At 70.1% G+C, this 41,604-nt stretch carries 35 protein-coding genes and 2 pseudogenes (1 of these 37 only partly in view); 15 read left to right on the plus strand and 22 right to left on the minus strand.

Translation table 11 applies throughout. The features are described 5' to 3' along the window. Both ACI3KX_RS06950 and ribD read right to left on the minus strand, forming a co-directional pair. Nucleotides 1-240 (minus strand): annotated as a pseudogene (locus ACI3KX_RS06950) (riboflavin synthase) (its annotated part extends 375 nt beyond the left edge of the window); the annotation flags it as partial. Continuing rightward, complete coding sequence (gene ribD / locus ACI3KX_RS06955) at nucleotides 240-1,328, minus strand: bifunctional diaminohydroxyphosphoribosylaminopyrimidine deaminase/5-amino-6-(5-phosphoribosylamino)uracil reductase RibD (protein ID WP_404909020.1); 1,089 nt, start codon at nucleotides 1,326-1,328, stop codon at nucleotides 240-242. The gene ribD and the pseudogene ACI3KX_RS06950, both read right to left, overlap by 1 nt. Nucleotides 1,329-1,709: 381 nt before the next feature. Here ribD and ACI3KX_RS06960 point away from each other — a divergent pair, with 381 nt between their 5' ends. After that, a complete protein-coding gene (locus ACI3KX_RS06960) occupies nucleotides 1,710-3,437 on the plus strand; it encodes a glycerol-3-phosphate dehydrogenase/oxidase (RefSeq protein ID WP_404909023.1) in 1,728 nt (575 codons plus the stop codon). Between the two features lie 67 nt (nucleotides 3,438-3,504). After that, on the plus strand, nucleotides 3,505-5,043 hold the full coding sequence (glpK, locus tag ACI3KX_RS06965; protein ID WP_404909026.1) for a glycerol kinase GlpK: 1,539 nt from the start codon (nucleotides 3,505-3,507) through the stop codon (nucleotides 5,041-5,043). Nucleotides 5,044-5,168: 125 nt separating this feature from the next. On the opposite strand, the gene ACI3KX_RS06970 is transcribed toward glpK, so the two are convergent. Further along, nucleotides 5,169-6,029: a DNA-formamidopyrimidine glycosylase family protein gene (locus tag ACI3KX_RS06970; RefSeq protein WP_363357932.1), complete on the minus strand. Its 861-nt coding sequence runs from the start codon at nucleotides 6,027-6,029 to the stop codon at nucleotides 5,169-5,171. Between the two features lie 322 nt (nucleotides 6,030-6,351). On the opposite strand from ACI3KX_RS06970, the gene ACI3KX_RS06975 reads away from it, so the two are divergent. Beyond that, entirely contained in the window at nucleotides 6,352-7,197 is an 846-nt protein-coding gene (locus tag ACI3KX_RS06975; RefSeq protein ID WP_363357931.1) for a DUF559 domain-containing protein, read from the plus strand. Between the two features lie 396 nt (nucleotides 7,198-7,593). Here the strand turns inward: ACI3KX_RS06975 and trpS are convergent, their stop codons facing one another. After that, on the minus strand, nucleotides 7,594-8,601 hold the full coding sequence (trpS, locus tag ACI3KX_RS06980; RefSeq protein WP_349426719.1) for a tryptophan--tRNA ligase: 1,008 nt from the start codon (nucleotides 8,599-8,601) through the stop codon (nucleotides 7,594-7,596). A gap of 135 nt (nucleotides 8,602-8,736) precedes the next feature. Continuing rightward, nucleotides 8,737-9,426 (minus strand): TetR/AcrR family transcriptional regulator, encoded by a 690-nt coding sequence (locus ACI3KX_RS06985; RefSeq protein WP_404909031.1) that lies wholly within the window; start codon nucleotides 9,424-9,426, stop codon nucleotides 8,737-8,739. A 148-nt stretch (nucleotides 9,427-9,574) separates the two neighbouring features. Here ACI3KX_RS06985 and ACI3KX_RS06990 point away from each other — a divergent pair, with 148 nt between their 5' ends. Beyond that, nucleotides 9,575-10,627: an NAD(P)-dependent alcohol dehydrogenase gene (locus ACI3KX_RS06990; RefSeq protein WP_404909034.1), complete on the plus strand. Its 1,053-nt coding sequence runs from the start codon at nucleotides 9,575-9,577 to the stop codon at nucleotides 10,625-10,627. Nucleotides 10,628-10,679: 52 nt separating this feature from the next. On the opposite strand, the gene ACI3KX_RS06995 is transcribed toward ACI3KX_RS06990, so the two are convergent. The 6 genes from ACI3KX_RS06995 to sdhC form a co-directional block, all read right to left on the minus strand. Then, entirely contained in the window at nucleotides 10,680-11,546 is an 867-nt protein-coding gene (locus tag ACI3KX_RS06995; RefSeq protein ID WP_404909037.1) for an exodeoxyribonuclease III, read from the minus strand. 30 nt (nucleotides 11,547-11,576) lie between these two features. Next, complete coding sequence (locus ACI3KX_RS07000) at nucleotides 11,577-12,845, minus strand: YihY/virulence factor BrkB family protein (protein WP_363357927.1); 1,269 nt, start codon at nucleotides 12,843-12,845, stop codon at nucleotides 11,577-11,579. Between the two features lie 76 nt (nucleotides 12,846-12,921). Then, nucleotides 12,922-13,722: a succinate dehydrogenase iron-sulfur subunit gene (locus tag ACI3KX_RS07005; protein WP_404909041.1), complete on the minus strand. Its 801-nt coding sequence runs from the start codon at nucleotides 13,720-13,722 to the stop codon at nucleotides 12,922-12,924. Further along, on the minus strand, nucleotides 13,722-15,563 hold the full coding sequence (gene sdhA / locus ACI3KX_RS07010) for a succinate dehydrogenase flavoprotein subunit (protein ID WP_404909044.1): 1,842 nt from the start codon (nucleotides 15,561-15,563) through the stop codon (nucleotides 13,722-13,724). The genes ACI3KX_RS07005 and sdhA overlap by 1 nt, the downstream gene beginning before the upstream one ends. Before the next feature lie 43 nt (nucleotides 15,564-15,606). Beyond that, on the minus strand, nucleotides 15,607-16,056 hold the full coding sequence (locus ACI3KX_RS07015) for a succinate dehydrogenase hydrophobic membrane anchor subunit (protein WP_349426726.1): 450 nt from the start codon (nucleotides 16,054-16,056) through the stop codon (nucleotides 15,607-15,609). Continuing rightward, nucleotides 16,056-16,487: a succinate dehydrogenase, cytochrome b556 subunit gene (sdhC, locus tag ACI3KX_RS07020; RefSeq protein WP_349426727.1), complete on the minus strand. Its 432-nt coding sequence runs from the start codon at nucleotides 16,485-16,487 to the stop codon at nucleotides 16,056-16,058. The genes ACI3KX_RS07015 and sdhC overlap by 1 nt, the downstream gene beginning before the upstream one ends. Nucleotides 16,488-16,812: 325 nt before the next feature. Here sdhC and ACI3KX_RS07025 point away from each other — a divergent pair, with 325 nt between their 5' ends. The 10 genes from ACI3KX_RS07025 (at nucleotide 16,813) to ACI3KX_RS07070 (ending at nucleotide 29,237) form a co-directional block, all read left to right on the plus strand. Then, nucleotides 16,813-17,976 (plus strand): endo-1,4-beta-xylanase, encoded by a 1,164-nt coding sequence (locus ACI3KX_RS07025; RefSeq protein WP_363357924.1) that lies wholly within the window; start codon nucleotides 16,813-16,815, stop codon nucleotides 17,974-17,976. Between the two features lie 73 nt (nucleotides 17,977-18,049). Further along, nucleotides 18,050-19,165, plus strand: coding sequence for a mannose-1-phosphate guanylyltransferase (locus ACI3KX_RS07030; protein WP_363357923.1), 1,116 nt, complete (start codon nucleotides 18,050-18,052; stop codon nucleotides 19,163-19,165). A 219-nt stretch (nucleotides 19,166-19,384) separates the two neighbouring features. Further along, the gene (locus ACI3KX_RS07035; RefSeq protein ID WP_349426730.1) at nucleotides 19,385-20,530 is read left to right on the plus strand and encodes a BMP family ABC transporter substrate-binding protein; all 1,146 of its coding nucleotides are present in this window, start codon (nucleotides 19,385-19,387) and stop codon (nucleotides 20,528-20,530) included. A gap of 120 nt (nucleotides 20,531-20,650) precedes the next feature. Continuing rightward, nucleotides 20,651-22,168: an ABC transporter ATP-binding protein gene (locus ACI3KX_RS07040; protein ID WP_363357922.1), complete on the plus strand. Its 1,518-nt coding sequence runs from the start codon at nucleotides 20,651-20,653 to the stop codon at nucleotides 22,166-22,168. Further along, the gene (locus tag ACI3KX_RS07045; protein WP_404909050.1) at nucleotides 22,165-23,532 is read left to right on the plus strand and encodes an ABC transporter permease; all 1,368 of its coding nucleotides are present in this window, start codon (nucleotides 22,165-22,167) and stop codon (nucleotides 23,530-23,532) included. The genes ACI3KX_RS07040 and ACI3KX_RS07045 overlap by 4 nt, the downstream gene beginning before the upstream one ends. After that, complete coding sequence (locus ACI3KX_RS07050; protein WP_363357920.1) at nucleotides 23,529-24,815, plus strand: ABC transporter permease; 1,287 nt, start codon at nucleotides 23,529-23,531, stop codon at nucleotides 24,813-24,815. The genes ACI3KX_RS07045 and ACI3KX_RS07050 overlap by 4 nt, the downstream gene beginning before the upstream one ends. 168 nt (nucleotides 24,816-24,983) lie before the next feature. Continuing rightward, nucleotides 24,984-25,385, plus strand: coding sequence for a cytidine deaminase (locus ACI3KX_RS07055; RefSeq protein WP_163620590.1), 402 nt, complete (start codon nucleotides 24,984-24,986; stop codon nucleotides 25,383-25,385). Continuing rightward, complete coding sequence (locus tag ACI3KX_RS07060) at nucleotides 25,382-26,680, plus strand: thymidine phosphorylase (RefSeq protein WP_404909053.1); 1,299 nt, start codon at nucleotides 25,382-25,384, stop codon at nucleotides 26,678-26,680. The genes ACI3KX_RS07055 and ACI3KX_RS07060 overlap by 4 nt, the downstream gene beginning before the upstream one ends. Nucleotides 26,681-26,773: 93 nt before the next feature. After that, the gene (locus ACI3KX_RS07065) at nucleotides 26,774-27,889 is read left to right on the plus strand and encodes an adenosine deaminase (protein ID WP_363357918.1); all 1,116 of its coding nucleotides are present in this window, start codon (nucleotides 26,774-26,776) and stop codon (nucleotides 27,887-27,889) included. Between the two features lie 640 nt (nucleotides 27,890-28,529). After that, entirely contained in the window at nucleotides 28,530-29,237 is a 708-nt protein-coding gene (locus ACI3KX_RS07070) for a hypothetical protein (RefSeq protein WP_404909055.1), read from the plus strand. 124 nt (nucleotides 29,238-29,361) lie between these two features. Here the strand turns inward: ACI3KX_RS07070 and ACI3KX_RS07075 are convergent, their stop codons facing one another. From ACI3KX_RS07075 to ACI3KX_RS07125, 11 genes are all read right to left on the minus strand, one after another. After that, nucleotides 29,362-30,426, minus strand: a complete 1,065-nt coding sequence (locus ACI3KX_RS07075) for an SDR family oxidoreductase (protein ID WP_404909057.1) — start codon at nucleotides 30,424-30,426, stop codon at nucleotides 29,362-29,364. Beyond that, a complete protein-coding gene (locus ACI3KX_RS07080; protein WP_404909059.1) occupies nucleotides 30,423-31,421 on the minus strand; it encodes a bile acid:sodium symporter family protein in 999 nt (332 codons plus the stop codon). The genes ACI3KX_RS07075 and ACI3KX_RS07080 overlap by 4 nt, the downstream gene beginning before the upstream one ends. Further along, entirely contained in the window at nucleotides 31,418-32,848 is a 1,431-nt protein-coding gene (locus ACI3KX_RS07085) for a flavin-containing monooxygenase (RefSeq protein ID WP_404909061.1), read from the minus strand. Before ACI3KX_RS07085 ends, ACI3KX_RS07080 begins: the two co-directional genes overlap by 4 nt. Nucleotides 32,849-32,996: 148 nt before the next feature. Then, nucleotides 32,997-33,719, minus strand: coding sequence for a TSUP family transporter (locus ACI3KX_RS07090; protein ID WP_363357911.1), 723 nt, complete (start codon nucleotides 33,717-33,719; stop codon nucleotides 32,997-32,999). Nucleotides 33,720-34,214: 495 nt separating this feature from the next. After that, entirely contained in the window at nucleotides 34,215-35,045 is an 831-nt protein-coding gene (locus ACI3KX_RS07095) for an alpha/beta hydrolase (protein ID WP_404909063.1), read from the minus strand. Nucleotides 35,046-35,089: 44 nt separating this feature from the next. Beyond that, nucleotides 35,090-36,244 (minus strand): mannitol-1-phosphate 5-dehydrogenase, encoded by a 1,155-nt coding sequence (locus tag ACI3KX_RS07100; RefSeq protein ID WP_363357908.1) that lies wholly within the window; start codon nucleotides 36,242-36,244, stop codon nucleotides 35,090-35,092. Further along, nucleotides 36,244-36,681 (minus strand): PTS sugar transporter subunit IIA, encoded by a 438-nt coding sequence (locus tag ACI3KX_RS07105; RefSeq protein ID WP_404909066.1) that lies wholly within the window; start codon nucleotides 36,679-36,681, stop codon nucleotides 36,244-36,246. The genes ACI3KX_RS07100 and ACI3KX_RS07105 overlap by 1 nt, the downstream gene beginning before the upstream one ends. A gap of 164 nt (nucleotides 36,682-36,845) precedes the next feature. Beyond that, complete coding sequence (locus tag ACI3KX_RS07110; RefSeq protein WP_363357906.1) at nucleotides 36,846-38,402, minus strand: PTS mannitol transporter subunit IICB; 1,557 nt, start codon at nucleotides 38,400-38,402, stop codon at nucleotides 36,846-36,848. Between the two features lie 43 nt (nucleotides 38,403-38,445). Continuing rightward, nucleotides 38,446-40,137, minus strand: a complete 1,692-nt coding sequence (gene ptsP / locus ACI3KX_RS07115) for a phosphoenolpyruvate--protein phosphotransferase (protein WP_404909068.1) — start codon at nucleotides 40,135-40,137, stop codon at nucleotides 38,446-38,448. A 1-nt stretch (nucleotide 40,138) separates the two neighbouring features. Continuing rightward, on the minus strand, nucleotides 40,139-40,417 hold the full coding sequence (locus ACI3KX_RS07120; protein WP_308868269.1) for an HPr family phosphocarrier protein: 279 nt from the start codon (nucleotides 40,415-40,417) through the stop codon (nucleotides 40,139-40,141). An 89-nt stretch (nucleotides 40,418-40,506) separates the two neighbouring features. Next, complete coding sequence (locus tag ACI3KX_RS07125; RefSeq protein ID WP_363357904.1) at nucleotides 40,507-40,863, minus strand: PTS sugar transporter; 357 nt, start codon at nucleotides 40,861-40,863, stop codon at nucleotides 40,507-40,509. Between the two features lie 350 nt (nucleotides 40,864-41,213). On the opposite strand from ACI3KX_RS07125, the pseudogene ACI3KX_RS07130 reads away from it, so the two are divergent. Further along, a pseudogene (locus ACI3KX_RS07130) lies at nucleotides 41,214-41,604 on the plus strand (transcriptional antiterminator); the annotation flags it as partial.

Below are 41,604 nucleotides of genomic sequence, written 5' to 3' on the forward strand. Positions count from 1 at the left end.
GGCTCGGCCGGCGGCGACGCCGTCGAGCGTCGACATGTCGAGCGTCTGCTTCATGACGTCGGCAGTGAACCAGCCATCGCCCTGGCCGACGACGGTGAGGCAGACCCCGCTGACCGAGATCGAGTCGCCGTGTCCGGCATCCGACACGGCCTTCGGCCCACGCACGGTCAGGCGCACGCCGTCGCCCGAGGGTTCCACGGCGGTGACCTCGCCGATCTCCTCCACGATTCCGGTGAACATCACTCGTCTCCTTCCGACGACGGTTGATCCACGCGCGCGGGTGCTCGCAGCGCGTCGGCGGCGGGCGGCGTGGGGTGGGCGACGTACAGCAGGTCGTCGCCGAGTGGGGTGACGGATGCCACGACCAGGCGCTTCGCCTCGCCGATGGTCGTGACGCCGATGTCATGCAGCGCCAGGCGGTCGCCGCCCAGGAGCACCGGTGCAACGTACACGAGCAGCTCGTCGGCGAGCCGCTCGCGCAGGAACGAGGCGGCGACGGCGGGACCGCCCTCGACGAAGACGCGCTGGACACCGCGCGTGCGCAGGTCCTCGAGCGCTGCGGCGAGGCCCCCCGACGCTGGATCGCCCGGGTACTGCAGGAACGGGTGGGGATGCCGGCGCAGGGTGGCATCCTCGGGCACCGGTCGCGCGCCGACGACGACGGGAACCGGCTGGTGGGACAGGAGCGTCCCGTCCTCGGCTCGCGCGGTGAGCGCCGGGTCGTCGGCCAGCACGGTGCCCGTGCCGGCGACGATCGCGTCGGCCTCCGCGCGCCGGCGGTGGACGTCGGCGCGCGCCGCCGGTCCGGTGATCCACTGGCTGGTGCCGTCGGGTGCCGCCGCGCGGCCGTCGAGGCTCTGCGCCCACTTGACGGTGACGTGCGGACGGCCGAGGCGCTGGACCGTGAGCCACGACTCGAGGAGCGTCGTCGCCTCATCGGCGAGAAGGCCCGCCTCGACGTCGACCCCGGCGGCGCGCAGCCGCGTGCCGCCACCGGAGGAGTGGTCGCCCGGATCCGCGATGGCGTACACGACACGCGTCACGCCCGCGGCGATGAGGGCCTCGGAGCAGGGGCCGGTGCGGCCGGTGTGGTTGCAGGGCTCGAGCGTGACGATCGCCGTCGCTCCACGCGCCTCACCCGGCGCGAGCTTCGAGAGGGCGTCGACCTCGGCGTGCGGCGTGCCCGCGCCACGGTGCCAGCCTTCGGCGATGATCGAGCCGTCGCGGCCGAGCAGCACAGCGCCCACCTGCGGGTTCACACCGCGCGGACCGCGCTGTGCGATCGCCAGTGCCCGACGCATCGCGTCGTGTTCCGCCGTGCTCGCCATCCCGCCCCTCGTCTCGTCGTTCTCGACGCTCCGGGGCAAGGGGAAGCGGCGACGCCTGTGGCGTCGCTGGTGTGCTGCCTCCCATCCGGACTAGCGACCGCGCTCCCGAAGGAACCCTGTCGCATCACCGTCGGTTCCGGAATTCCACCGGATCGGCCGCGGCGTCATCCGTCACGGATGCTGAAGCCTTGGCTCGCGGACTGTCACCGCCGGTTCGGATTCTCACCGACCCCGGAGCACGTTGATGCTCTCGAGTGTAGTCAACGCGGCATCCGGCCATTCATTCCATGTCTTCGCATGAACCCGCGCCCCGTGCGCACCGGGCGTCGCTCGGCCCGATGTCGTGGCACCGACGTAGCCTGGGAAGGGGATGGTGAGGCGATGAACACGGCGGGATCGATGCGGGCATTCGAGGAACTGGCGGCGCGGCCTTATGCGGACGTGCTGATCATCGGCGGCGGGATCAACGGGCTCGCGACGTTCCGTGACCTCGCCATGCAGGGCGTCGACGTCGCGCTCGTGGAGCGAGACGATTTCGTCAGCGGCGCGTCGGCGGCGTCGTCGCACATGATCCACGGCGGCATCCGCTACCTCGAGAACGGCGAATTCCGGCTCGTTCACGAGGCGGTGACCGAGCGCAACGCGCTGATGCGCATCGCCCCGCACTACGTACGGCCGCTGCAGACGACGATCCCGATCTTCTCCACCTTCTCGGGCGTGCTGTCGGCGCCGCTGCGCTTCCTGCGGCACGGCGGGGGCAAGCCGCGCGAGCGCGGCGCGGCGCTCATCAAGATCGGGCTCGTGATCTACGACTCGTTCTCGCGAGGCGGGGGAGTGTTCGGCGGCGGGACCGTGCCGCGTCACACCTTCCACGGACGCAAACGGTCGCTCGCCCAGCTGCCGCTGCTCAACCCCGCCGTCCGATACACGGCGACCTATTGGGACGCGTCGCTGCACGACCCCGAGCGGCTCGCCCTCGACGTGCTGCGCGACGGCCGGACGGCGGGCCGCGACCGGGCGCGCGCCGCGAACTACACCGCGGCGGTGGGCATCGACGCGGGCCGGGTGGTGCTGCGCGACGCGGCCACCGGCGCAGAGACGCCGTTCGCGGCATCCGTCGTCGTGAACGCGAGCGGTCCCTGGACCGATGAGACCAACCTCGCGCTGGGGGATCCGACACGCTACATGGGCGGCACGAAGGGATCGCACATCGTGCTCGACCACCCGCAGCTGCTCGGGGCGACGGGCGGCAGGGAGCTGTTCTTCGAGAACGAGGACGGCCGGATCGTACTCATCTATCCGCTCAAGGGCCGGGTTCTCGTGGGCACCACCGACCTCGAACACGACCTGGGCGAGCCGATCGTGTGCACCGAGGCCGAGGTCGACTACTTCGTCGAGCTGATCGGCCAGGTCCTGCCCTCGATCCCGGTGGAGCGCTCGCAGATCGTCTACCGGTTCGCGGGCGTGCGTCCGCTGCCCGGCCATGGCGAAGTCTCGCCGGGGTTCGTCTCGCGCGACTACCGCGTCGAATCGGCGCCGCTGGTCGGCGGTGACACCACGGTGCTCAGCCTCGTCGGCGGCAAATGGACGACCTTCCGCGCGTCGGCCGAGCACCTCGCCGACCTCGTCCTGGAGGCGCTCGCCCTGCCACGCCGTCGGTCGACGCGAGGTGTGCCGATCGGCGGCGGCCGGGGCTTCCCGACGACCGAGCGCGCGCGTCAGCAGTGGATCACCGCGCACGCCGTCGATGTGCCGTCCGCGCGCGTCGCGACGCTGCTCGACCGCTACGGCACGGTTGCCGAGGCCGTGGTCGACGCGATCGCCGCCGATCCCGAGGACGCCCCACTGGAGCACCTGCCCGGCTACAGCTCGGGGGAGCTGCGTCACCTCGCCGCGACAGAGGATGTGGAGCACCTGGACGACGTGCTGCTGCGGCGCACCAGCATCGCCTTCATCGGCGCCGCGACAGACGAGGCGGTGGCGGAGGTCGCCGCGGCGATCGCCCCCGTGCTCGACTGGGATGCCGCACGCTCGGCCGTGGAGGTCGCACGCGCGCTCGAGCGCGTCCACGCCGCCGATCCGACGTGGGCGCCGGCGTCGGCGCGATAGCCTGACCGCACCCGGGCGCAGCCCGCGGCACCGAGGGCGATGCCGCCCACCGACGAAGGAGACGACGTTGCCCGACCACGTGCTGTCCATCGATCAGGGCACGACTTCGACGCGTGCGATCGTGTTCGACGCCGAGGGCGCGGTCGTTGCCGTGTCGCAGCGCGAGCACGAGCAGATCTTCCCCCGCGCGGGATGGGTCGAGCACGACCCGGTGGAGATCTGGACCAGCGCCGAATGGGTGATCGCGTCGTGCCTGACGCGCGCCAGGATCAGCGCCGAAGAGGTGGCCGCCATCGGCGTGACGAACCAGCGCGAGACGGCCATCGTGTGGGAGAAGCGCACCGGCCGACCTGTCCACAACGCGCTCGTCTGGCAGGACACACGCACCCAGCCGCGCATCGACGAGATGACCAGCGACGGCGGCGCCGACCGGTTCGCCGACACCACCGGCCTGCCGCTGGCCACGTACTTCTCGGCGTCGAAGGTCGAATGGATCCTCGATCACGTCCCCGGCGCCCGCGCCGCGGCCGAGGCGGGGGAGCTGCTGTTCGGCACTCCCGACACCTGGGTGGTGTGGAACCTCACCGGCGGCGCGCGGGGCGGCATCCACGTGACCGATGTGACCAACGCGTCGCGGACGCTCCTGATGGACCTGCGCACTCTCGACTGGTCCGACGACCTCCTGGCCGCCTGGCGCATCCCGCGGGCCATGATGCCCGCCATCCGCTCGTCGTCCGAGGTCGTCGGGCACTCGCAGCTGCCGTCCGTCCTCGACGGCGTCCCGATCGCCGGCATCCTCGGCGACCAGCAGGCGGCGACGTTCGGGCAGGCAGCCTTCGACGCGGGCGAGTCGAAGAACACGTACGGCACCGGCAACTTCCTCCTCGTGAACACCGGCACCGAGATCGTGCGCTCGGGCAGCGGCCTCATCACGACGGTCGGCTACCGCATCGGCGACGAGCCGGCACGGTACGCGCTCGAGGGGTCGATCGCGGTGACCGGCTCGCTCGTGCAATGGCTGCGCGACAATCTCGGCATCATCCACCGCTCGGAGGACGTCGAGACGCTGGCCGCCAGCGTCGACGACAACGGCGGCGCCTACTTCGTGCCCGCTTTCTCCGGGCTGTTCGCTCCCTACTGGCGGCCGGATGCGCGGGGTGCGCTCGTCGGACTCACCCGCTACGTGAACAAGGCGCACATCGCCCGCGCCGCGCTCGAGTCGACCGCCTTCCAGACCCGCGACGTCATCGAGGCCGTGGTCGAGGACACCGGACGCACGCTCGACGAGCTGCGCGTGGACGGCGGCATGACGCGCGACGACCTGCTCATGCAGTTCCAGGCCGACATCCTCGGCATCCCGGTCGTGCGTCCGAAGGTCGTCGAGACGACGGCACTCGGCGCCGCCTACGCGGCCGGGCTCGCGACCGGTGTCTGGGGCGGGCTGGACGAACTGCGCACGCACTGGCGCGAAGACGTCCGCTTCGAGCCGCGGATGCCGGAGGACGAGCGCGAGCGGCGCTACCGCCAGTGGCGCAAGGCCGTGTCGAAGTCGCTCGACTGGGTCGACGACGACGCCCGCCTGCTCATGGGCACGACGAGCGACTGACGCGTTTCGGGCGTGAGCCAACGTCCCGCCGGTGCGGACACCGGTCGTCGAGCGAGCGAGGAACGCGGTCGCTGAGCGAGCTTGCGAGTCGAAACGCAGAGACGAGACGCCCCGAGCGCTCCGATCTACTTCAGCAGCCGCGACAGGCGCCGGTCGGCGAGGATCTTGCCGCCGGTCTGACAGGTCGGGCAGTACTCGAGGGAGTTGTCGGCGAAGAAGACGCTGCGCACCTCGTCGCCGCACACCGGGCACGTCTCACCGCGGCGTCCGTGCACCTGCATGCCCCGTCGTTTGGCGTCCTTCAGTTCGGCCGGCGGCTTGCCGGATGCCTCGGCGACGGCATCCGTCAGCGTCTCGGTCATCGCGTCGAAGAGCCGGGTGACCTCGTCGTCGGTCAGCGAGGTCGCGAGGGCGTAGGGTGACATCTTCGCCGCGTGCAGGATCTCGTCGGAGTAGGCGTTGCCCACCCCCGCGATCGTCGCCTGGTCGCGCAGCACGCCCTTGATCTGGGTGCGACGGCCCGCCAGCAGCCCCGCCAGCGTGTCGCGTGTGAAAGCCGGGTCGAGCGGGTCGGGCCCGAGTCGTGCGATGCCGGGCACGTCGGCGGGGTCGCGCACGACGTACACGGCGAGCGACTTCTTGGTGCCCGCCTCGGTGAGGTCGAACCCGGCGCCGTCCGACAGCGCGACGCGCAGCGCGATCGGCGTCTTGCCCGGCCGGATGACCGTCTTGGGCAGCTCGTCGTACCAGCGCAGCCATCCCGCCTTGGCGAGATGGAACACGAGGTGAGGGCCGGTCGTCGACAGGTCGACGAACTTGCCGTGGCGCGAGGCGCCGGTGATCTCCGCATCCGCCAGCGCCTCGATCGGCGGGTCGTACGTCTTCAGCGCCGCGATGTTGGCGATGGTCGCGCGCGCGATGCGCACGCCGGTGAGCCGCTCGCGAAGGAAGTCGACGAGTCCCTGCACCTCGGGCATCTCGGGCATGCGCTCATCCTGCCACGCAGCGGCGACACGAGGGCCGGGCTGACACCCACCGGTCCAGTCGTCTGCGGTGGGGTCGGTGAGCGAGAACCCTCCCCGCCGAACCTGCCGGCAACGCGTTCCGTACTCAGGAACGAACCAGGCGCCGGGCGCCGGCGCCCGCGGATCTCCGCGATCAGTCTGCGGCCGCAGCATCCGTGATCCTGAGTACGGAACGGACTGCTTCCTCCCCAGGCAGGGCCCCGGCGCAGAGGGGGAGGAGTTGTGCACGGATCCGGAGCCGACGGCTGAGAAGCCGTGCGCGAACGCAGCAGTGTGACTGGTCATGTGGGAGATGCACCGGACGCGTGCGGACCTGTTCGCCGACGGAATGACTCGCCGCGGGATCACCGCTGCGGTGAGAGCGGGAGACCTCATCCGCGCCCGACGTGACCGTTACCTGGCGCCCGATGCGCCGGATGCCGTTGTCCGCGCGGTGCGAGTGGGCGGGCGGCTCACCTGCGTGTCGCTTCTGCAGCTGCTCGGAGTCTTCGTGTTGGCGAACTCGAGCCTGCACGTACACCTCACCGCGCAGTCGAGCCGCCTGCGGTCGCCACATGATCGAAGGAAGCTACTGAGCCGCCGGCGCAGGCATGGCACATGTCTGCACTGGACAAGCCTGCCGGAGCAGCCTGGGGCGGCGACGTGCGTCGGCATCGTCGCCGCCCTCGCGCATGCCGTGCGATGCCAGGCGCCTGGTGCGGCGGTGGCATCCATCGACAGCGCGCTGAACAAGGGATTGATGGCCGTAGACCAGGTCAGCGACATCTTCGACCTGCTTCCGTCGAGGTACGGCGTGCTGCGCGGATTGATCGATGGCCGTGCGCAGTCCGGCCCGGAGACGCTCGTGCGCCTGATGGTTCGCAAGCTCGGAAGCACGGCAGAACCGCAGGTCGAGTTCGACGGTGTGGGCTTCGTCGACATGGTGGTCGACGGATGGCTGGTCATCGAATGCGACAGCAAGGCTCATCACAGCGATTGGGAGCAGCAGCTTACGGACTACCGTCGCGACCTGAAGCTTGCGCAGCGCGGCCTTGTCGTGCTCCGGCTGGCCGCAGAGGACATCATGTACGACCCGGATTCGGTGTTCCTCGCCGTACGCGGAGTCCTTGCCGCACGTTCCCGCCGCTGAAGGCGGTCGACCCGTCGGGCCCGCCGCTCGTTCCGAACTCAGGATCGCTTGATGTGCCGCCCGGGACCGCAGCGTAGTTCCGCGGATTCTCCGCCCACGTGCTCCGCGGTTCCTGAGTTCGGAACCAAGCCGAGCGTTGCTGTCCGGCAACATCGGTTCCGTACTCAGGAACGGCTCGGCGGCTGCACGAGCGCTACCGCAGAAATCCGCCTCACCGTGCGCCCGGGTGGGTTGGTGTTCCTGAGTTCGGAACGGGCGACGAGGAGCAGCAACAGCCGCGACACAAGAGGGAGCCACGACCCGCAGGACAGGTGACGCAGTGCGCCGGATGGATGCCGCGGCAGCGGCGGCGGGTTCCGTCCGACGAATCAGCGGCGGCGGGATCCGTCCGCCGACTCAGCGGGTGCGGCGGAGGAGGCCGACCTTGTCGTACACGTCGGCGAGCGTGCGGTTCGCGACGGACTCGGCCTTCGCGGCGTTCGCGGCGAGCACGCGGTCGAGCTCGGCGGGATCGTCGAGCAGCTCCAGGGCGCGCTGGCGCACCGGCCCGAACTCGTTCACCACGACCTCGGCCAGGCCCTTCTTGAAGTCGCCGTAGCCGCGGCCGGCGTACTCGTCCTCGATCGCCGGGATCTGTCGGCCCGTCAGGGCGGCGTAGATGACCAGCAGGTTCGAGACGCCGGGCTTGGCCTCGCGGTCGTAGCGCACCGACCCCTCGGAGTCGGTGACGGCGCGCATGATCTTCTTCGCCGACACGGCCGGGTCGTCGAGCATCCACAGGACGCCGGCATCCGACTCCGCCGACTTCGACATCTTCGCCGTCGGATTCTGCAGGTCGTAGATGCGGGCGGTCTCCTGCTGGATGACCGGCATCGGCACCGTGAACGTCTCGCCGAAGCGGCTGTTGAAGCGTTCGGCCAGGTCACGGGTGAGCTCGACGTGCTGCTTCTGGTCGTCGCCGACCGGCACGATGTCGGTCTGGTACAGCAGGATGTCGGCCGCCATCAGCACCGGGTACGTGAAGAGCCCGACCGAGGCGACTTCCGCGCCGTAGCGCTGCGACTTGTCCTTGAACTGCGTCATGCGCCCGGCCTCGCCGAAGCCGGTGACCGTCGACAGGATCCACGCCAACTCGGTGTGCGCCGGCACGTGCGACTGCACATACAGCGCCGACTTCGACGGCTCGATCCCGGCGGCGATGTACTGCGCGGCGGTGCGGCGGGTCTTCTCGCGGAGGTGCTCCGGGTCCTGCGCGACAGTGATGGCGTGGAGGTCGACCACCGAGAAGAACGCGTCGTACGACTCCTGCAGATCGCGCCACTGCATGAGGGCCCCGATGTAGTTGCCGATCTGGAGCGAGTCGGCGGAGGGCTGCATGCCGGAGTACAGGCGCGGTTTGCTCATCCGGCAAGTCTATAAAGCGGATGCCGCGGCGCGCGCCGCGCGGGAGCGACCGCCGCGCGGGAGCGACCGCCGCGAGAGCCTCGCACGGAAGCCCCGGGCGGGCGGGGCTTCCGTGCGCCATGCCTCGCGCCCGGTTCAGCCGGCGCGCCGTTCGAGCCCTTCGAGGAGGATGTCGAGGGCGAACTCGAACTCGGTGCGGTCGTCGCACCAGCCGAGCGTTCCGGCCTCGTCGTCGTGGACGACGTCCTGCAGCATCGCCTGCACGTTCGGCATGAGCCTGCCGAGCTCGGCAGCGGCGGTGGGGTCGGGCACGCCGTCCGCACCCTGCGGATCGTCGAGGATGAGCTCCTGTGAGAAGCCGAACTGGCGGCTGCCGAGCGTGTGCATCGCGTGGTGGATCAGATCCCACGACAGCCCGCCCGACCTCATGACGGCGACATTCGTGTCGACCCAGCCGGCGAACGCCGGCGTCATCGTGCCGCGGGACTCCAGGGCGCGCGGCGCCCACGGATGATCCAGGAGCACCTCGCGGGCAGCGAGGATGCGCGCACGCAGGTGCTCGCGCCACGACGACGGAGCTGGAGTCGTCGCCGCTGCGGCACGGCGCGCGACGTCTTCGAAGACGAGGTCGAGGGCACCGGTGACCACGGCGTCCTTGCCGCGCACGTGGTAGTAGATCGACATCGGCTCGACGCCGAGCTGCTGCGCGAGCCGGCGCATCGTCAGCGCGTCGATGCCGCCATCGTCGGCGAGGCGGATGGCCTCGCGGAGCACCCGTTCGCGTGACAGGGGCTCCCGGCGGGACGCCGTCGCGACCGTCGTCATGTGCCACCTCCTCGGTCCACGGTACCGCCCGTCACCGCGCGGCGGCCGGAGCGGTCGAGTTCGCGGCGGGTCTGGACAGCACGCGCGAATCGGGATACCTTACGTCGTAAGTCATACAGTGTAAGGCTATGCCGATGGAGGACGACACATGAGCACGACCGAGAAGAGGGCGCTCCGTTCCGAGGGGACAGCCGGGGGAGTCGTCGGCGACGCCACGACCATGCGTGCTGCCGTGTACGACCGCTTCGGCGGACCCGACGTGGTGTCGGTCGAACGGATGCCGCGCCCGACGCCCGCCGAGGATCAGCTGCTGGTGCGCCTGCACGCCGCCAGCGTGAGCGTCGCCGATCACCGGGTGCGTGCGCGCGACGTGCCCCGGGGGCTTCGACTGCCCACGATGTTCGCGCTCGGCTGGCGGCGGCCCAAGCACCGCGTGCTCGGAATGGACGGTGCCGGCGTGGTCGAGGCGGTGGGTGCCGGCGTCGCCGACTTCGGCGTCGGCGATCGCGTCGTCCTTCTCCGGGGTGCCGCGTTCGGCTGCCACGCCGAGTACGTCGCGGTCCGTGCCGCCGGCGCGGTCGCGCGGATCCCCGATGAACTCGCGTTCGTCGATGCTGCGGCTCTGCCGTTCGGCTTCGGCACCGCGCAGGTGTTCCTGGAAGCGGGAGGCGTCGGGCAGGGCGACGACGTGCTCGTGAACGGCGCGTCGGGCGCGGTGGGGTCGGCCGCCGTCCAGCTCGCGAAGCGGCTCGGGGCGCGCGTGACCGGCGTGTGCAGCGCGGGCAACGCCGAGCTGGTGCGCTCGCTCGGCGCGGACCGCGTCGTCGACTACGCCCGCGAGGACTTCACGTCATCGGGCGCACGGTACGACGCTGTCGTGGAGTGCGTCGGCAATGCGCCGTACCGCCGGGCGCGTCGCGTGATCCGTCACGGGGGAGTGCTCATGCTCGTCATCGCCGACCTCGCCGGGATGATCGGATCGAAGCTGCGACCTGTCCGCCACGGCATCCGTCGCGTGCAGGACACCGGCGCCGTGACCGGCGCCCACCTTGCGGAGTTCGCCCGGCTCGCCGCGGCGGGCGACGTGCGCCCGGTGATCGACCGCGTGTACCCGCTCGATCGGATCCGCGAGGCGCATGCCTACGTCGACAGCGGGCGCAAGCGGGGGAATGTCATCGTCACTCTGGCGGATCCCTCCTGAGGCCCCGCGGCCGGCGCGTCGCCCTGCGTGCTGCTCGCAGGCCCCTCAGCGCTCAGCGTCCGAGCGTGTAGTCGGCGACGACGGGGGAGTGGTCGCTCCAGCGGGTGTCCCACGACGGCGCCCGTACGACGCGGTAGTCGACCACCCGGTCGCCGAGCTCGGGCGTCGCGAGATGGTAGTCGATCCGCCAGCCGGCGTCGTTGTCGAACGCACGCCCGCGCATCGACCACCAGGTGTACGGGCCGTCGACGTCGCCGTGGAAGCGGCGACCGATGTCGACCCAGCCCAGTCCCGGGCCCCGAGATCCGTCGGCACCGGTCACCTCGGTGCCCTCCTCGCCGAAGAAGCGGTCGAAGTACGCACGCTCGCGGGGGAGGAAGCCGGCCTTCTTGACGTTGCCCTTCCAGTTGCGGATGTCGAGCTCGCGGTGGCCGACGTTGAGGTCGCCCATCACGAGCGCCAGCGGCGACGCGGCCTTCAGCTGCGGCATCCGCCTCTCCATCGCGTCGAGGAAGGCCCACTTCGCATCCTGCTTCGGGGTCTCGGCCTCGCCGGTGTGCACGTAGGCGCTGACCACGATGAGCCGCTCGCCGTCGATGTCGAAGTCGGCCTCGATCCAGCGGCCCGCGCTGTCGAGCACCTCGGCGGCGTCGTCGGCGGCCGCGCCGAGGACCCGTCGCACCTCGGTCGAGGGGACGCGGCTGGCCACCGCCACGCCGGCACGACCCTTGGACAGCGCCTCGTCGTTGACGATCTCCCATCCCGGGAGGGCCGCACGCAGTTCCTCTTCGGTGGCCCGCACCTCTTGCAGTGCCATCACGTCGATGTCGGCGGCATCGAGCCAGTCGATCATGCCCTTGCGTGTGGCGGCGCGGATTCCATTGACGTTGACAGAGGCGATGCGAACACGGCGAGACACGACGGCAAGACTATCCGGCACCGCCGACACTCACTCGAACAGGCTGCCGGCCTTCTTCTTCGGAGCGGGCGGGGCGGCCGCCTCGACCTGGGACAGCTCCTGCTCCGCGTCCTTCAGTGCGCGGTCGGCCGCCCATCGCCGATACCAGGGGGCCGTGTCGCGCGACTCCTGCGCGGTGCGCAGCCGCACCCGCGCCGCCACCAGCAGCGCCGCGTGTTCGGCGGCGAGGCGCTCAGCCTCGGTCTGGGGAAGCAGCGGGATCTCCTCGTCCTCCGCCGCGACGGCGATCCACGCCGCGGCGACCAGCATGATGATGCCGATGATGCGGAACCAGAGGAGGAGGCCGACGAAGATCGCGAAGGTCGCCAGCAGGGCGTTCGTGGGCGTGTAGATGAACAGCCAGCCCGTGAAGAGCTGCAGCACGGTGATCGCGCCGCCGCCGAGGAGCGCCCCCGGCCAGATCCGGCGCCACGGCAGCTTCGTGCCGGTGAGGAAGCGGATGAGCCCTCCGAGAGCCGCGCTGTAGATCACGAAGGAGATGATGATCGTGCCGATGCTCGCGGTCGCGCCGATCCAGCTGGACGCGTTGCTCCAGCCGAAGAACGCGAACGCCCAGTTGAGCGCCCAGGTGCCGATCGACGTGGCGGCGAAGCCGACGACCAGGGCGAGTGCGAACATGCCGGCGCCCACCAGATCGCGCGCCTTGAGATAGATGTAGCTGCGGAGGTCGGGCGGCAGCCCGAAGATGTCGCGCACGGCGCGACGGGCGAAGGTCACGAACCCGATGGCGGTCCAGATGAGGGTGCCGAGGGCGATGATGCCCGTGATGCCGAGGACACCGGCGCTGCTCGTGGCGATGTCGGTCACCTGATCGGGGGTGAAGAGCCCGCCTTCGTCGGCGATGAGACCAGGGATGTAGAGGTTGATCAGGTTGATCAGCCCGTCAACGGCCTCCGCGCTGCCGCCGAGCCAGAGCCCGGTGATCGCGAATGCGACGTAGATGGCGGCGAAGGTCGCGAACAGCGCCTGGTAGCTGACGCCCGCCGCGAGCAGGAATCCGTTGTGCTGGAGGAAGTGGCGCCACACGCGCACCGGGAACCACGCCATCGTGCGCTGCGTGAGCGCGGTCGCCCTGCTGAGGGGCTGGTCGAACCGCTCGCGCAAGTTCTCCTGCGTCGCTTCCCAGCGAGCCCTGAGCGACTCCTCTTCGCGTTGCGCGGCATCTGCCTGATCGCGCGCCTCGTCGTGCTCCTGCGCACGCGCGCGGTCCTGTCTGCGCGCGTCGTCCCGTTGGCTCACGGAAGCCAGAGTATCGACTGCCGGATGCCGCACCCCGCTGCGCCGCGGCATCCGCGAGGCGAATCGGGCAGAGCGTCTACGCGCGTCCGCGCAGGACGGCCTGCTTGACCTCGGCGATCGCCTTCGTCACCTCGATGCCGCGGGGGCACGCCTCGGTGCAGTTGAAGGTGGTGCGGCAGCGCCACACGCCTTCCTTATCGTTGAGGATGTCGAGGCGGACGTCGCCGGCGTCGTCGCGCGAGTCGAAGATGAAGCGGTGCGCGTTGACGATCGCGGCGGGGCCGAAGTACTGCCCATCGGTCCAGAACACCGGGCACGACGAGGTGCACGCCGCGCACAGGATGCACTTCGTGGTGTCGTCGAAGACCTCGCGGTCGACGATCGACTGGATGCGCTCCTTGCCGGGCTCGGGCTTCGAGTTCGCGATGAGGAACGGCTGCACTTCGCGGTACGACGCGAAGAACGGCTCCATGTCGACGACGAGGTCCTTCTCGAGAGGCAGGCCCTTGATCGCCTCGACGTAGATCGGCTGCGAGATGTCGAGATCCTTGATGAGGGTCTTGCACGCGAGCCGGTTGCGGCCGTTGATGCGCATCGCGTCCGAGCCGCAGATGCCGTGGGCGCACGAGCGACGGAACGTCAGCGACCCGTCGACCTCCCACTTGATCTTGTGCAGGGCGTCCAGCACGCGGTCGGTCGAGTACAGCTCGACGTCGTAGTCGACCCAGCGCGGCTCTTCGTCGACCTCCGGGTTGAACCGGCGGATGATGAACGTCACCAGGAACGACTGGATGCCGGTGTCGTTCGTGGTCTCCTCCGCGCGGGTAGGGGCATCCGCGTCGGTGCGCTCGATGACGTCGGTGACCGAGGTCGACATCAGTACTTCCTCTCCAACGGTGGGTAGCGCAACTCGCCCGCCTCGTTCTTCGTGAAGACGACGGGTTTCCAGTCGAGGCGGATGTGGTCCTCGGAATGCGAGGACCCGGCATCCCCCGACAGGTACGCCATGGTGTGCTGCATGTACTTCTCGTCGTCGCGCTTCGGGAAGTCGTCGCGCATGTGGCCGCCGCGGCTCTCCTTGCGGTTCTTCGCGGTCACGACGACGACCTCGGCGATGTCGAGGAGGAAGCCGAGCTCGACGGCCTCGAGCAGGTCGGTGTTGTAGCGCTTGCCCTTGTCATCCACGTGCACGTTCTTGAAGCGCTCGCGCAGCTCTTCGATGACCTCGAGCACCTCGCCGAGTGACTCGTCGGTGCGGAAGACCTGGGCCTTGCGGTCCATCTCGTCCTGGAGCGTCTTGCGGAGCACGGCGATCCGCTCGGTGCCCTGGTTGTCGCGCAGGCCCTCGATGAGTCCGCGCACCTCGGCGGCGGGGTCCTCGGGGAGGGGCACGAAGTCGGCGGTCTTGACGTACTCGACCGCGTTGCGCCCGGCGCGCTTGCCGAACACGTTGATGTCGAGCAGCGAGTTCGTGCCGAGGCGGTTCGAGCCGTGCACCGAGACGCAGGCGCATTCGCCGGCGGCGTACAGGCCCGGCACGACGGTGGTGTTGTCGCTCAGCACCTGCGCGTCATTGTTGGTCGGGATGCCGCCCATCGCGTAGTGCGCGGTGGGCATGACCGGCACCGGATCGACCACGGGGTCGACGCCGAGGTAGGTGCGGGCGAATTCGGTGATGTCGGGGAGCTTCGTCTCGAGCACCTCGGCGCCGAGGTGCGTGCAGTCCAGCAGCACGTAGTCGCGGTGCGGGCCGGCGCCCCGGCCTTCGGCGACCTCCTGCACCATGCAGCGGCTGACGATGTCGCGCGGCGCGAGGTCCTTGATGGTGGGCGCGTAGCGCTCCATGAAGCGCTCGCCCGAGACGTTGCGCAGGATCGCGCCCTCGCCGCGGGCTCCTTCGGTGAGCAGGATGCCGAGCCCGGCGAGTCCGGTCGGGTGGAACTGGAAGAACTCCATGTCTTCCAGCGGGAGGCCCTTGCGCCAGATGATGCCCACGCCGTCGCCGGTGAGGGTATGCGCGTTCGAGGTCGTCTTGAAGATCTTGCCGAAGCCGCCGGTCGCGAAGATCACGGCCTTCGACTGGAAGACGTGCAGCTCGCCGGTGGCCAGCTCATAGGCCACGACGCCCGCGATCTGCTTGTCCGTGCCCTCGCCGACCGTGATGAGGTCGAGCACGTAGAACTCGTTGAAGAAGTTGATGCCCAGCTTCACGCAGTTCTGGAACAGCGTCTGCAGGATCATGTGACCCGTGCGGTCGGCGGCGTAGCAGGCGCGGCGGACCGGGGTCTTGCCGTGGTCGGCGGTGTGGCCGCCGAAGCGCCGCTGGTCGATCTTGCCCTCGGGCGTCCGGTTGAACGGCAGGCCCATGTTCTCGAGGTCGATGACCGCGTCGATGGCCTCCTTGGCGAGGATCTCGGCCGCATCCTGGTCGACGAGGTAGTCACCGCCCTTGACGGTGTCGAAGGTGTGCCACTCCCACGAGTCCTCTTCGACGTTGGCCAGCGCCGCCGCCATGCCTCCCTGCGCCGCGCCGGTGTGCGAACGCGTCGGGTACAGCTTCGAGATGACTGCCGTCCTCGCACCCGGCCCGGCCTCGATGGCCGCGCGCATGCCGGCCCCGCCGGCTCCCACGATGACGATGTCGAACTGGTGGTAGTGGACGCCGTCCTTGACGTAGCTTGCAGTGCTCTCGGTGCCGGTAGGGGTCTCAGTGCTCACGCTGGATGCTTTCGGTGGTCGATGCTCGGGGGGCGCCCGAACGCTATGCGCAGATTCCGATGATGAGGTCGGAGGCGGTCTCGGAGTCGAAGCCGATGCACGGGTCGAAGGTGAACACGACCAGCGTGCCCAGCACGATGAGGAACGCCGCGGCGAGCCACAGCACCCACACCAGCACGCGACGCGTCGTCGGGTGCGTCACGTAGTCGTTGACGATCGTGCGCATGCCGTTGGCGCCGTGGATCAGCGCGAGCCACAGCATCAGCACGTCCCACCACTGCCAGAACGGCGATGCGTACTTGCCCGCGACGAAGGCGAAGTCGATGCCGTGGATGCCCTCGCCGAGCATGAGGTTGACGAACAGGTGGCCGAAGATGAGGACCACGAGCAGCACGCCCGAGGCGCGCATGTAGATCCAGCCCCACTTCTCGAGGTTGGGGCCCTTGCGCCGGACCGGGGAGTACGGGGCGCGGGGGTCGGCGATCGTGGTCATCAGTGACCTCCTCCCGGAGCGAAGGCGAGCATGAGATGACGCGGCGTGAAGCCGAGCATCGTCACGACCCACAGCCCGAGGACGCCCCACCACAGCTGGCGCTGGTGGCGGGTGGCCCACGACCAGAAGTCGACCAGGATGATGCGCAGTCCGTTATAGGCGTGGTACGCGATGGCGCCGACGAGTGCGACCTCGCCGAGGGCCATCACCCAGTTCTTGTAGGTGCCGATGACCGCGTCGTACGCCTCGGGCGAGACCCGGATGAGGGCCGTGTCGAGGACATGTACGAGCAGGAAGAAGAAGATCGCGACGCCGGTGATGCGGTGCAGCACCCACGACCACATGCCTTCGTTCCCGCGATACAGCGTGCCGCGGGGAACTCGGGAGGTGGTCTCGGATACCGACGGTGTGACGCGTGCTGGTGCAGACACGGCCGTCCTCCTTGGATCGAAACACGGTGGGGCTGACCTCTGACTGCGAGGACGGCCCCCGAAGAGGGCCCGTAACGGTGCGCTTCGGGCCGTCGGCGTCACGCGGGCGCTGCGACCATCCTATTCCCGTCGCGCTGCAGTGGGAGATTAGGTGGTCCTAACTTCTCTCGACGTCGAGAGATCTCGGAGCGCGTCGGCGGTCCCGTGGAAAACGCACCGAAACCTTTTGCCCTGCCCCAAAGCGCCGCCTAGCGTTTGTTGTACGCAAGAACATATGTGCCGCTCCGGCGATGCGTATGACCGACAACGATGTCAGGAGTTCCCCATGCGCCGATCTGTCCGATCACTTCTGGTGGCCACGGCCGCCGCTGCCCTCGTACTCCCTCTCCTGGGCGCGACGGCAGCGAATGCCGAGCCGCCCGGGTACAGCCACGCCGACAAGGACACCCTGCGCAACCAGGCGCCGCGCGATCTCGCCATCGGCAGCGCCGTCTGGGGCCAGCGGGACCTCGTCGACTACGACCGCAGCGCCCCCACCGAGTACCAGCAGGTCCTCAGCGCCCAGTTCTCGTCGCTCACGCCCGAGAACGACATGAAGTGGGATGCCGTCCACCCGGCTCCGGACGTATACGACTTCGCGTCCGCCGACGCGCTGGTCGCCTTCGCCAAGGCCAACCACCAGCAGGTGCGCGGGCACACGCTGCTGTGGCACAGCCAGAACCCGGCGTGGGTCACCGCGGCGAGCCAGACGTGGACGTGCGACCAGGCACGTGCGGTGCTCGAGGACCACATCCGCACCGTGGTGGGCCACTTCAAGGGCGAGATCTACGAGTGGGATGTCGCGAACGAGATCTTCCAGGACACCTGGGACAACGGCGGGGTGCGGCTGCGCACCGAGGCGAACCCGTTCCTCAAGGCCTGTGCCGCCGACCCGATCGCGCTCCTCGAGGACGCGTTCCGCTGGGCGCACGAAGCCGACCCCGAGGCTGTGCTGTTCCTGAACGACTACAACGCGGAGGGCATCAACGAGAAGACCGACGCGTACTACGCGCTCGCACAGCGGATGCTGGCCGACGGCGTGCCGCTCGGCGGTTTCGGCGCCCAGGGCCACCTCAGCCTGCTCTACGGCTTCGACACCTCGATCCAGGCGAACTTCGAGCGCTTCGCCGCGCTGGGACTGAAGGTGGCGGTGACCGAGGCGGACGTGCGCATCCCGCTGCAGGAGGGTGAGACCGGCCCGACGCCCGAGCAGGTCGCCGTGCAGGCCGAGCGCTACGACGCCATGCTGACGGCGTGCCTGAATGTGACCGCCTGCTCCTCGTTCACGGTGTGGGGATTCCCGGACGCCAACTCGTGGGTTCCCGACGTGTTCCCCGGTGAGGGCTGGGCGACGATCCTCGAGGACGACTACTCGCCGAAGCCCGCTTTCGACGCGATGCTCGAGTCGCTGCGCCAAGCGACCCCGGGCACTTCTCCGCGGCGCGGCTGAATCGGGTGCGACGGCGGCCGGCCGCGAGGTCGGCCGCCCTCGCGCGCGCGGGTTCGGCGGTAGCCTCAGAGGCATGCCAGGACCCATCGACGACTTCTACGCCGTGATTCCCGCAGGCGGCATCGGCAGCCGGCTGTGGCCGCTGTCGCGTGCCGACGCGCCGAAGTTCCTCCACGACCTCACCGGCTCGGGGCGCACCCTGCTGCGCGACACCTGGGACCGGCTCGAGCCGCTCGCCGGCCCCGACCGCATCGCGGTCGTGACGGGCCGCGCGCACCGCGCGGCGGTGGAGCGGGAACTCCCCGGCATCGCCGACAAGAACGTCTTTCTGGAATCCGAGCCCCGTGACTCCACGGCCGCGATCGGCCTCGCCGCCGCGATCCTCTCGCGCCGTGAGCCGGACGTCATCATCGGCTCGTTCGCCGCGGACCACGTCATCCGCGTGCCGCAGCTGTTCGAGTGGGCGGTGAACCAGGCGGTGGCCACCGCGCGTGAGGGGTACATCTGCACCATCGGCATCCAGCCGTCCGAGCCGTCGGTGGGGTTCGGCTACATCAAGAAGGGCGACGCGCTGTCGATCGACGGCGCGCCCGAGGCCGCGCTGGTGGAGAGCTTCGTGGAGAAGCCCGATCTCGACACCGCGAAGGAGTACTTCGCCGACCGCAACTACCTCTGGAACGCGGGCATGTTCATCTCGCGCGCCGACGTGCTCCTCGGCGAGATCGCCGAGAACGAGCCGCAGCTGTATGCGGGGCTGATGGACCTCGCCGAGGCGTGGGACGACCGCGAGGAGCGCGGACCGGTCGTCGACCGGGTGTGGCCGACGCTCAAGAAGATCGCGATCGACTACACGGTCGCCGAGCCGGCGGCCGCGAAGGGCCGCCTCGCCGTCATCCCCGGCCACTTCGACTGGGACGACGTCGGAGACTTCGCGAGCCTCGCCAAGCTCAACTCGCACGGCCGCAAGAACGACCTCGCGATCCTCGGCGAGAACGCGCGCATCCTGTCCGACGCCGCCAGCGGCATCGTGGTCAGCCAGACGCGACGCGTCATCAGCCTGATCGGCGTGCGCGACATCGTCGTCGTCGACACCGAGGACGCGCTCCTGGTCACCACGAGCGAGCACGCGCAGCGCGTGAAGGGCGTCGTCGACGCACTCAAGCTGAGCGGGCGCGGCGAGGTCCTCTGACCGGCCGCGCATTCGCGCGCACCAGCCGTCAGCAGGCGCGCGGACACCGGCGTGCACGGCAGGGCTGGGGCGGCGGCATCCGCTCTCCTCATCGCCCCCAGATTGCGTCTTTGTAACCTTTCGCGAACAGGGGCCTCTGGAGTACGCAAACGCGCCGTCACAGTGGGTAACTTTGTGCAGTCCCCGTGAAGGACGCGGGGGAACGTAGTGGAGGCTGAGTTGACCATCTCACGCACCAAGAAGCTCGTCGGCGTCACAGCCGCCGCGGGCCTGCTGATCGCCCTCGCGGGCTGCGGCTCCGCCCCTGAGGAGACGGACCCCACGGGCGACGCCGGCAACGTCGTCGAGGGCTTCACCCCCTGCCTCGTCTCGGACGACGGCGGGTTCAACGACAAGTCGTTCAACCAGTCCGCGCTCGAGGGCATGGAGCGCGCCGCCGACGAGCTGGGCGTCGAGGCCATCGAGGTCGAGTCGAGCTCGGCCAACGACTACGCCCCGAACCTCGAGAACCTGATCGCCGAGGGCTGCACGTTCATCGTGTCGGTCGGCTTCAAGCTGTCCGCCGACACGATCGCCTCGGCGAACGCGAACCCCGAGGTCAGCTACGCGATCATCGACGACTGGGCCGACAACACCGGCGCCACCGACGACGACGGCAAGGACATCGGCGACGGCACCACCGACGCCCCCAACATCAAGCCGCTCATGTTCGACACGGTCCAGGCCGCGTACCTCGGCGGCTACGCCGCGGCCGCGTGGTCCGCGAACGCCGGCGTCAACAAGGTCGGCACGTTCGGCGGCATCCCGATCCCGCCGGTCACGATCTTCATGGACGGCTTCGTCGACGGCGTCGAGAAGTACAACGAAGACAAGGGCGCCGCGGTCGAGACCTACGGCTGGGACGTCGAGGCCCAGCAGGGCTCGATGACCGGTGGCTTCGCCGCCAACGACACCGCCAAGCAGACCGCGCAGGGCATCCTCGACCAGGGCGTCGACGTGATCCTCCCGGTCGGTGGCCCGATCTACCAGAGCGCGCGCGACGCCATCACCGACGGTGGCACGGGCACGGTCATGCTGGGCGTCGACTCCGACCTCGCGGTCGCCGACCCGTCGGTCGCCGACATGGTGCTGGTGTCGATCATGAAGCGCATCGACGAGGCCGTCTACCAGGCGACCCTGGAGGCCTCCACCGGCGAGTTCGACGTGACCCCGTACGTCGGCACGCTCGAGAACGAGGGCGTCGGCCTGTCGGGCTTCGGCTCGTTCGAGTCGCAGCTTCCCGAGGGTCTGGCCGACGAGCTCGCCACGCTGCAGGAGCAGATCATCTCGGGTGAGCTCGAGGTGACCTCGCCCAGCTCGCCGTAAGGCAGCAGGAGACACAGCACGCGGCCGGGTGGACGAGACTCCACCCGGCCGCGTTCTTCCGAGCCCACCGGCGCGCACACCTGATGGCGCCATGGCCGACTGGATATATAGGGTGCAGATATGAAGCTCGAGCTCCGTGGGATCACGAAGCGTTTCGGGTCCCTCGTCGCCAACGACCACATCGATCTCGTGGTCCAGCCCGGTGAGATCCACGCTCTCCTCGGCGAGAACGGCGCCGGCAAGTCCACGCTCATGAACGTGCTCTACGGCCTCTACCAGGCCGACGAGGGGGAGATCCTCCTGGACGACGTCGTCCAGCACTTCCGGGGCCCCGGCGACGCGATGAACGCCGGCATCGGGATGGTGCACCAGCACTTCATGCTCATTCCCGTCTTCACCGTCGCCGAGAACGTCATGCTCGGCCACGAGGACACGAAGGCGCTCGGAGCGCTCGACCTGGGCAAGGCCCGCCAGCACGTCCGCGCGGTCGCAGAGCGATTCGGGTTCGAGGTGGATCCCGACGCGATCGTGGGCGACCTGCCCGTGGGCGTGCAGCAGCGCGTCGAGATCATCAAGGCTCTCTCGCGCGACGCGAAGGTGCTCGTCTTCGACGAGCCCACAGCGGTCCTCACCCCGCAGGAGACCGACGAGCTGATGGCGATCATGCGCCAGCTGCGCGACGAGGGCACCTCGATCGTCTTCATCACCCACAAGCTGCGCGAGGTCCGGGCGGTCGCCGACCGCATCACGGTCATCCGGCTGGGCAAGGTCGTCGGCGAGGCGTCGCCGACGGCGTCCAACGCCGAACTGGCGTCGCTCATGGTCGGCCGCGCGGTCGAGCTCACCGTGCACAAGGACGCGCCCAAGGTCTCCGACGCGGGCGGCCTCGAGGTGCGCGACCTCCGCGTCGTCACCGCCGACGGCACCGTCGTCGTCGACGACATCAGCTTCGACGTGCGCCCGGGGGAGATCCTGGCCGTCGCGGGCGTCCAGGGCAACGGACAGACCGAGCTGATCGAGGCGATGGTGGGTCTCGCCGACCGCGTGAGCGGATCGATCGAGCTCAGCGGGGTCGAGCTCGTGGGCAGGAGCGTGCGCGCCATCCTCGACGAGGGCGTCGGTTTCGTTCCCGAGGACCGCACCGAGGACGGACTGGTCGGCAGCTTCTCCGTCGCGGAGAACCTGATCCTCGACCGGTCGGGCGACAAGGCCTTCGTGTCGGGCGGCACCATCCGCCGCGGAGTGCTCGACGACTTCGCGAAAGCGCGCATCGCCGAGTACGACATCCGGACCCAGGGAGCCGACGTCCCCGCCGGAACGCTCTCGGGCGGCAACCAGCAGAAGGTCGTGATCGCCCGCGAGATGAGTCGCGATCTCAAGATCCTGGTCGCGGCGCAGCCCACGCGCGGCGTCGACGTCGGCTCGATCGAGTTCATCCACAAGCGCATCGTCGAGACGCGGGATGCCGGCATCCCCGTCGTCGTGGTCTCGACCGAGCTCGACGAGGTCGCGGCGCTCGCCGACCGCATCGCGGTGATGTACCGCGGCGCGATCGTGGGCATCGTGCCCGGTGACACCCCCCGTGACGTTCTCGGTCTCATGATGGCCGGCGAGAAGCCAGAGGAGGCGGCCCTGTGAGCGGTCAGATCCCCGCCGCGAGCGGCGACCCGCTGAAGGGCCTGCCTCCCGAACAGCTCCCGCCCGTCTCCGGCCCCCTCACCGGATCGCCCGACATCCCGGCACCGACCCCCGAGGCGCCCGGCGCCGTCGATGGCGAGGTGCCGCCCCCGCCGCGGCAGAACGTCTTCATCAAGGACCTGCTGCGCAGCAACTGGGTCACGACGGTCCTCGCGATCGTCGTCGCCATGATCGTGGGCGGCATCCTGATGGCGCTCACCGACGAAGACGTCCAGGAGTCCGCCGGCTATTTCTTCGCCCGGCCGGGCGACACGTTCGCAGCGATCTGGAGCGCGGTCTACGGCGGCTACGAGGCGATGTTCCGCGGCGCGGTGTTCAACCCCCGCGCCAACGACTTCGCGACGCAGATCCGTCCGCTGACCAACACCCTCGGCTTCGCCGCCCCACTCATCGCCGCCGGTCTCGGCGTGGCGCTGGCGTTCCGCGTGGGCCTGTTCAACATCGGCGGCCGCGGCCAGATCCTCATCGCGTGCGCGACGGCGGCGCTGCTGACGTACAACCTCGACCTTCCGATGTTCCTCCAGCTCCCGCTGACGCTCGCCGCGGGCATCGCCGGCGGCGCGATCTGGGGTGGCATCGTCGGTGTGCTCAAGGCCCGCACGGGTGCGCACGAGGTGATCCTCACGATCATGCTCAACTACGTCGCGTTCTATCTCGTGACGTGGATGGTGCGCACCCCCGGCATCCTGCAGCGTCCCGCGGGCGGCCAGCCGATCTCGGCGGCGACGCCCGCGAACGCGCAGTTCCCGGACCTCCTCGGGCCCCGCTTCCCGCTCCTGGACTGGGGCTTCATCATCGTCATCGCGGCCACGGTGTTCGTGTGGTGGCTCGTCGAGCGCTCGAGCCTCGGCTTCCGCCTGCGCGCGGTCGGCGAGAACCCGCATGCCGCACGGGCATCCGGAATCTCGGTGCAGCGCATGTACATCTACGCGATGCTCTTCGCCGGCGGCCTCGCCGGCCTCGCCGGCATGAACCAGATCCAGGGCTCGGTCACCGCCGGGTTCGACGGGCTGATCGATGCCGGCATCGGCTTCGACGCGATCACCGTCGCGCTGCTCGGCCGCAGCCGGGCATGGGGCGTGTTCGCCGCGGGCATCCTGTTCGGGGCGCTGAAGGCGGGATCGTTCACCATGCAGGCCTCGCAGGGGATCCCCGTCGACATCGTGCTCGTCGTGCAGTCGCTGATCGTGCTGTTCATTGCGGCGCCGCCGCTCGTCCGCACGATCTTCTTCCTGCCGAAGACCGACGCAGAGAAGGCCGCGAAGGCGAGAGCCAAGGCTGCGAAGAAGGCGGTGTCCGCATGACCGCGCTTGCTTCGGCTCCCGTGCCTGACAGCACGATCCAGCTCTCCACGGTGAAGGTGCGCCACCTCAAGCTGCCCGTGACGCTCGCGATCGCCACCGTGCTGCTCGCGCTGCTCTTCCTGTTCGTCCCGCGCAACGGCGTCTCGACGTTCCGGCTGGGCGACCCCGGATCGTCGATCGCACTGCCCAATGTCAGCGTTCCCACCGCGCTGACCTGCTGGATCGTGGTCGCGCTCCTGGTGCTGCTGACGTTGTGGGCGTTCTGGGACGCCGTCTCGTATCGCCGTACCGGGATCTGGCTGCCGATCGTGTTCGGATTCCTCGCCATCTTCGCGTTCCTGGTGTGGGCCTCGGCAGGCGGTCTGGTGCCGGTCACCGGATTGCTGTTCGGGTCGCTGTCGCTCTCGGTGCCCCTCATCTTCGGTGCGCTCGGAGGTGTCATCGGCGAGCGCGTCGGTGTCGTCAACGTGGCGATCGAGGGGCAGTTCCTCTTCGGCGCGTTCAGTGCCGCGCTGCTGGCGAGCATCACGCACAACCCCTTCGTCGGGCTTGTCGGAGCGATGATCGGCGGCGTCCTGGTCGCATTCGTCCTGGCGGCGTTCTCCATCAAGTACCTCGTCGACCAGGTGATCGTCGGTGTCGTGCTCAACGTCCTCGTCACGGGTCTCACCGGGTTCCTCTACGGTGCGCTGCTCGTTCCGAACGAGGCGGAGCTGAATCGGCCGGTGCGCTTCACGCGCTGGGAGATCCCCGTCCTCAGCGAGATCCCCATCATCGGGCCGGTGCTCTTCAACCAGACGTTCATCGTCTACCTCATGTACATCACCGTGGCCGTGGTCGCGTGGGGTCTCTACCGCACTCGCTGGGGTCTGCGTCTGCGGGCAGTGGGCGAGCACCCGCAGGCCGCGGACACCGTGGGTATCAAGGTGAACATGAGCCGCTTCTGGAACGTCTCGCTCGCCGGGGCGATCGCCGGGATCGGCGGTGCCTACTTCACGCTGGTGTCGGTCGGACAGTTCACCAAGGAGATGACCGCAGGTCTTGGCTTCATCGCTCTGGCCGCCGTGATCTTCGGCCGGTGGGACCCCGTGCGTGCGACGCTCGCGGCATTGCTCTTCGGCTTCGCGACGAACCTGCAGAATCTCCTGACCGTGCTGCGGACCCCGATTCCCAGCGAGTTCATGCTGATGCTGCCGTACTTGGTGACCATCATCGCCGTCGCCGGCTTCGCCGGGCAGATCCGCGGCCCCGCCGCCGCGGGCAAGCCCTACATAAAGGGGTGACCGTGCCCGCCGCGACCGTGACGAGCGCCGGATGCCGAGCCGCGGCATCCGGACCCGCCGCCGCCGACCCTCCGGATACCCGGACAGTCGGACGGACGGTCCGGTGGGCTCGACGCAACGGCAGGGGACCCCTGTGACGCTTTCCCTCACCGTGAACGGAGTCCTGAAGTGACCGATATCGACTGGGACGAGTTGCGTGCCGCCGCGACCGATGCCATGCAGCGCGCGTACGCACCGTACTCCCGCTACAAGGTGGGAGCCGCCGCGCTCGTGACCGACGGGCGCATCGTCACCGGCTGCAACGTCGAGAATGCGTCGTACGGCGTGGGGCTGTGCGCGGAGTGCGGCCTCGTCAGCGAGCTGCAGATGTCGGGCGGAGGAGGCCTCGTGGCCTTCGTGTGCGTGAACGGCCACGGCGACACGATCATGCCCTGCGGACGCTGCCGGCAGCTGCTCAACGAGTTCGCCATCCCGGGCATGCTGCTCGAGACCGTGTCGGGCATCCGCACGATCGACGAGGTGCTGCCCGACGCGTTCGGCCCGCGGGATCTCGAGGAGGCGGCGCGATGACCGGTGACGCTGTCGAACCGTTCGACGCGGTCGACGTCATCCGCGGCAAGCGCGACGGCGGCGCCGTGGCGGAGCCGGCCCTCCGCTGGATGGTCGACGCGTACACCCGCGGCTACGTCGCCGACTCGCAGATGGCGGCGTTCGCGATGGCGGTGCTCCTCAACGGGATGACGCGCGACGAGATCCGCGTCATGACCGACGCGATGATCGCGTCGGGGGAGCGCATGAGCTTCGCCGGACTCGGCAAGCCCACCGTCGACAAGCATTCGACCGGCGGCGTCGGCGACAAGATCACGCTGCCGCTCGCCCCGCTGGTCGCCTCGTTCGGCGTGGCGGTCCCACAGCTCTCGGGCCGAGGGCTCGGTCACACCGGCGGCACGCTCGACAAGCTCGAGTCGATCCCGGGGTGGCGCGCGGCGCTGTCGAACGACGAGATGTTCGCGCAGCTGCGCGACGTCGGCGCGGTCATCTGCGCCGCCGGCTCCGGGCTCGCGCCCGCCGACAAGAAGCTGTACGCGCTGCGCGACGTCACCGGCACGGTCGAGGCGATCCCGCTCATCGCGTCGAGCATCATGTCGAAGAAGATCGCCGAGGGCACCGACTCGCTCGTGCTCGACGTGAAGTTCGGCTCGGGGGCGTTCATGCGCGACGTCGAGCGCGCGCGCGAGCTGGCCCGCACCATGGTGGCGCTCGGCACCGACTCGGGCGTCGCGACGACCGCGCTCCTCACCGACATGAACACGCCGCTCGGGCTCGCCATCGGCAACGCGAACGAGGTGCGCGAGTCCGTCGAGGTGCTCGCCGGCGGCGGCCCCGCCGATGTCGTGGAGCTGACCGTCGCGCTCGCCCGCGAGATGCTCGCGCTCGCGGGGCAGCCGGACGCGGACGTCGAGGCGGCACTGCAGAACGGCCGCGCGATGGACGCCTGGCGCGCCATGATCAGCGCGCAGGACGGCGATCCGGATGCCGCGCTGCCCGCCCCGAACGAGACCCACACGGTCACGGCAACGCAGGCCGGATACGTCACCGGCATGGAGGCACTGCCGTTCGGCATCGCCGCGTGGCGCCTCGGTGCCGGTCGCGCGCGGGCGCAGGACCCGGTGCTGCATGCCGCGGGCATCGACCTCCACGTCAAGCCGGGCGATCAGGTGGCTGCCGGCCAGCCGCTGTTCACCCTGCTCGGCGAGGATGACTCGCGCTTCGAACGCGCCCTCGACGCCGTCGACGGCGCGTGGCAGATCGGCGCCGAGGCGCCGGCTGCCGCTCCTCTCGTCCTGGAACGCATCACCGCCTAGGCTGGGTCAGTCCCGCGCCGGGGATCCGGCGCGGCGCCGGGTCGCGGCATCCGTCCTCCACCCCCACTCGCGATCGCAATCGAGGAGAAATCCATGCCCATCGACCAGCACGGCGACGCCATTCTCGACGGTCTGTCGCTCCGGAGCCTGCCCAAGGTGTCGCTGCACGATCACCTCGACGGCGGCGTGCGGCCGGCGACGATCATCGAGCTGGCCGATGCGATCGGGCTCGATGTCCCGGAGTCCGAGCCGGACGACCTGGCGGACTGGTTCGCCGAGAAGAGCGATTCGGGTTCCCTCGTGGAGTACCTGAAGACGTTCGACCTCACGACCGCCGTGATGCAGACCCGCGAGGGCCTCACGCGCGTCGCGCGGGAGTTCGTCGAGGACCTTGCCGCCGACGGCGTGATCTACGGCGAGGTGCGGTGGGCGCCCGAGCAGCACCTCGCGCGAGGGCTGTCGCTGGACGAGGTCGTCGCCGCCGTCCAGGAGGGCATCGAGGAGGGTGAGGATGCCGCTGAACGTCGGGGCAACGACATCCGCGTCGGTCAGCTGATCACCGCGATGCGTCACACCGACCGGTCGCTGGAGATCGCTCGCCTTGCCGTCGAGTGGCGCAACCGCGGCGCGGTCGGCTTCGACATCGCCGGCCCCGAGGACGGGTTCCCCGCCTCGAACCACCGCGATGCCTTCGACTACCTCGCGTCGGAGTTCTTCCCCGCGACCGTCCACGCCGGTGAGGCGGCCGGGCTCGAGTCGATCCGCTCGGCGCTCATCGACGGCCGTGCGCTGCGGCTCGGCCACGGCGTGCGCATCGCCGAGGACCTCGAGGTCGTCTCCCGCGCCGGCGAAGAGGTGCTGGTGCAGTTCGGCGATCTCGCCCGCTGGGTGCGGGACCGCGAGATCCCGCTCGAGCTGTCGCCGTCGTCCAACCTGCAGACGGGCGCGATCGAGCGCTGGGGCACGACGATGGAGGACCATCCCTTCGACCTGCTGTACCAGCTCGGCTTCTCAGTGACCGTGAACGTCGACAACCGCACCATGAGCCGCACGTCGCTGACGCGCGAGCTCGCGCTGCTCGTCGAGACCTTCGAGTACGGGCTCGACGACCTCGAGGCGTTCCAGCTCAACGCCGCGGCCGGCGCCTTCCTTCCCGTGGAGGAGCGCGAGGAGCTCATCGACCTCATCGCCGAGGGCTTCGACGCGTAGTCGCTTCGCAATCGGAGAGCGGATGCCTCGGCTCGGGGCATCCGCTCGTTCGTGCGGCGCCGTGCAGCCGCGGGTCTCTTGCGCAGGCGCGGTCCAGGATTCGCGGGTCTCTTGCGCAGGCGCGGTCCAGGATTCGCGCCTTCTGGGCGCGGGGAGCCCGGGATTCCTGGACCGGACCCAGGTGCGAGCCGGTGCGCCGAGGTGTGCGGTCCAGGTTTCGCAGGTTCCGGAGGCCGGGTCCCTGGGATTCCTGGACCGGACCCAGGTGCGAGCCGGACCGCCGAGCGCACGCGCGCCGTGCGACATCGTCGGACAGCGCCTCCTCCACAGCGAGGCGGATTGCGGCGCTGCGCACAGATCAGGTCAGCTGGGAACGAGACCGCGCGGGCGCTGCGGTGGACTCGGGTGCGTGACGACAAGAGACTCCCCATTCGGCAATGAACCGTTCCGGGTCGGCGACGCCATTGCCCGCGGGGTCGGGCGCGGAGCGCTCGACGGACCGCTCTTCGAGCGACCTTTCCACGGAGTCCGCGAGTGGCGGCACGTCGACGAGCTCGACGCGCGCCCTTCGGCGCAGCTCTCGCGGAGCGAGCTTCGGTTGCGCGCTTTCCGAAGGCGCTGCCGGCAGTTCGCTACGCGCATGCACGAGAGCGACTTCTTCAGTCACTCCACCGCGCTGATCCTCCACGGGGCACCGACGCCCGACGTGTGGGACGAGGTGATCCACGTCTCCGCGATCAGACCGCGGAATCCCGCCCGTACGAAAATCGTCGTATCGCATCGGCTCGCGCCGCGAGAGCCCGCCGCGCAGCGGGTGGCGGGACTGCGCATCGAGGCCCCGGATCGGGCGTGGGTGCAGGCGTCGGCTCATCTTCCCGATGTCGAGCTCATCGTTGCAGCCGACTTCCTCGTCGCGCGCCGCCGGCGGCTGGCCACGATCGACCAGCTGCGCGCCGAGGCGTCGAGGGCGCGATGCGCCCGACTGCAGCCGCTGCTCGACCGGGTACGCGAGGGTTCGGAGTCGCCGCGGGAGACGAAGCTCCGCTTGGAGCTGACCGATGCGGGACTGCCTGAGCCGGAGTTGGCGCTGGAGTTGATCCGGCCCGATGGCGGCCTCGCCGCGCGCCTCGACCTGGCGTACCCGGCGTACCGTGTCGCCGTCGAGTACGACGGTCGACAGCACGCCGAAGATGTCTACCAGTTCGCCCGCGATGCCGACCGGTGGCGAGACATCGCCGAGCTCGATTGGCAGCTGGTCAGAATCCTCCATCACCACCTGACGCCCGACCCGAGCGTCGCCATCGACCTCGTCCGCCGGGCATTGGTGCGCGCGGGATGGCGTCCTTAGCTGTCGCGACATCGGAAGTGGCCCGGATACGCAGGCGCGACCGAGTTGAGTGCGGTCCGGGTTGTGCAGGTTCTGGGTCCCGGAAACCGGAGATTCCTGGACCGCTGGGTGTGCAATCCGCTGCTCAGCGGCGTGCGACGCCGGGATGCGTGGCCAGGTACGCCTCGAACGCCTCGGCCGAGGTCTTGCTGGGTGTGTAGCCGAAGTCCTGCTTGAGGGCGCGGTTGGCGAGCACCGGACGATGGCGCAGGAAGCCGACCTGCTCGGGGCCGTGGACGGTGAGGCGCAGCATCCGCCCCACACGGAGGCCGAAGCCGAGGACGCCGGCGGGCACGGTCACGACCGGCTTGCCCAGGCGCTGCGCGATCTCTGGCACGGTGACGCGGCCGTCGCCGGCGACATTGTAGACCCCGGGGGGTCCGTCGGTGGCCGCGCGCGCCATCGCGGCGGCGACGTCGTCGACCCACACGAAGACGAACGGCGACTCCGAGCCGCGCACCTTGAGCAGCGCCCGGCCGTCCCAGAGCGCGGTGATCTGGTTCTGCACCGTGGGACCGAGGATCGTGCCGATTCGGAACACCACCTGCTCGAGCTCGGGGTGCGCGGTGCGGTAGCCGGCGAGCAGCTGCTCGACGAGGCGCTTGTGCTTGGAGTACGGGAACTCGTCGTTGCCGCGCACGGGGTCGGACTCGCGCAGCCACGCGGGATTGTCGGCGTGGTAGCCGTACGCGGCTCCTGACGACGACACCACGACGCGCCGCACACCGGCCTCGACACAGGCCTCGAGCACGTGGCGCGAACCGTCGACGTCGACGCGGTACTCGAGGTCGTGGTCGCGGCCGGGGTTGACGATCGCGGCGAGGTGCACGACGACGTCGATGCGGTGACGCTCGAGCAGCGGCACCAGTCCGGCGGCGCGCGTCACGTCGCAGTCGTCGTACACGACTCCCTCGATGGGATGCTCGGGCCGCCGCACGTCGCCCGCCACGACCAGGTCCACGTCCGGGTGCGCGACGAGCGCTGCGGCCACGTGCGACCCGAGGAAGCCGGCGCCGCCCGTGACCAGCACCCGCACGCGCTCGTGGCGGACGCGGTGCGCAGCGGGATCGGTCACGGTGATCGGCTGCGTCGAGAGGCTGCTCAGCGCGGCGGCAGCGCGCGCCGCGCCGGTGTGCCCGGCGCGGCTCATTCCGGTGCTCCCGCCGAGGCGCCGGGTTCCGCGGCGCCGGACCGGGGGGTCCCGCTCCGCACCGCGTGGCGCGAGGCGTCGCCCTTCGCCGACCCGGTGCGCCGCTTGGTGTGGCGGGCCCAGAGGGCGGCGACGGCGAGACCGGCGATGATGTCCCAGATGCCCCACCAGCCGGCCACGATGGCCATGCCGCCGAGGCCGCCGAAGAACGCGAAGACGAGGCCGAGGCCGAGACCCGCATTGCGGATGCCGACCTCGAACGTCATCGCCTTTCGCTCCCGGGTCCCGAGACCGCCGACGACGGCGGTCGTGTATCCGATGCCCAGCGCCACGGCGTCGTGGATGGTGACGACGAGGACGATGATGCCGAGGAAGGCCACGAAGTAGGCCCAGTTGCCCGCGAGCGCGGCAACGATGAACCCGACCAGCGCGATCAGCGAGAACCACTTCACCCACGGCTGGACTCTTCCCGCGAAGACCGGGAACCGGTTGCGGATGAACAGGCCGAGGGCGAACGGCACGCCGATGATGAGCAGGATGTCGCCGAGCATCGACCACGGGTTGAGCTCGACCGCGACGAGCAGGTCGCGCGCCGTGGGGTGGAGCGACCCCCAGAACGCGACGGAGAGCGGCAGCACGAAGATGTAGAGGAGGTTCGACACCGCGGTCATCGACACCGACAGCGCGACGTTGCCGCCGGAGCGGTGCGTGAGCACCTGCGAGATGTTGCCGGGCGGGCAGCAGGCGACGAGGATCATGCCGAGCGCCATCGACGGTGTCACGGGCAGGATCAGGGTGAGCCCGAAGGTCACCGCCGGCAGCACGACGAGCTGAGCCAGGATCGCGATGACGAAGGGCTTGGGCTTGCGGGCGACGACCCTGAAGTCGTCGATGGTGGTGTCCAGCGCGATGCCGAACATGATGAGCCCGAGCACCACGTTGAGGATGACGAGCGTCCCGGGATTGAAGTTGAGCAGGACGTCGTCCGGGTTCATGCCGTCACCTTCTTCTCGGCGGCGTGTGAACCGCCGCCTTGCACGCCTGCGACCTGCACGCCGGCGCTCTTGCGGACCAGGCGGCCCCGCCGAGACGGCCGGGCGGCCGCATCCGTCCGCAACGCCTGCGTGGCAGCGCGGACGGCGCTGCGGTAGGCGTCCTTGTTGACGTAGTACGACATGCGTTCGAGGCCGAGGTAGTGGTACCCGCCGGTCAGGTCCGGCCAGGGTTCGCTGGTGACCCTCGTGCGGAAGGCCGCGGCGCGGTCGGGGTGGCGCTCGAGCGCCGCGAGGTAGGCCGCGATGAGCTCGGCCTGCTCGTAGCGCCCCTGCCAGCCGATTCCGGATGCCTCGATCATGCCCATCACGTACAGCCCGTTGAACGACGGGGTGAACGCGTTGAGGAAGAGGCGCGGTGCCATGCCGTTCCAGGCGAGCGCGCTGCGATCGACGAACGGGTAGTCGAGCTTGTACCCGGTGGCGAGGAGCACGGTGTCGTACTCGCCCGACGAGCCGTCGCGGAAGCGGACGGTGCGGCCGTCGAAGCGGTCGATGTCGGGCACGATGCGCAGGTCGCCCTGGCCGAGGTGGTTGAGGATGAGCGTGTTGACGATCGGGTGCGACTCGTAGATCTTGTAGTCGGGCCTGGGGAAGCCGAACCGCACCGGGTCGCCGGTGAAGGCGCGCAGCACCCGCGCGTCGACGAACTGCTTGAGACGAGCGGGCAGCGGCCGCCCCTGGTTGAGCGTGTCGGACGGCTTGCCGAAGAGATACCGCGGCACGAAGTAGTAGCCGCGACGCACGCTCATGTCGACGGATGCCGCGTGATGCACGGCGTCGACGGCGATGTCGCAGCCGGAGTTGCCGGCGCCGATGATGAGGACGCGCTTGCCGGTCAGCTGGGTCGCGGACTTGTAGGCGCTGGTGTGCAGGAGCTCGCCGCTGAACTCGCCGCGGAACGCCGGGACGTTCGGCTCCGCGAGCGTGCCGTTCGCGAGGATCACCCCGTCGTAGCGCTGCTGCGTCGCCTCGCCCGTGCCGCCGGCGTCACCGGCGGTGCCGGTGGCCCGCAGCATCCAGCCGCCGTCTTCCGTGCGGTCGAGCGACGTGACCCTCGTGTCGAAGCGGAAGTGCTCGGTCAGCCCGAAGTGGTCGGCGAAGTCGCGGAAGTATGTGATCAGCTCGCGATGGCTCGGGTAGTCCGCCGTGGTGCGCATGGGGAACTCGGAGAACTCCGTCGTGGTCCGCGACGAGATGAGGTGCGCGGAGTCGTACATCGTCGAGCGCGGGTTCTCGATGTCCCAGAGGCCGCCGACGCCGCGAGACGCCTCGAACCCGTCGAAGTCGATCCCGGCCTTCTGCAGGGCGCGGGCAGCCGACAGCCCCGATGGCCCGGCGCCGATGATGGCGTAGCGGTGGTCGCTCATTGATCCTCACGTTCGTCGATGGGCACGTCCTCGTGCCGGCGTGACGATTCCGCCGACAGAACACTAAGCGTGAAGCGGCATCAACCGAAATCGGTGCGCGGCCCCGGTGTACCAGGCGCCACCGACGACCGCCGGACGTCGGCAGTCGTCACATGAACACTGCCAGGATGCCGCGCACCAGCACCACCGTCGCACCGGCCCAGGCGAGCGCGAGCATGGCTGCCCGGGCGATCCGCGGTGAGACGTTGCGGGAGAGGATCGTGCCGATCGCGATGCCGGCGATGGTCGCTACGACGAGGGTGCCGACATCCTCGACGGGGGAGACGGGAAGCCCCCGGAGCGCCACCGAGACGATCCCGAACACGGCGAAGATCAGCTGCGCACTGGCCGCGAAGCTGCGCTGCGGCCAGCGGTCGCCGACGGCGTAGGCCGCCAGCGGTGGACCGGACAGGCCGCTCGCGACGTGCATGAAGCCGGCGGCGGAGCCGGACACGACGGCGCCCATGCGGCCGGTCAGCGACGCGGAGAGCGCGGAGATGCGCCCCGCCAGCAGCGCGAGATACGCCATCGCGGCGATGAGCAGCAGCAGGGCGGCATCCGGGAGGAGGTGCACGAGCAGGGCGCCGAACGGCGCGGCCACGATCCCGGGCCAGATGAGCCACCACGAGCGTGCCCAGTCGATCTGGCGCCACACCAGCGGGATCGCGGTCAGTGCGGCGACGAGCGCCAGCAGCACACCGAGGGTGACGCCCTCCACGGGTCCGTAGAGGAGCACGATGGGGCCGACGAGCACGAGCACGAAGCCGAGCCCGGTGATGCGCTGGATGACCGCAGCGACGAAGGCCGCGATCGCCGCGAGGATGACGGTCACGGGATTCCAGTCTAGGCGGGAGGTGCCGGTCGTTCAGCCCGGCCTGTCGGCTCGGGGCGTTTCGTCTGGGTCGCCGGCGCTCCCTCGCTCACGACGGGGACGTGGGCTATCCGGTCGTTGAGCGAGCGAGGAACGAGCGAGACGAAACGCGCTGGGTGCGGTCGAGACGCCGGTTCGGCGCGGCGGCCTGTCGGCTCGGGGCGTTTCGTCTGGGTCGCTGGCGCTCCCTCGCTCACGACCGGGACGTGGGCTATCCGGTCGTTGAGCGAGCGAGGAACGAGCGAGACGAAACGCGCTGGATGCGGTCGAGATGCCGGTTCGGCGCGGCGGCCTGTCGGCTCGGGGCGTTTCGTCTGGGTCGCTGGCGCTCCCTCGCTCAACGACGGGGACGTGGGCTATCCGGTCGTTGAGCGAGCGAGGAACGAGCGAGACGAAACGCGCTGGATGCGGTCGAGACGTCAGTCCGCTTCGCCTTCGGGCGCGAGCGCCCTCCGCTCAGCGACCGGCGGTGGCGAGGGCGAAGGGTCCGACGAGGTCGGTGAGCTGGTCGCGCATGTCGTCGTCCGAGATGGTCGGGGTGCCGTCGCCGGGCTGCGGGCCGTAATCGCCGAAGGACGCGTGGCTCGCGCCTTCGATCTCGTGCATCTCCGCGTCCTCGGGCAGGAGGGGCCGCGCGTCGGCGATCTTCTCCGGCGTCGACAGCCCGTCCTCGCTGCCGGCCACGCTGATCGCCGGCAGGCCCGACGCCGACAGGTCGTTCGCGCAGTAGGAGCCGAACAGGGCGAGGCCGTCGGCATCTGTCGCCAGCTGGCAGGCGCGCACGCCGCCGAGCGAGTGCCCGCCGACGAGCCAGGTGTCGATGCCGGGCGCGAGGTCGGTGAAGGCCGACAGCGGCCGCAGATCGAAGAACGCGAGGTTCAGCCAGGGCTTCGTGATGACCACCGTGACGCCGTCATCTGCGACGAGTCCCGAGAGCTTGTCGGCATACGCCCAGGGGTCGACCTTCGCACCGGGCACATAGACCAGGCCGACGTCGGCCGACTCGCCCGCGGGCGAGAGCACGATGCCCGCGTCGGTGTCGGTGATCTCGATGGCGGTGTTCGACCGCACGTCGGCGAGGGGCTCCGACTCGGCGGCCATCACGCCGACCTGGCTCCAGATCACGATGCCGACGATGCCGAGCACGATGACCGCCGCCAGCGAGCCGAGGATCCACCACAGGACGCGCAGGCCCCGCCGGCGGGGCTTCGGAGTCGCTGAGGCGGTTGCGCCCGATCCCCTCTCGGCGTCGGGTGCGGGCTCGGCGGAGGGGGCGCTCGGGGTCACCGGATGAGCGTAGCCCGACCGTGCGGCTCAACCTGCGAACACGCTCAGCCCGCGAGCTCGGCCTGCCGTGCAGCGACGACCGCCTCGACCTTCGGGAACAGCGGATGCTCCGGCTCGAGGCCCGTGACGGATGCCGTGAAGCCGGCGGCATCCTGCTCCCGCAGCATCCGCTGCAGGTCCACCGACTGGGCGTCCTCCGTGTCGTCGAACGCGAGCGCCGCACCCATCGCGGCGACCAGTGCGTCGACGCCGAGACCGCGCTCGGCGGCTTCGGCGGCGGGGCCGACGAACCGCTCGTGCCGCGACAGCTTGCGCAGCGGCTGGCGGCCCACGCGCCACACCGTGTCGGGGAGGGCGGTGTTGCGGAAGCGGCTCAGGATCGTGGCACGGTACGCCGCCAGCGACTCGGCATCGAGTCCGTGCTTGGCCTCGAGCAGCGCCGAGGTCTCTTCGAGCGCCGCCTCCACCCGCGCCGCCAGCGCCGGGTCGGAGAGAGCCTGCGCGATCCCCTCGACGCCCGCCTGGGCACCGAAGTACGCCGTCGCGGCGTGCCCGGTGTTGACCGTGAAGAGCTTGCGCTCGATGTACGGCTCGAGGTCGTCGACGAAGTGGGCGCCGGGGATGCGGGGAGGGTCGTCGCCGAACGGCGGCCGCTCGATCGCCCACTCGAAGAACGGCTCGACGGTGACGTCCACGCCGCCGCCCTCGGGCTGTCCGGGCACGATGCGGTCGACCGCGGTGTTCGCGAACACCGCGCGTGAGGCGAGCGCGTCCCAGGCATCGCCCGCGAGCGCCTTGATCTCGTCGCGGAGCAGATCGGTGGCGTTGATGGCGTTCTCGCACGCCATGATCTGCAGCGGAGGGCTGGACGGATCGCGGAGGGCGAGCCCACCGACGATATGCGGCGCCACGAACTTCAGGATCGTCGGTCCGACGGCGGTCGTGACGACGTTGGCGCCCGCGATCTCCTCCACGACGAGCTCCGGATGCTCGGCGCTGTTGATCGCCCGGAAGCCGGTGACGACCGTGTCGCGGCCGCCGTCGCCCACCTCGTGCACCGTGTAGCGGGACGCGTGGTTGATCGCGTCGACGAGCGGTGCGGCGACATCCGAGAACACGAGCTCGTACCCGCCCTCGTGCAGGAGCAGCCCGACGAAGCCGCGGCCGATGTTCCCCGCGCCGAAGTGGACGGCCTTCATCAGACGCCCGACGCAGACACCAGGCCGAACAGCTCCTCGGGCGTCTGCGCCTCCTTGAGGCGGGCGACGTCGTCCTCGTCGGAGAAGAGGATGGCGATCTGGGAGAGGATCTCGAGGTGCTCGTCGCCCTTGCCGGCGATGCCGACCACGAACGTCACGGGGTTGCCGTCCCAGTCGACGCCGCGGTCGTAGCGGACGACCGACAGCGCGGACTCGAGGATCTCGCCCTTCGTCTCGTTCGTGCCGTGCGGGATCGCCAGCTCGTTGCCCATGTAGGTCGACACGGTCTGCTCGCGCTGCAGCATGGCGTCGTAGTACGCGCCGGTGACCGCGCCGGCGGCCTGCAGGATGTCGGCGGCCTCCTTCATCGCCTCGTCGCGCGTCGCGCTCCCGGAGTGGATGCGCACCTGGCCGATGCTCAGAACCTCGCGTGCCATGTCTTCGCCTTTCGCCGTTGTCTCGTTCTGTCGTCGTCACTCGTCCTGCCCGGGGGACGGATGCCGCCCCCGGCGTTCCCGCCGGCCGCAGTGTGCGCGCGACCGGAGCGAGGGCGATGGGGCCGGGGGCATGAAGCGCCCGCCCGGCCCCACCGCGGTCTCAGCTACGCACCATCCTCGTGCTGCGACCGCACCAGGTCCACGACCTCGTCGTATCTCGGCGAGTTCATGAAGTTGTCCACCGACACGTGCACCGCGGTGGGCGTCTTCTGCCGCGCCCGGTCGGTGAGCTGGTTCTGCGTGATGACCAGGTCGGCCGAGGCATCCAGGTTCGCGATCGCCTTGTTGACGACCGTGACGTCCTCGATGCCCGCCTTTTTGATCTTGTTGCGCAGCACGCTCGCGCCCATCGCCGACGAGCCCATGCCCGCGTCGCACGCGAACACGATGCTCTTGATCTCGCGCTCGGTCATGGTCGCCGGCTCGATGCCGCCCTCGGCTCCGGTGGCGGCGCCGCCCCGCAGCCCCGAGAGCGCGTCCGAGGACTTGCCCTTGGCGGCCTCGGTCTGCGTGATCGCCGCGCCGAAGGCGTCGTCGGTCGCCGCCATCGCCGCGAGGTCGCGCTTGCGCGAGGCCCGGAGGATGAGTGCGGCGATCAGGAAGGTGACGGCGGCCGACAGGATGACGGACAGGATCACTGCGAAGTAGGCCCCCTGCGCCGTCTGTGCGAGCACCGCGATGATGCTGCCCGGTGCCGCCGGAGCGCGGAGCGCACCGCCCAGCAGCATGTTCGTCGTGACGCCGGTCATGCCTCCGCCGATGAGGGCGAGGATCAGGATCGGCTTCATCAGCGCGTACGGGAAGTACACCTCGTGGATGCCGCCGAAGAACTGGATCACGGCCGCGCCCGGGGCCGAGGCGCGTGCCGCGCCGAGCCCGAAGAACGTGAACGCGAGCAGCAGCCCGACACCGGGGCCGGGGTTGGCCTCGAGCAGGAACAGGATCGAGGAGCCGGTGTCGGCGGCCTCCGAGACGCCGAGCGGCGTCAGCACGCCGTGGTTGATGGCGTTGTTGAGGAAGAACACCTTCGCCGGCTCGATGATGATGCTGGTGAGCGGCAGCAGGTTGTAGTCGACCAGCCAGTTCACGGCGTTGCTGAGGACCTGCATGATGCCGTTGACGAGCCAGGCGATCGGGTAGAACCCGACGATGGCCATCACGAAGCCCCAGATGCCGGCCGAGAACATGTTGACGAGCATCTCGAAGCCCGCCTTGATCTTGCCCTCCCAGAGGCTGTCGAGCCACTTCATCGAGTAGGCGGCGATCGGGGCCATGATCATCGCGCCGATGAACATGTGCACCTGGCCGAGCTGGTTGTCAGCGGGCAGGTCCGCGTTGATCTGCGCGATCAGCAGGTCGGAGCCGGCGATGGCGCCCATCGTCGCGATCGACGCCACGACGCCACCGCGGATGCCGTAGATGATGCTGCCGCCCGTATAGGCGATCAGCAGCGGGAGCAGGTAGTGGATGAACGGGCCGACGATGGTCGCCAGGTCCGCGTTGGGTGTCCACCCGACCCCGATGAAGAACGCCGTGAAGATGCCCCACGCGATCAGAGCCGGGATGTTCGGCATGATCATGCCGGACAGGAACGTGCCGAAGCGCTGGACTCCGACCCGTGCCTTGCTGGTGCCCGATGCGGGCACAGACGCCGTTGTCATTTTGCTGTCTCCTTCTTCTGGTTGTGCCGCAGCTGCGGGCGGCCTATCGGGTGGCCGCCGTCTGGGCGGTTGTGCGTGCGCTGCCGGCCGCGGCCTGCTGCGCCGCGATCCGAGCGGATCCCGCGTCGGACGCGGCGAGGGCTGCTGCGGCGATGTCACGCGCCTGGTCGACGGTGTGCTGCAGCAGGGTGGCGCGCACGTCGGCGAGCGCCGTGGGCGCCATCGACAGGCTCGTGGCGCCGAGTCCCACGAGCACCACGGCCAGGAGCGGATCGGCTGCCGCCTCGCCGCAGATGCCGACGGGCTTGCCGTGCGCCCGGCCGGCGTCGCCGACCTCCCGGATGAGCCGCAGCACCGCGGGGTGCCACGGGTCCTGGAGCGACGCGACCGAGCCGAGCAGCCGGTCGGCGGCCATCGTGTACTGCGTGAGGTCGTTGGTGCCGATCGACGCGAAGTCGGTGTACGACAGGATCCGGTCGGCCAGCAGCGCGGAGGAGGGCACCTCGACCATGACCCCGGCGGTCTTGATGCCGTAGTCGCGGGCGATGTCGGTGAAGTACTCCGACTCCTCGACGGTGGCGACCATCGGCGCCATCACCCAGAGGTCCGCGTCGGTGGCGGCATCCGCTTCGGCCAGCGCGGTGAGCTGCTCGCGCAGGATGTCCTCGCTCGCCCGCAGCGCCCGAATGCCGCGGAGCCCGAGCGCCGGGTTCTCCTCGTGGGCGTCGTTGAGGAACGCCAGCGGCTTGTCGGCACCGGCGTCGAGCACGCGCACGACCACCTTCTTGCCGGGGAACGCCGAGAGCAGCTTCGTGTACGCCTCGCGCTGCTGCTCGACGGTGGGTGCCTGCGCCGAGCTCAGGAAGAGGAACTCCGTGCGGAAGAGCCCGACCCCCTCGGCGCCGAGCGCCACCGCGTCGATCGCGCCTTCGGGCTTGCCGAGGTTCGCGAGCAGCGGCACCGGCGTGCCGTCGGCGAGGGCGCCGTCGGTGATCGGCGCGGACGACGCGGATGCCCGGTCCTCGGCGCGCCGCTCCGCCCGCTCGAGCTCGTCGGGCGTCGGCGCCGTCGTGACGACGCCGGCGGCGGCATCCACGATCACCGTCTCGCCGTCGCGCAGGTTCTTGGCGTCGACCGCGCCGACGATGGCGACGATCGACTTCTCGCGGGCGAGGATCGCCGTGTGCGACGTGGGGCCGCCCTCGGTGGTCACGAGCGCCAGCACCTTGTCCAGGTCGAGGAGGGCGGTGTCGGCCGGCGCGAGATCCTTCGCGACGAGGACGAACGGATGCCCGGGGTCGGGCACGCCGGGCGCCGGCTCGCCGCGCAGCCGCGCGATGACGCGCTGGGCGACGTCGTCGAGGTCCGCCGCGCGCTCGCCGAGGTAGCCGCCGAGCGCGGTGAGCTGGTCGCGGAACGACGCGAACGCGTCGAACACGGCGAACTCGCCCGTGCGGCCCTGGGCCAGCCGGGTGCCGACCTCGTCGGCGAGGGTCGGGTCCTCGGCCATCATCGCCTGCGCCTCGAGCACCTCCTGCGCGGCGCCGCCCGCCTGCGCCCCGCGGGCTTCGAGCTCACGGGCGACGGCGGCCACGGCATCCGTCACCCGCGCCTTCTCTGCGTCGACGCTCAGCGTGCTGGGCGCGTCGGACGGCGCCGGTGCAGGCTCCGCCATCCGCGCGACAGGTCCCTGGGCGACGCCCAGGCCGATTCCGACACCACGCAGCTCGGTCATCTCAGGCCTCCGCGTCGTGGTCGGTGGTGAGCAGCTCGGCGAGGGTGTCGAGCGTGGCGTCCGCGTTGTCGCCGTCCGCTGTGAGGGTCACGTAGTCGCCCTGCTCCACGCCCAGCGCGATCACGCCCAGGATGCTGGCCGCGTTGACCGGGCCGCCGGCATCCTTCGCGATCGTGATCGGGATGCCGGCATCCTTCGCCGCCTGCGCGAAGAGCTTCGCGGGGCGCGCGTGCAGCCCGTGGGCCGATCCGATCCGGACGGTGCGGGAGATGGGTGGCATGTCGTGACCCCTTTTCTTGGATCTGGTTCAGGAGTTCTGCTGGATCTCGTTCAGGACTGCGCTGTCGTGAGCTCGTGGTCCGGGGACGGTCAGTCGGGGGCGTCGTGCGCGCCCGCGTCCGCGGCCGGATGCGGCCCCCCGGGGCTTCCGGTCGCGGCGCGGACCAGCGCGAGGGTGCGGGTTCCGTCGCGATCTCCGAAGATGTCGGATGGCAGCAGCACCACGGTCGTGCCCCGTGCGGCGGCATCCCGCTCGATGCGCTCCAGCGCGTGAGCGAGATGCGGCCCGACCAGGACGACGTCCGCGGCATCGAGATCGATGGGCAGGGACTGCTCGGTGCCGGCGAAGGCGGAGTAGTCGAGCCCCTCGGCATGTGCCGCGTGCCGCACGCGCTGAGCGACGAAGGTGCTCGAGGCACCCGCTCCGCAGACCACAAGGATCCTCATCGACCCGCCTCCTCACTGGCCATTCTTGTGAGAACGCTGAGAGGGGACAACCACTCCTTCTTCCGCAGGGGCGGAAGCGCGCTGCGTCGTGCGGCGGGTTCGGGGCGTTTCGTCTCGGTCGCTGGCGCGCCCGCTCAGCGACCGGGGCTGGGGCTCCCGGTGCTGGTTCCGGTCGTCGGGCGAGCGAAGCGAGACGAAACGCCTCGGGCATCAGTCCGGCGTGCACGGGTTCGCCGCGTTCCCCTTGCCCAACGACAGGTTCCGGTCGTTGAGCGAGCGAGGAACGAGCGAGACGAAACGCAGTGAGGCTGCGGAGGACCTCGGTGACACCGGCGTGGTTGACTGGGCAGGTGACCCGGGCCCGGCAAGATCGCGTGCTCGGACTGCTCCTGCGCGACGGCGACTGGGTCACGGCATCCGCCCTCGCCGACGCCCTCGGTGTGACTCCGCGCAGCATCCGCTCCTACGTGACCGCGGCCAACGCGCGCGTGGCGCCGGGCACGGCGGTCGAATCGGGGCCGCAGGGCTATCGGGCCGGGGCCGAGGCCGCTGCCGCCGTGCGAGCGGGCGGTGACGCCGGCACGCCGCGCGACCGGCTCCACACCGTGGTCCGGGCGCTCCTCGACGCCCCCGACGGCATCGACGTGTTCGAGACCGCCGACGCGCTGCACGTCTCACCCGCGACGCTCGACGCCGACCTTGCGCGGGTGCGCGGGCTGCTCGGCGGGACCGAGCTCACCC

It is taken from the genome of Microbacterium sp. ZW CA_36, from assembly GCF_044987475.1.
Taxonomy (GTDB): Bacteria; Actinomycetota; Actinomycetes; order Actinomycetales; family Microbacteriaceae; genus Microbacterium.

Excerpts from the sequence above, each read along its gene's own strand:
- ribD (WP_404909020.1), bottom strand. The coding sequence starts at position 1,328 with ATGGCGAGCACGGCGGAACACGACGCGATGCGTCGGGCACTGGCGATC.
- ACI3KX_RS06960 (WP_404909023.1), top strand. The coding sequence starts at position 1,710 with ATGAACACGGCGGGATCGATGCGGGCATTCGAGGAACTGGCGGCGCGG.
- ACI3KX_RS06970 (WP_363357932.1), bottom strand. The coding sequence starts at position 6,029 with ATGCCCGAGATGCCCGAGGTGCAGGGACTCGTCGACTTCCTTCGCGAG.
- ACI3KX_RS06975 (WP_363357931.1), top strand. The coding sequence starts at position 6,352 with ATGTGGGAGATGCACCGGACGCGTGCGGACCTGTTCGCCGACGGAATG.
- trpS (WP_349426719.1), bottom strand. The coding sequence starts at position 8,601 with ATGAGCAAACCGCGCCTGTACTCCGGCATGCAGCCCTCCGCCGACTCG.
- ACI3KX_RS06985 (WP_404909031.1), bottom strand. The coding sequence starts at position 9,426 with ATGACGACGGTCGCGACGGCGTCCCGCCGGGAGCCCCTGTCACGCGAA.
- ACI3KX_RS06990 (WP_404909034.1), top strand. The coding sequence starts at position 9,575 with ATGAGCACGACCGAGAAGAGGGCGCTCCGTTCCGAGGGGACAGCCGGG.
- ACI3KX_RS07005 (WP_404909041.1), bottom strand. The coding sequence starts at position 13,722 with ATGTCGACCTCGGTCACCGACGTCATCGAGCGCACCGACGCGGATGCC.
- ACI3KX_RS07015 (WP_349426726.1), bottom strand. The coding sequence starts at position 16,056 with ATGACCACGATCGCCGACCCCCGCGCCCCGTACTCCCCGGTCCGGCGC.
- ACI3KX_RS07025 (WP_363357924.1), top strand. The coding sequence starts at position 16,813 with ATGCGCCGATCTGTCCGATCACTTCTGGTGGCCACGGCCGCCGCTGCC.
- ACI3KX_RS07030 (WP_363357923.1), top strand. The coding sequence starts at position 18,050 with ATGCCAGGACCCATCGACGACTTCTACGCCGTGATTCCCGCAGGCGGC.
- ACI3KX_RS07040 (WP_363357922.1), top strand. The coding sequence starts at position 20,651 with ATGAAGCTCGAGCTCCGTGGGATCACGAAGCGTTTCGGGTCCCTCGTC.
- ACI3KX_RS07050 (WP_363357920.1), top strand. The coding sequence starts at position 23,529 with ATGACCGCGCTTGCTTCGGCTCCCGTGCCTGACAGCACGATCCAGCTC.
- ACI3KX_RS07060 (WP_404909053.1), top strand. The coding sequence starts at position 25,382 with ATGACCGGTGACGCTGTCGAACCGTTCGACGCGGTCGACGTCATCCGC.
- ACI3KX_RS07065 (WP_363357918.1), top strand. The coding sequence starts at position 26,774 with ATGCCCATCGACCAGCACGGCGACGCCATTCTCGACGGTCTGTCGCTC.
- ACI3KX_RS07070 (WP_404909055.1), top strand. The coding sequence starts at position 28,530 with ATGCACGAGAGCGACTTCTTCAGTCACTCCACCGCGCTGATCCTCCAC.
- ACI3KX_RS07075 (WP_404909057.1), bottom strand. The coding sequence starts at position 30,426 with ATGAGCCGCGCCGGGCACACCGGCGCGGCGCGCGCTGCCGCCGCGCTG.
- ACI3KX_RS07080 (WP_404909059.1), bottom strand. The coding sequence starts at position 31,421 with ATGAACCCGGACGACGTCCTGCTCAACTTCAATCCCGGGACGCTCGTC.
- ACI3KX_RS07085 (WP_404909061.1), bottom strand. The coding sequence starts at position 32,848 with ATGAGCGACCACCGCTACGCCATCATCGGCGCCGGGCCATCGGGGCTG.
- ACI3KX_RS07100 (WP_363357908.1), bottom strand. The coding sequence starts at position 36,244 with ATGAAGGCCGTCCACTTCGGCGCGGGGAACATCGGCCGCGGCTTCGTC.
- ACI3KX_RS07105 (WP_404909066.1), bottom strand. The coding sequence starts at position 36,681 with ATGGCACGCGAGGTTCTGAGCATCGGCCAGGTGCGCATCCACTCCGGG.
- ACI3KX_RS07110 (WP_363357906.1), bottom strand. The coding sequence starts at position 38,402 with ATGACAACGGCGTCTGTGCCCGCATCGGGCACCAGCAAGGCACGGGTC.
- ptsP (WP_404909068.1), bottom strand. The coding sequence starts at position 40,137 with ATGACCGAGCTGCGTGGTGTCGGAATCGGCCTGGGCGTCGCCCAGGGA.
- ACI3KX_RS07120 (WP_308868269.1), bottom strand. The coding sequence starts at position 40,417 with ATGCCACCCATCTCCCGCACCGTCCGGATCGGATCGGCCCACGGGCTG.
- ACI3KX_RS07125 (WP_363357904.1), bottom strand. The coding sequence starts at position 40,863 with ATGAGGATCCTTGTGGTCTGCGGAGCGGGTGCCTCGAGCACCTTCGTC.